Origin of the sequence: Bacillus sp. SRB_8, assembly GCF_003264205.1 — a bacterium.
In the GTDB taxonomy this organism is placed as follows: Bacteria; Bacillota; Bacilli; order Bacillales; family Bacillaceae_G; genus Bacillus_A; species Bacillus_A mycoides.
Map to the genome: position 1 here is coordinate 1 of NZ_NADT01000020.1, position 57,671 is coordinate 57,671.

58 protein-coding genes and 5 pseudogenes (1 of these 63 running past the window's edge) are annotated in these 57,671 nt (G+C 36.0%); 14 read left to right on the forward strand and 49 right to left on the reverse strand.

Translation table 11 applies throughout. From position 1 onward, the window contains the following. Positions 1-233: 233 nt before the first annotated feature. From B5P40_RS18280 to B5P40_RS18305, 7 genes and pseudogenes are all read right to left on the reverse strand, one after another. Positions 234-683, reverse strand: a pseudogene (locus B5P40_RS18280) (CPBP family intramembrane glutamic endopeptidase); the annotation flags it as partial. Positions 684-1,194: 511 nt separating this feature from the next. Continuing rightward, positions 1,195-1,290, reverse strand: a pseudogene (locus B5P40_RS18285) (YjcZ family sporulation protein); the annotation flags it as partial. A 293-nt stretch (positions 1,291-1,583) separates the two neighbouring features. Then, a complete protein-coding gene (locus B5P40_RS18290; protein WP_002128358.1) occupies positions 1,584-2,564 on the reverse strand; it encodes an alpha/beta hydrolase in 981 nt (326 codons plus the stop codon). A 182-nt stretch (positions 2,565-2,746) separates the two neighbouring features. Beyond that, a complete protein-coding gene (locus B5P40_RS18295) occupies positions 2,747-4,114 on the reverse strand; it encodes a sensor histidine kinase (RefSeq protein ID WP_113709577.1) in 1,368 nt (455 codons plus the stop codon). After that, positions 4,111-4,785, reverse strand: a complete 675-nt coding sequence (locus B5P40_RS18300; RefSeq protein ID WP_002142571.1) for a response regulator transcription factor — start codon at positions 4,783-4,785, stop codon at positions 4,111-4,113. Before B5P40_RS18300 ends, B5P40_RS18295 begins: the two co-directional genes overlap by 4 nt. Before the next feature lie 386 nt (positions 4,786-5,171). Then, positions 5,172-5,406, reverse strand: a pseudogene (locus tag B5P40_RS33570) (GNAT family N-acetyltransferase); the annotation flags it as partial. Positions 5,407-5,562: 156 nt separating this feature from the next. Next, on the reverse strand, positions 5,563-6,450 hold the full coding sequence (locus tag B5P40_RS18305) for a LysR family transcriptional regulator (protein ID WP_113709578.1): 888 nt from the start codon (positions 6,448-6,450) through the stop codon (positions 5,563-5,565). A gap of 142 nt (positions 6,451-6,592) precedes the next feature. Here B5P40_RS18305 and B5P40_RS18310 point away from each other — a divergent pair, with 142 nt between their 5' ends. Next, a complete protein-coding gene (locus B5P40_RS18310; protein ID WP_002014092.1) occupies positions 6,593-7,351 on the forward strand; it encodes an NAD-dependent epimerase/dehydratase family protein in 759 nt (252 codons plus the stop codon). A 115-nt stretch (positions 7,352-7,466) separates the two neighbouring features. Here B5P40_RS18310 and B5P40_RS18315 read toward each other — a convergent pair whose 3' ends face one another. The 3 genes from B5P40_RS18315 to B5P40_RS18325 form a co-directional block, all read right to left on the reverse strand. After that, positions 7,467-7,724: a DUF3963 domain-containing protein gene (locus B5P40_RS18315; RefSeq protein ID WP_078176689.1), complete on the reverse strand. Its 258-nt coding sequence runs from the start codon at positions 7,722-7,724 to the stop codon at positions 7,467-7,469. A gap of 166 nt (positions 7,725-7,890) precedes the next feature. Beyond that, entirely contained in the window at positions 7,891-8,400 is a 510-nt protein-coding gene (locus B5P40_RS18320) for a phage tail protein (RefSeq protein ID WP_078176688.1), read from the reverse strand. Continuing rightward, positions 8,387-8,866, reverse strand: coding sequence for a GyrI-like domain-containing protein (locus B5P40_RS18325; protein ID WP_044438798.1), 480 nt, complete (start codon positions 8,864-8,866; stop codon positions 8,387-8,389). The genes B5P40_RS18320 and B5P40_RS18325 overlap by 14 nt, the downstream gene beginning before the upstream one ends. 110 nt (positions 8,867-8,976) lie before the next feature. On the opposite strand from B5P40_RS18325, the gene B5P40_RS18330 reads away from it, so the two are divergent. Further along, the gene (locus B5P40_RS18330) at positions 8,977-9,939 is read left to right on the forward strand and encodes a helix-turn-helix transcriptional regulator (RefSeq protein WP_002128365.1); all 963 of its coding nucleotides are present in this window, start codon (positions 8,977-8,979) and stop codon (positions 9,937-9,939) included. Between the two features lie 292 nt (positions 9,940-10,231). Here the strand turns inward: B5P40_RS18330 and B5P40_RS18335 are convergent, their stop codons facing one another. The 7 genes from B5P40_RS18335 to bla2 all read right to left on the reverse strand — a co-directional run bounded on the left by B5P40_RS18335 (position 10,232) and on the right by bla2 (position 18,501). After that, positions 10,232-11,551 carry an aromatic amino acid transport family protein gene (locus tag B5P40_RS18335; RefSeq protein ID WP_002128366.1) on the reverse strand — a complete coding sequence of 440 codons (1,320 nt, stop codon included), beginning with the start codon at positions 11,549-11,551 and terminating at the stop codon, positions 10,232-10,234. A gap of 1,156 nt (positions 11,552-12,707) precedes the next feature. Then, entirely contained in the window at positions 12,708-13,457 is a 750-nt protein-coding gene (locus B5P40_RS18340) for an ABC transporter permease (protein ID WP_113709579.1), read from the reverse strand. Further along, positions 13,458-14,219, reverse strand: a complete 762-nt coding sequence (locus tag B5P40_RS18345) for an ABC transporter ATP-binding protein (RefSeq protein ID WP_113709580.1) — start codon at positions 14,217-14,219, stop codon at positions 13,458-13,460. 168 nt (positions 14,220-14,387) lie between these two features. Next, positions 14,388-14,729, reverse strand: coding sequence for a DUF1048 domain-containing protein (locus B5P40_RS18350; RefSeq protein ID WP_002014108.1), 342 nt, complete (start codon positions 14,727-14,729; stop codon positions 14,388-14,390). A gap of 75 nt (positions 14,730-14,804) precedes the next feature. After that, positions 14,805-15,125: a PadR family transcriptional regulator gene (locus B5P40_RS18355; protein WP_002128372.1), complete on the reverse strand. Its 321-nt coding sequence runs from the start codon at positions 15,123-15,125 to the stop codon at positions 14,805-14,807. 582 nt (positions 15,126-15,707) lie between these two features. Then, positions 15,708-16,994: a hydroxylamine reductase gene (gene hcp, locus B5P40_RS18360; protein WP_002137545.1), complete on the reverse strand. Its 1,287-nt coding sequence runs from the start codon at positions 16,992-16,994 to the stop codon at positions 15,708-15,710. Between the two features lie 733 nt (positions 16,995-17,727). Beyond that, positions 17,728-18,501, reverse strand: a complete 774-nt coding sequence (gene bla2, locus B5P40_RS18365; RefSeq protein ID WP_088290941.1) for a BcII family subclass B1 metallo-beta-lactamase — start codon at positions 18,499-18,501, stop codon at positions 17,728-17,730. Between the two features lie 187 nt (positions 18,502-18,688). Between bla2 and B5P40_RS18370 the strand changes: the two genes are divergently transcribed. Beyond that, entirely contained in the window at positions 18,689-18,961 is a 273-nt protein-coding gene (locus B5P40_RS18370; protein WP_041867995.1) for a DUF3784 domain-containing protein, read from the forward strand. Positions 18,962-18,990: 29 nt separating this feature from the next. On the opposite strand, the gene B5P40_RS18375 is transcribed toward B5P40_RS18370, so the two are convergent. Next, complete coding sequence (locus B5P40_RS18375; protein ID WP_002128376.1) at positions 18,991-19,272, reverse strand: hypothetical protein; 282 nt, start codon at positions 19,270-19,272, stop codon at positions 18,991-18,993. 280 nt (positions 19,273-19,552) lie between these two features. On the opposite strand from B5P40_RS18375, the gene B5P40_RS18385 reads away from it, so the two are divergent. Both B5P40_RS18385 and B5P40_RS18390 read left to right on the forward strand, forming a co-directional pair. Then, complete coding sequence (locus B5P40_RS18385) at positions 19,553-19,747, forward strand: hypothetical protein (protein WP_002087600.1); 195 nt, start codon at positions 19,553-19,555, stop codon at positions 19,745-19,747. 110 nt (positions 19,748-19,857) lie between these two features. After that, positions 19,858-20,895, forward strand: a complete 1,038-nt coding sequence (locus B5P40_RS18390) for a serine hydrolase domain-containing protein (RefSeq protein WP_113709581.1) — start codon at positions 19,858-19,860, stop codon at positions 20,893-20,895. Positions 20,896-20,943: 48 nt separating this feature from the next. Here the strand turns inward: B5P40_RS18390 and B5P40_RS18395 are convergent, their stop codons facing one another. The 5 genes and pseudogenes from B5P40_RS18395 to yeiL all read right to left on the reverse strand — a co-directional run bounded on the left by B5P40_RS18395 (position 20,944) and on the right by yeiL (position 23,935). Continuing rightward, positions 20,944-21,192, reverse strand: a complete 249-nt coding sequence (locus B5P40_RS18395; protein ID WP_113709582.1) for a hypothetical protein — start codon at positions 21,190-21,192, stop codon at positions 20,944-20,946. Positions 21,193-21,489: 297 nt separating this feature from the next. Next, complete coding sequence (locus B5P40_RS18400) at positions 21,490-22,524, reverse strand: flavin-containing monooxygenase (protein ID WP_002033399.1); 1,035 nt, start codon at positions 22,522-22,524, stop codon at positions 21,490-21,492. A 131-nt stretch (positions 22,525-22,655) separates the two neighbouring features. Then, a pseudogene (locus tag B5P40_RS34060) lies at positions 22,656-22,833 on the reverse strand (metallophosphoesterase family protein); the annotation flags it as partial. 42 nt (positions 22,834-22,875) lie between these two features. Continuing rightward, a complete protein-coding gene (locus tag B5P40_RS18405; RefSeq protein WP_002033400.1) occupies positions 22,876-23,229 on the reverse strand; it encodes a glyoxalase superfamily protein in 354 nt (117 codons plus the stop codon). Positions 23,230-23,242: 13 nt separating this feature from the next. After that, the gene (gene yeiL / locus B5P40_RS18410; protein ID WP_113709583.1) at positions 23,243-23,935 is read right to left on the reverse strand and encodes a transcriptional regulator YeiL; all 693 of its coding nucleotides are present in this window, start codon (positions 23,933-23,935) and stop codon (positions 23,243-23,245) included. Between the two features lie 134 nt (positions 23,936-24,069). Between yeiL and B5P40_RS18415 the strand changes: the two genes are divergently transcribed. The 3 genes from B5P40_RS18415 (at position 24,070) to B5P40_RS18425 (ending at position 25,554) form a co-directional block, all read left to right on the forward strand. Then, positions 24,070-24,492 carry a DMT family transporter gene (locus B5P40_RS18415; protein WP_098168560.1) on the forward strand — a complete coding sequence of 141 codons (423 nt, stop codon included), beginning with the start codon at positions 24,070-24,072 and terminating at the stop codon, positions 24,490-24,492. A gap of 13 nt (positions 24,493-24,505) precedes the next feature. Continuing rightward, a complete protein-coding gene (locus B5P40_RS18420) occupies positions 24,506-24,970 on the forward strand; it encodes a DMT family transporter (protein WP_002014128.1) in 465 nt (154 codons plus the stop codon). Between the two features lie 104 nt (positions 24,971-25,074). Then, positions 25,075-25,554, forward strand: coding sequence for a hypothetical protein (locus B5P40_RS18425; RefSeq protein ID WP_113709733.1), 480 nt, complete (start codon positions 25,075-25,077; stop codon positions 25,552-25,554). 41 nt (positions 25,555-25,595) lie between these two features. Here B5P40_RS18425 and aiiA read toward each other — a convergent pair whose 3' ends face one another. From aiiA to B5P40_RS18445, 4 genes are all read right to left on the reverse strand, one after another. After that, a complete protein-coding gene (aiiA, locus tag B5P40_RS18430) occupies positions 25,596-26,348 on the reverse strand; it encodes a quorum-quenching N-acyl homoserine lactonase AiiA (protein ID WP_002190270.1) in 753 nt (250 codons plus the stop codon). Positions 26,349-26,686: 338 nt separating this feature from the next. Further along, positions 26,687-27,553, reverse strand: coding sequence for a DUF4097 family beta strand repeat-containing protein (locus tag B5P40_RS18435; RefSeq protein ID WP_113709584.1), 867 nt, complete (start codon positions 27,551-27,553; stop codon positions 26,687-26,689). Continuing rightward, entirely contained in the window at positions 27,543-28,106 is a 564-nt protein-coding gene (locus B5P40_RS18440; protein WP_002190272.1) for an HAAS signaling domain-containing protein, read from the reverse strand. Before B5P40_RS18440 ends, B5P40_RS18435 begins: the two co-directional genes overlap by 11 nt. Then, the gene (locus tag B5P40_RS18445) at positions 28,093-28,422 is read right to left on the reverse strand and encodes a PadR family transcriptional regulator (RefSeq protein WP_002199791.1); all 330 of its coding nucleotides are present in this window, start codon (positions 28,420-28,422) and stop codon (positions 28,093-28,095) included. Before B5P40_RS18445 ends, B5P40_RS18440 begins: the two co-directional genes overlap by 14 nt. A gap of 305 nt (positions 28,423-28,727) precedes the next feature. Between B5P40_RS18445 and B5P40_RS18450 the strand changes: the two genes are divergently transcribed. Beyond that, positions 28,728-29,747 (forward strand): zinc-binding alcohol dehydrogenase family protein, encoded by a 1,020-nt coding sequence (locus B5P40_RS18450; protein ID WP_002190275.1) that lies wholly within the window; start codon positions 28,728-28,730, stop codon positions 29,745-29,747. Between the two features lie 48 nt (positions 29,748-29,795). Here the strand turns inward: B5P40_RS18450 and B5P40_RS18455 are convergent, their stop codons facing one another. The 10 genes from B5P40_RS18455 to B5P40_RS18500 all read right to left on the reverse strand — a co-directional run bounded on the left by B5P40_RS18455 (position 29,796) and on the right by B5P40_RS18500 (position 43,276). Next, positions 29,796-31,187, reverse strand: a complete 1,392-nt coding sequence (locus tag B5P40_RS18455; protein ID WP_113709585.1) for an amino acid permease — start codon at positions 31,185-31,187, stop codon at positions 29,796-29,798. Between the two features lie 534 nt (positions 31,188-31,721). Next, the gene (locus B5P40_RS18460; RefSeq protein ID WP_113709586.1) at positions 31,722-32,270 is read right to left on the reverse strand and encodes a hypothetical protein; all 549 of its coding nucleotides are present in this window, start codon (positions 32,268-32,270) and stop codon (positions 31,722-31,724) included. 137 nt (positions 32,271-32,407) lie between these two features. After that, the gene (locus tag B5P40_RS18465; protein ID WP_113709587.1) at positions 32,408-33,607 is read right to left on the reverse strand and encodes a multidrug effflux MFS transporter; all 1,200 of its coding nucleotides are present in this window, start codon (positions 33,605-33,607) and stop codon (positions 32,408-32,410) included. Between the two features lie 357 nt (positions 33,608-33,964). Further along, positions 33,965-35,584, reverse strand: a complete 1,620-nt coding sequence (locus B5P40_RS18470) for an amidohydrolase (protein ID WP_113709588.1) — start codon at positions 35,582-35,584, stop codon at positions 33,965-33,967. A gap of 107 nt (positions 35,585-35,691) precedes the next feature. After that, positions 35,692-37,047 (reverse strand): aspartate aminotransferase family protein, encoded by a 1,356-nt coding sequence (locus B5P40_RS18475; RefSeq protein WP_181462952.1) that lies wholly within the window; start codon positions 37,045-37,047, stop codon positions 35,692-35,694. A gap of 30 nt (positions 37,048-37,077) precedes the next feature. Further along, a complete protein-coding gene (locus tag B5P40_RS18480) occupies positions 37,078-38,538 on the reverse strand; it encodes a CoA-acylating methylmalonate-semialdehyde dehydrogenase (RefSeq protein ID WP_002128393.1) in 1,461 nt (486 codons plus the stop codon). A gap of 175 nt (positions 38,539-38,713) precedes the next feature. After that, positions 38,714-38,995, reverse strand: coding sequence for a cupin domain-containing protein (locus B5P40_RS18485; protein WP_033729945.1), 282 nt, complete (start codon positions 38,993-38,995; stop codon positions 38,714-38,716). A 44-nt stretch (positions 38,996-39,039) separates the two neighbouring features. Further along, positions 39,040-40,458, reverse strand: a complete 1,419-nt coding sequence (locus B5P40_RS18490) for an MATE family efflux transporter (protein ID WP_113709590.1) — start codon at positions 40,456-40,458, stop codon at positions 39,040-39,042. 45 nt (positions 40,459-40,503) lie between these two features. Continuing rightward, positions 40,504-41,976 (reverse strand): aldehyde dehydrogenase family protein, encoded by a 1,473-nt coding sequence (locus tag B5P40_RS18495; protein ID WP_113709591.1) that lies wholly within the window; start codon positions 41,974-41,976, stop codon positions 40,504-40,506. 13 nt (positions 41,977-41,989) lie between these two features. Continuing rightward, positions 41,990-43,276: an NAD(P)/FAD-dependent oxidoreductase gene (locus B5P40_RS18500; protein ID WP_113709592.1), complete on the reverse strand. Its 1,287-nt coding sequence runs from the start codon at positions 43,274-43,276 to the stop codon at positions 41,990-41,992. A gap of 187 nt (positions 43,277-43,463) precedes the next feature. Here B5P40_RS18500 and B5P40_RS18505 point away from each other — a divergent pair, with 187 nt between their 5' ends. Further along, on the forward strand, positions 43,464-44,696 hold the full coding sequence (locus tag B5P40_RS18505) for a MerR family transcriptional regulator (RefSeq protein WP_113709593.1): 1,233 nt from the start codon (positions 43,464-43,466) through the stop codon (positions 44,694-44,696). A 69-nt stretch (positions 44,697-44,765) separates the two neighbouring features. Here B5P40_RS18505 and bshB2 read toward each other — a convergent pair whose 3' ends face one another. Both bshB2 and B5P40_RS18515 read right to left on the reverse strand, forming a co-directional pair. After that, positions 44,766-45,428 carry a bacillithiol biosynthesis deacetylase BshB2 gene (gene bshB2, locus B5P40_RS18510; protein ID WP_000439465.1) on the reverse strand — a complete coding sequence of 221 codons (663 nt, stop codon included), beginning with the start codon at positions 45,426-45,428 and terminating at the stop codon, positions 44,766-44,768. 15 nt (positions 45,429-45,443) lie between these two features. Then, entirely contained in the window at positions 45,444-45,794 is a 351-nt protein-coding gene (locus tag B5P40_RS18515) for a YojF family protein (RefSeq protein ID WP_000407043.1), read from the reverse strand. A 416-nt stretch (positions 45,795-46,210) separates the two neighbouring features. Between B5P40_RS18515 and B5P40_RS18520 the strand changes: the two genes are divergently transcribed. Further along, positions 46,211-47,536 carry an ArsB/NhaD family transporter gene (locus tag B5P40_RS18520; RefSeq protein WP_002014220.1) on the forward strand — a complete coding sequence of 442 codons (1,326 nt, stop codon included), beginning with the start codon at positions 46,211-46,213 and terminating at the stop codon, positions 47,534-47,536. 149 nt (positions 47,537-47,685) lie between these two features. Here the strand turns inward: B5P40_RS18520 and B5P40_RS18525 are convergent, their stop codons facing one another. The 3 genes from B5P40_RS18525 to B5P40_RS18535 form a co-directional block, all read right to left on the reverse strand. Continuing rightward, positions 47,686-47,913: a coiled-coil domain-containing protein gene (locus B5P40_RS18525; protein ID WP_060749124.1), complete on the reverse strand. Its 228-nt coding sequence runs from the start codon at positions 47,911-47,913 to the stop codon at positions 47,686-47,688. Positions 47,914-48,153: 240 nt separating this feature from the next. Beyond that, complete coding sequence (locus B5P40_RS18530; RefSeq protein ID WP_061675390.1) at positions 48,154-48,513, reverse strand: nuclear transport factor 2 family protein; 360 nt, start codon at positions 48,511-48,513, stop codon at positions 48,154-48,156. Positions 48,514-48,592: 79 nt separating this feature from the next. Beyond that, complete coding sequence (locus B5P40_RS18535) at positions 48,593-49,144, reverse strand: GNAT family N-acetyltransferase (RefSeq protein WP_061675389.1); 552 nt, start codon at positions 49,142-49,144, stop codon at positions 48,593-48,595. A gap of 259 nt (positions 49,145-49,403) precedes the next feature. Between B5P40_RS18535 and B5P40_RS18540 the strand changes: the two genes are divergently transcribed. Beyond that, positions 49,404-50,168, forward strand: a complete 765-nt coding sequence (locus tag B5P40_RS18540; RefSeq protein ID WP_113709594.1) for a DUF817 domain-containing protein — start codon at positions 49,404-49,406, stop codon at positions 50,166-50,168. Positions 50,169-50,361: 193 nt separating this feature from the next. Here B5P40_RS18540 and B5P40_RS18545 read toward each other — a convergent pair. From B5P40_RS18545 to B5P40_RS18560, 4 genes and pseudogenes are all read right to left on the reverse strand, one after another. Continuing rightward, positions 50,362-51,398: pseudogene (locus B5P40_RS18545) on the reverse strand (DUF4003 domain-containing protein). A gap of 37 nt (positions 51,399-51,435) precedes the next feature. Beyond that, positions 51,436-51,585: a hypothetical protein gene (locus tag B5P40_RS32865; protein ID WP_181462953.1), complete on the reverse strand. Its 150-nt coding sequence runs from the start codon at positions 51,583-51,585 to the stop codon at positions 51,436-51,438. Between the two features lie 95 nt (positions 51,586-51,680). Further along, the gene (locus B5P40_RS18550) at positions 51,681-52,136 is read right to left on the reverse strand and encodes a DinB family protein (protein ID WP_002033453.1); all 456 of its coding nucleotides are present in this window, start codon (positions 52,134-52,136) and stop codon (positions 51,681-51,683) included. 270 nt (positions 52,137-52,406) lie between these two features. Beyond that, positions 52,407-53,486 (reverse strand): RNA-guided endonuclease TnpB family protein, encoded by a 1,080-nt coding sequence (locus B5P40_RS18560; protein ID WP_113709596.1) that lies wholly within the window; start codon positions 53,484-53,486, stop codon positions 52,407-52,409. Between the two features lie 417 nt (positions 53,487-53,903). Between B5P40_RS18560 and B5P40_RS18570 the strand changes: the two genes are divergently transcribed. After that, entirely contained in the window at positions 53,904-54,392 is a 489-nt protein-coding gene (locus B5P40_RS18570; protein WP_113709597.1) for a DinB family protein, read from the forward strand. A 240-nt stretch (positions 54,393-54,632) separates the two neighbouring features. On the opposite strand, the gene B5P40_RS18575 is transcribed toward B5P40_RS18570, so the two are convergent. Continuing rightward, on the reverse strand, positions 54,633-55,520 hold the full coding sequence (locus B5P40_RS18575) for a LysR family transcriptional regulator (protein WP_113709598.1): 888 nt from the start codon (positions 55,518-55,520) through the stop codon (positions 54,633-54,635). 123 nt (positions 55,521-55,643) lie between these two features. Between B5P40_RS18575 and B5P40_RS18580 the strand changes: the two genes are divergently transcribed. Further along, complete coding sequence (locus B5P40_RS18580) at positions 55,644-56,609, forward strand: quinone oxidoreductase family protein (RefSeq protein ID WP_002190294.1); 966 nt, start codon at positions 55,644-55,646, stop codon at positions 56,607-56,609. Positions 56,610-56,721: 112 nt separating this feature from the next. Here B5P40_RS18580 and B5P40_RS33580 read toward each other — a convergent pair whose 3' ends face one another. Together B5P40_RS33580 and B5P40_RS18590 are read right to left on the reverse strand one after the other, a co-directional pair. Further along, entirely contained in the window at positions 56,722-56,979 is a 258-nt protein-coding gene (locus B5P40_RS33580; RefSeq protein ID WP_002192752.1) for a hypothetical protein, read from the reverse strand. Between the two features lie 163 nt (positions 56,980-57,142). Beyond that, positions 57,143-57,671, reverse strand: the 3' portion of a protein-coding gene (locus B5P40_RS18590; RefSeq protein ID WP_113709599.1) for a hypothetical protein. Its footprint extends 164 nt past the window's final position; the window shows 529 of its 693 coding nt (coding positions 165-693); its start codon lies off the right edge, out of view; it ends in the stop codon at positions 57,143-57,145.

Consider the following 57,671-nt stretch of genomic DNA (forward strand, 5'->3'; position numbering starts at 1 on the left):
TTAAGTTGATGGATGTGGGGTACCGCCACATCGCTATCAAGCTAATAAAAAAGAAATGCCCCCTAGAATGAAAAAAACGCCATCCTTTCCTATGATTCTACAGAAAGAATACCGTATTTTTTCATTTTAGGGGAATAATTAATCTCTTAAGTTGATGAGCATGCAGCAAGCCCCTTTAAAGGTAATATTGTGGTACCAGGCTGCCCTCTATACTGAAAAGGTAATATCACAACTCAAATTGCTATATTTATTTCCTGTCGAATACACTCTTTTTTATTAGCACGTTTCCATAAATATATGGTGTAGAAGAATAAAATTGCAATAATAATATATACAAAAAGCGACGAGGCTTGAACATTCCCCATAAAATTAAAGAAATTATTAAAAGCGTGGAAAGTAATGGTGATAATAATTGATTGCTTATTTACGATAAGTAAGGACAGAACAAGTCCAACTAAAAATGCATATATGATTTGTAAAATGGTATCTTTAATAGACTGCCCACCAATTAGTTGTAATAAATGGGGGATACCAAACAAAAAACTTGAAATCAAAACTGATTTTTTTATCCCCTTTGAAAACAACATTTTGAGCATAAATCCACGAAAAAAGATTTCCTCAATAAATGCAACAACAAAAAATTGCATGATAAACATAAAAAATAAGTCAGATACCGATGTGGTGAGACCCCATAAAGAAAAGACACCCTAAGGTGCCTTCCTCCGACTTGAACCACTTTAATTTAATAATATGTATTGGACATTAAGTAAACACGTCCTATAAAACAGAATCATTTATTTTCAACAGATTGTTAGTGTACAAATACAAGAGAATCGAGATCGTTTGTTTGGCTAGATTAAAGCAACGCCACACCACACCTATATGGTTGAGATGTGTTACGCCTTCTAATCGGAGAATCAGCTTTATAGAACGTGTCCACAATTTATATTTTACTACATGTAATATTTATTTTATGTATTTTTTACAAATATGTATAATTACATAAAATTCACGAGAAAAAGAGAGTATACTTTGATATTGTGTAATAAAGATAAGGTCCACCTACGGAAATAGGTGGGTTTTTTGTTAGGCATTACTATCTCATTGCACAAAAGGGAATTTGCATGAAAATAATATCATATTCTTAGAGTTCTTATATTGAGAAAAAAGACACTCTTATGAGTGCCCCTTTTTTTAGTAACCGAATCCGCCGCTACCGCCGCCCCAACAACTACATCCTATAATGATTAACAGGATGAATAGAACGATCAGTAAAGCAAGTCCGCCACCTAACTGTTTACGCTTAAAGACTAAAGTTACCTTTAGCCCTCCAAGACTCGCTACGAGCGAACGGCTAGTTCTTACTCGACGGGAATCCCACCCGTTATATGATACGACCTAGGATCGGCCGCACACCTACCTCGTTAGTTAATATGAAAATGAAACCCAATGTCTTTCAGGCGAAAGTATAATCTTGGTTTGGAAATATACAACTGTTTGGACATAAAAAAGACCATCGAAATGATGGTCTTGCAGACTGTAGACAAATGCATAAAATAACGAATGAACCTTTCTCTGAACACTTACTTTACTTCTTTCATAAATAGTCTAACGTTTTCAGCGATTTCTTTGAATTTGGTATGGTGTAAATAATGTGATCCATCCATGGTTACTACTTTTCCATGTACCGAGTCTTTGATCTGCCCTTCATGCAGAGGTATCCATCCTGCTACATCTTCATTATTCGCTTGTACAAAGAGAAGAAGTGGGAGATATTTAGGGAAGATTAAACCTTGAGCCCCTTTAAAATTAGACGAAATATGATCCATCTCATTCAAGGTTGTGTCATTATACATGTTTTTATTCGAAATCATTTTCATTTGCTCTACGGTTTTTTCATCAAATGCCAGTCCAGCATAGGGGTCAGCACTGATTTTCATAGCCAATCTTAAGAGACCTGATTTTTTGAGATATGCAAACGTTTTTAATGGGAAATTGATATCCATACCCGGTTGTGTTGCAACACTGCTATCGATTCCGACAAATGCAGTCACCTCGTTTGGATATTTGTTCACATAATCAATTCCATAAATGCCTGTAATGGAGTGGCCCATGAGCATGTATCTGTTAATATTAAGCTGCTGTAGAGCTTCATGAACTTCACTTACCATATTCTCCGTGGTTCGCTCTTTTACAGTTTCATCACTTAATCCATAACCGAAAGGCTCTACCGCAACAACTTTGTAAAATGGAGATAATTCATCGATAAGAAGCTTAAAATCAAGCCCTGGAGTAGCTGTTCCATAACCAGGCAGGAGCACGATCGTTTCCTCGCCCTCGCCTTGAATTAACACATTCATGTTTTTCCCGTCTACAGATACGTGCTGCCCGTAGGGCACTATTCGTTTTTGCTCCGAATGACTACTCATCACATTTACGATATAAACAATACCTAAAAAAAGTACAATGACTAGAACGATTGCTCCTATGATTTTAAGTAAGATGTTTCGCACTTTCTTTATTTTCATTCCCCTCAGCGTTTTCTTTTCCTCTTGTTGTGTCACTTTCATCTTCTCCTGTCCTGATCTGTTTGCCTTCCTTCATGTGCCTGTAATGAAAACTTAACCAATGAAGATGTACTCACCATGACGACAATATGAACTGAATATGAACTGCCAAAAAAAATGCTACGGCTCTATATGCAAGTAAGCTTGCATATGAGTCGTAGCATAGAGAATGAATCTAACTAATCTGTTGGTGTAGTGATTGGCAAGTTGACAATGAAGGTCGTTCCTTGACCAAGTTCACTTTTCACTCGGATGTCACCTTGATGAAGCGACACGATCTGTTTAACGATAGCGAGTCCCATACCACTTCCGTCATACTTACGACTGTGGGAACGATCGGCCTTAAAAAAACGCTCGAATATACGCTTCTGGTCGTCAAGGTGAATACCAATACCAGTGTCGGATATTAGGATTGTCACGTTTTTGATATCTTGTTTGATGCTTACGTTAATCACGCCGGCATCCTCAGAAAATTTGATGCTATTTCTGAGGATATTCGTCCATACCTGATTTAACAGGTCATGATCAGCCGTTACTTTAACTGTCTGTAAATCAAGCTCGAAATGTATATCGCGAGCAGACCATTGTGGCTGGAGCGCCACGATTATCCGTCGGATTTGTTCATCGAGGCTGAGTGTGACGAGCCGCAGTTGCTTTGACTGCGATTCAAGAAAACTCAGCTTTAGCAGGCTATCGCTCATTTTGGACATCCTTTTCGCTTCAGCGATGATAATATCAAGATAACGGCTTCGTTCGTATTCTGAAAGGTCAACTTGCTTAAGCACTAGAGCATAACCGGATATCGAAGTGAGCGGAGACTGAACCTCGTGCGACACGTTCGTTACGAATTCCCTGCGCATCTGCTCAAGTTGCTGCAGATCGTGCATCATTTCTTCGAAGCTGCGAGCCAAAGTACCCAGCTCACTCGTTTGCTTAATATTCAACTTGACGTTGAAATCTCCAGATGCTATCCGCTTGGTCGCTTTTGTCAGCTTTTTTATCGGTCTTACCAGGAATACAGAGGCAACTAGAATCAATAAGCTTCCTGCAATCAACGAACATGTTGCAAAGACCAATGCCCACTTTGTGACAAAAGAGGCTGAAGGAGGGGCGAGCGCTTCCAAAAATATCGCTTTCGTTCCCATTTCCGTTTTCAACGGCAACCCTAAGAGGACCGTGGCAATACCATTAGGAGTGTCCTGAACAACACCTCCATCTAATACTTTCTTTAGTTGCTCCATCGTCACAGGCGCAGGTTTGTGTCCGTGAAGTTTACCGTAAGACTTGAACTGACCCGTTGCTTCGTAAATTCGAATATAATAAGAATCGAGCTGCTTCATTTCACTTACGAACAAGTCCGCTTCACGTAACGGAAAGGTCTTGTAAATCCGGACGATGTCTTGGCCAAAGTTACGTGAGTTGATTTGAGCGTTTTCGTTCAATTTATCTTCGAATATCCAAGTTGACACCAAAAAAGAAATGATCGTGCCCCCGATGATGGAGACTAAAAATGTCAGGACAACACGTATATATAAGGATCTGATCATTCATAAACCTCAAGCCGATACCCAAGCCCGCGCACCGTTTCGATCCGAAAATCGTGTGTTGTCGCGAACCGTTCACGCAGCCGTTTAATATGTACGTCTACCGTTCGATCATCTCCGGCGTAATCGATACCCCAAATCTGATCGATCAACTGCACGCGCGTATAGACTTGTCCGGGTGTTCCAGCGAGCTTATACAGCAATTCGAACTCCTTTAGCGGCAACGTAAGCGACTCCGTCCCTTTCATCACTTTATAGGTCTGTCGATCAAGGATGACGTTCCCTAAATGGATCGTCTGCGTGGAGCCAATCTTGTATCGTTTGAGTAGTGCCCTAACACGAACCGTCAACTCTAACGGATCGAATGGTTTGGTTAAATAATCGTCCGTCCCAAGTTCGAAACCTTTCACTTTCTCCCATGTTTCTCCTCTCGCAGTCAGCATAAGTAAAGGTAGATCAGGATTGGCTCTTCGGAGCTCCTTGCTTAACGTCCAACCATCCATAATCGGCATCATAATGTCAAGTACGACAAGATCGACATTCGTTGAGATGTAGACGGCCAGTGCTTCCTTGCCGTCCGCTGCTTCAGCTGTTGCGAATCCGTCGTTGCGTAGAAATAAACAGACGAGTTCGCGAATGTTCGCATCGTCGTCAGCAACTAGTATAGTAGGCATCGGTTCCCTCTTTTCCCTGTTTTCCACCGCATTATTTCAAGCAATCATTATACTATAAATTAACACGTATGTTGATTAACCAAAGTAATACAGTTTCTTGATTTATCGACCTGTAGAATTCAAGTGTTTCTTTCGAACTAATTTGCCACTCAATTGACAAGGCTTCACAAAGAAACAGGCATGTGAAACCTGCAAATGACAAGCGTTTATTTTGTCTTTTGGCCTTGTGCACGAAGAAATTTCAGCAAAGCATAGGCAATTATAGCTGTGAATAACTGATTGAACAACGCATTGGATGTTGTGCCAAACAATACGGGAACGTTCAAATTCAGCTAAATCCAGCGGAAAAATGATTCAATTACCCAGCGCGATTTGTACATGGCGGCGATTCCTTCGGACAGATAGATTGATAGAACACATATTCCCCAAACTACTCCAGTAATTACACCATCTGAAATAACACGTCCCATACCCACTAATTATTTTTCATCAAATGCGTATGGCGTATCAACTTTGATTGCACATTCGTTCCAAATCATTACTTGTTAATTTAAGTGAATTCCATCATAAAGATTCATATAGGTTTAGTAATTAGTCAAAGTTATTAGGGTATTCTGTCATATAATTTATATATTACTATATAATTACCTCCTGATTTTCGTATATTATAGTTCTACATCGACACATAATATATAACTTTTTCTCATTGCCTATTGAATTAATCTGCTCCGTTCAAGAAGAACCATATCAGTTTAAATAACTCAGATTTTGGCAAAATTAAATTGATTCAAATGATACCCACCTTTTAGTAATCTCAGAAAATTTCTTAGTCGCGAGTGAGGTTGGTTTTCTTATAGCTAATCCAATAGTTCGATAGCTATCACTTTCAAGTGGAATTGCTGCAAAAGAAATTTTTGATGTCGGTATAATCATTTCTGGCAATATACTAATTCCTAGATTATTCTCCACCATGGAGATCACTGAGTATTCATTCATATTTTCGAATCGAATATTGGGGCTAACTTTATTCTCCCTAAATATTTTTTGAATATCATCATAACACTGATATGTTGGCATAATAAAAGGTACATTTTCTATTTGTTGCATTGATACTTGGTTTTCCTTACATAATGGGGATTGGTTAGATACAACACATAAAAGTCGATCCCTCTTCAATTGTACGATTTCAAAGGATTTTTCAAAGGATTTAAAGTAAGTATCATTATTAATAAATCCACAATCTAATCTCCCGTTTTGTAACCAATTCTCAACCTCAGCATAGTTTCCTTCCAGTAATTCGATTTCAATATTTGGAAACTTCCCCTCCATTTTTTTAAAAATACCAGGAATCCAGTTTTTAGAAATACTCGAAAAAACCCCCACTCTTACTGTTCCTTTTTGGAGCCCATTGATAGCGGCTACTTCCTGCTTCAGCATGTTGTTATAGTATAAAATTTTCCGAACGGTAATTAAAAGCTCCTCTGCATTTTTGGTCAATGTTAAAGTAGAGTGATTACGAATAAATAAAGGAAAGGAAAACTCTTTTTCCAAACTGCTAATTGCATGACTTACAGCAGATTGGGTGAAACCTAACACTTCTGCAGCTTTTGTAAAACTATTGAGTTCTGCCACTTTGTTAAATATTTCATATTTTGTTAAAGTCACTATGGTCCTCCTCATGAATTTTATTCATGTCTCCATTATATTTCTTCGTTTTATTTAATGCCATTACCAACATACAATAAGTGCATGCTCTATTATATGACCCTTGACAAGGGATGTATTTTTTATGGAAGGATGAAGTGAAATGCAAAAAATTTTAGTTACAGGTGCTGCAGGTAAGATTGGCCAAGATGTTACAAGATTCCTAGATAAGCAAGGGAATTACCAGTTACGGCTAGCAGATATTAACTTATCTGCTTTAGAAACTTTTAAAGATACAAATCATGAAATCATATATTTAGATGTTTCTGATTTAGCTGCTTGTCAAGAATTTACGAAAGGTATAGATATAGTTATACACTTGGCAGGTAATCCTTCGCCAAATGCTGATTTTTATGGCTCCTTATTAGAAAATCATATAAAGGGAACCTATAATATTTTTAGAGCTGCTAGTGATAATAATGTATCCAAAGTGATAGTTGCTTCCAGTGCTCAAACAATTGAAGGCTATCCTTTGGATTATCAACCACATGCTTATTCACCCACGAGACCCAAAAATATGTACGGGGTAAGTAAGTGTTTTGCAGAGGCTGTTGCTTCTTATTTTGCTTATGAAGAAGGGTTACAAAGTCTTGCTATTCGTATAGGTGCATATGATGATTATAATCCATATGGTAAACCACTAACAGCTAGAGATATGAGTGCATACTTAAGCCCAGAAGATTTTATGGACCTTCTCTTAAAGTCGATGACGGCAAAGAACTTACCTCCATTTTCAATTTTACATGGTGTATCTAACAACAGGTTTAAACGAATTGATATTGAAGGAACAAGAAAGTTAGTTGGTTATAGCCCAAGTTCTGATGCTTTTGTACTAAGTGGTATTAAATTCTTTGATTCTTGATAAAGGCATATCTAGAAAAGATATTATATTATAGTAGGCGCTACCATGATCTGGTTGGCGTCTTGTTTGTTGTTAAGGAAAGATAACAAAACAAAATTTCCTTAATCACAAGGCTTTAAAAGTAACCTATCCATAGTGATATTAAAGTTACTACTAACAGGGCAAGAAGAAATGTGATATTTCGAATCCACTTTTGTATATCATCAAAATACCGTTCTATAAATGCAACGTTGATATAAAACATGATAAATACAACAAAGAAGGTTAAGTTACCAAATTTATCATTCAATTTTTCATTAGTAAATGTGCTTACATGAAGGAATAGTAAAGCAAAAGTTACTAAGAATAACTCAAATAGCCTTTTTTTGCTCACGCCACCACCACCCTACAGTAATTTCCTTTCGTTCTATTTTATCTGAACGTAGTGTGTAGCAGACTATGAATATTATACTTATGTAAAAAAAGGCTAACAATTCAAGATTGTTAGCCTTAATCGCGCCTTTTAAAAGAATAACTCAATACAACAAATGACTGATTCTTCAACTTGCAATATATTCTCCTTTAATTACAAAAAACGAACCTCGAATTGTTCCAGCAAGTTTAGACTTCTGTCTAGCAAACTTAAACTTCTCTACTAACTCCGTTGGTATCTCCATTCCCTCAGAAAGCTTAAATCCAACAGCCCGCTTCTTTGGGTTATCCAGCGTATACATAACGTTGACTGCAAGGCCATCCTCATAGAAGACATAGGCAAATTTAATATTTTCCACTTGAAAACACGATGTTTCTAAAGGTTTTGCCGCAAACTCAATATCACGTTCTTCTTTCAAAATGCGGTTCACATAATCAAGAGTCTTCTCGCTTTCACTAGCTGGTACAACCGTAAATTCATGCTTGTATTTATTCATAAAGTAACGTGCTTCATGAGCACGTAAACCAGCAAGTGCTTCTGCTACAGGTGAAGACTCCATGCCAGCTGTAGTTACGTTTTTAAAATCAACGATATCGGACAATTCCATCTCTCCTTTTAATACTTTACTTCCTAACAACTGGAATCCATATTTCACCAAATACTGAGCCGTTTCGCTGCCCCATCTCAACTGTTGTATTTGGCCCACCAACATAGGCAAAATCTTTTACTTCTGCTAATGCTTGACCAAATGCAATACCAGTAAGCTTATTACTTAGCTCCTCAGCTGTATTGCCTTCACCTTTAACTACTAGGTATTCTCCCCTCGGAAACTGGATAACTCTAGATTCTTCTTGTATCGTTGCCTCTGTCATGACACCAGCGTAATACATCATCTTGTTATTCACCGCTTCACTCACAGAAAAAATGTAATCATTTGTAGCTAAAGCTTTTAAAGTGTCCAACCTTCCATCTTGTTCGACGGCCAGCCAAAAGTCTGCCTTTTCCTTGTTTATGCCCGCAAAGTCTGTATAGTGGCTCTTAAGTTCAGTTCCAATACCTAACACGATAAAGCTATCTTTTTCTTCTATTGTATAATTTTTCATATTTAAAACCTTCCTCACTTTTAAATTAATCAAACGATTTATCTTTTCACTTGATGAGTTTATAATATCTTTAAATCATGTCAAAAAATGATACTGTTTAGGAGACCAACATGAAAAAAGTTGAACGGATTAATACGATCATGCGGTACATTAACAACCGCTCCCACTTTACAATTTCTGAAATCATACGAGAATTTAACATCTCACGATCGACAGCTATTAGAGACATTAGAGAAATTGAAGCCATGGGGATGCCGCTCGTCGCTGAAGTTGGCAGGGATGGAGGATATTTTGTCATGCATAACTCTATCTTGCCCGTTGTTCGCTTTACTGATAATGAGGTCAAAGCTCTTTTTATTGCCTTTATGGCCACAAGAAATCAACAACTTCCCTATCTAAAGAGTCGTCAGTCTTTAGCCGAAAAACTACTAGGACTCATCTCAGAAATCCAGCAGGATGACCTTGTTCTTTTAAATCAAATCTTGCTTTTTGAAGGAACTAACCCTCATAATCCTGACCTACTTGAGCTTTCTGACCTCCCCCATCCTATGTTAGAAAAACTCATCCAAATCCTTCTTTTGGATAGTCATTTATTGATTACCGTAAAAGAAGAGGAAGAAATCAAGTCTTATCCAATTTATCTACTACACCTTTATCAAGAAAAAAGCCATTGGATAATTGAAGCCTTTGACATAAAAGAAGAAAAAAAGAAGATGCTCCCTGTCGATCATCTCATCAATGTCGAACCCTATACGACGAAAAAGAGATTAAGTAAGAAAAAAATTTTAGAAAAACTAAGTAAGAAGGACGAGGCAATCAACCTTGTACTTGAACTTGGTCCAAAAGCGATTGCCCAGTTCAAAAAATACCATCCTATAAAAATTTCTATTTCCTATACTAATCCTTACCAATCCACAGCCATTCTAAAGACTTTTATCAATGTTAACAATCTCGATGAATTAACAGAAATAACAAATTGGCTACTTTTCCTAGGTAAAGATATCAAAATCAAGGAAGTGCCTGAAGAAGTGTTAGAAGGTTTAAAAGAGAGATTATGTTTATACTGCCCATAAGCAGTGACCAGTTAAACCCAAAATAATATTGAGTTTGACTAGATGCCAGTTACTTCTATTCAAATACCTAGTAAAAACATTTTATTTACTACCGCTACTTTAAACGCTCTTCTAGTAATAACGCCAACACAAAAAAGACATGAACTAATCTTTGTTCATGTCTTTTTATATTAGAGTTTAACCCTCATTAAATTACTTGTTTAAAATTCGAATGTGGATTTATCTTATCCATAATCTCTTTCATTCTTTATTCATATCCCACTATTTTAGCACTTGAACTAACAATAACGAATTAGAATAATGACTTAATACTTGCTAGGACAGTAAGTATACCTACAACAATGACAAACACATTGCTCATTTTTCCTCTGTATTTAGCTAGTACTGGTACTTTACGAATCGCATACATTGGTAATAGACATAAGATAGCAGCAACTAACGGACCGCTAAGAGAATCAATGATTCCAAGAATACTTGGATTTGCATAAGCAACATACCAGCATGTTAATACGACAAAAGAAAGAATCATTGTCTTAACTGTTTTTTCTTCGATAGCTTTTCCGCGTGTTTTTCCAAACTTGATAATTACGTCACGCATTACCTCATATGCCCCTATATAATGGCCAAGGAAAGACTTTGTAATAGCCACAAAAGCAATGATAGGAGCTGCAATAGTGATTACAGGCGAATTAAGCTCATTAGCAAGATATGAAAGGATCGATAAGTTCTGCTCTTTTGCCATTTTAAGATCCTCTGGAGTCAAACTCAATGTACTGCTCCAGACGAAGAACATAACAACCACGAATGTCATGATATAACAAACCTTTTGTATTTGTGCACATTTGGCATCAGTAGCTTCTATTCCATACGTAGCCCTCTGTTTCACAACGAATGATGAAATCATAGGTGAATGATTAAATGAGAATACGATGATTGGTAGTATCATCAATATCGTTCCAAAATATCCTGTTCCTGTTGAAGCAGTAGAAACACTTGAAAAACTAAGCATTGACGTATTCCACTGCGGGATCAAAGATATTGCGATAAAAAGTAAAGAAGCTATGAAAGGATACACTAGCATACTCATGATCTTTACAGTAATATCTTGACCAAAATTTAGTATAGCGATAAGACCAAGCACTAATACAAGCGATAAAATGGCCCTTGGAGGCTCCGGCATGTGCAATTGATGCACGATAAAACTACTTGCAGTATTTGTAAGCGCAACCGAATACATCAGTACGATTGTATAAATTGAGCCGAAATATACTATGTTAAAAATGATACTTGCCTTATTTCCGAAATACTCTCTAATTGTACCTGTAATCCCCTGATCAGCAGAATTAGAAGCGTATATCATTTTAGCAAGCGCCCTATGTGAGTAATACATAACAGGAAATGCAAGTATCGTAATTAACAGTAATGATAATAAACCACCTGAACCTGCATTAATAGGTAAAAAGAGTACTCCTGCTCCAATTGCTGTTCCAAAAAGGCTCAATGCCCAAGTAGTATCTTGTTTATGCCACTTTTTAGGATCTAGATAGTTCTCATTTTTCACTGCATTATTTTCAGCTTGAAATTCTATTTTTTTTGCAGTATTCCCATTCATATAATAAATCCCCCTTGTATCCTATTCTTACGTCTCTTTTTAGGCTTAAGAATATAGACCATTCTTAAAAAATGAACCGCTTACTAGATGCGCCATATTGTAAACGATTCCACCTAAAGCTGTCTCTCTTAATGTGCGAGGCATTTATCCTCCAACCCTATACTTACCATTGATGATATTGTTTACACCAGCTAATACGATGTCCGCTGCTGCTAAACTATTTTGAAGAAATCCCCCTTCTGGTCACACACCTTTCTGTAATTAATCGTTTCAGTCTGTCCAATTTTAAAATGTTTGATATTTTCTTCGTAGGTAATCGGTTACCTCTCGACGCCCTCATTATAACGTTTATATTTGCGAGTCTAATATTTTTTTATTTTTAGAAAGACAGAATAAACAGAATTATGAATAGATAATAAATTACAATTGGTATGTAGCAATTGTGTCTATTTTTTGAAGCTGTATTAGTTAATAGAAAAGTAAACATAATACAGAGTTCCTTTCGTTAACACATTGATTATATTAGGAACTCGTTATAAAGATACTTATATTTCCCTTTGCTTTCACATCTTATCTTTGACATGAAGCTGTTGTAATAAATAATACACATTGATGTAAAGGAATAAATTTAGAAAACATAAAATTATTCCCACGAATTTTTATTACATATAAAGAATTAATATTCATTTTTCAGAAAAGAAGAACTTTTCCAAAGGAGCCTACGCACCTTATATAATGGTTATCATGTTGAGCCTGTTAAAAGAATTACACCATAAGTTTCCATTTACTATATGTAATATTTATTAAGTGTAGTTTTTTCTAAATATGCATAATTACATATTTAGAAAAAGAGAGTATACTTTCGAATTGTGTAGTAAAGATATAGCCCACCTACGGAAATAGGTGGGCTTTTCATGTATAAAAATTGCATTTATTATATGGCAATTAGAATTGAGGGCAAAATATTATCTCTTCCCTTTTAACTCTCTCAGTCTGCTTTTTCTCAACGTCTGAGCCTACTTACGTACCAACTGCATAACCAGTAAGAATACTAACAATTATAGCAATAACTAAGATTAATGTGATTTAAATCCATTTTCCCATATATATATTATTCCAGAAGGTTTAGTTGCCATTGTGCACCGAACTGGTGGTGTTACCCTAACTGACGTTTAAATGCTTTGCCGGCGAAGAAGTAAGCGATAACCATAATGCCCACACACCAAGCAAGTGCAATCCAAATATCGTTGCCAACAGCCCCTTCATATAAGAGGGCACGAATCGCATTCACGATTGAAGTCACAGGCTGGTTTTCAGCGAACGCACGAACAATTTTTGGCATAGTTTCGGTAGGAACAAAGGCCGAACTAATAAAGGGCAGAAAAATTAGTGGGTACGAGTAGGCTGTCGCCCCTTCCATAGACTTCGCTGTCAACCCAGGAATGATAGCCAACCATGTCAGCGCCAGCGTAAACATCCCGAGTATTCCAGCTACCGCGAGCCAATCCAGAATATTAGCACTGGAACGGAAGCCCATTAAGAGCGCAACAAGAATAACCACCACGATAGTAAGCACATTAGCAACAAGTGATGTTAATACGTGAGCCCATAATACCGACGAACGCTTGATAGGCATAGTAATGAAACGTGCCATCAGCCCGCTCTTTACATCCGTAAACAACCGTACGGAAGTGTAAGCGACACCGGATGCGATAGCCATCAGCAAGATTCCCGGCAATAAATAATTGACGTAGTTATCCGTTCCTGTCTTTATGGCGCCGCCAAATACGTAGACAAACAACAGCATCATCATAATCGGCGTAATCGCTACCGTAATAATTGTATCCGGACTGCACATAATGTTGCGCATTAAACGCCCTAATAATACCCCTGTTTTGCTCTTCATTTACATCTCCTCCTTTTTGCCAATGATCGCAAGGAAAATTTCTTCCAATGTCGGCTGCTTCTCGATATACTCCACTTTTGTTGGCGGGAACATCTCTTTAAGTTCTGTAAGAGTACCAGTCGTAATAATTTTTCCGCCATGCAAGATAGCGATACGGTCCGCCAGTTGTTCGGCTTCCTCGAGGTACTGGGTCGTGAGCAAGATGGTTGTGCCGCCGCCGGCAAGTTCCTTGACGGTATCCCACACTTCAATCCGCGCTTCGGGGTCAAGCCCTGTCGTCGGTTCATCGAGAAAAATGACTGCTGGCGTCCCAATCAAGCTCATGGCGATATCAAGCCGGCGCTTCATCCCACCTGAGTACTGGTCTGCCCTCTGGTTGGCTGCATCAGTCAGGCTGAATCTTGCAAGCAAATTATCAGCAACTTGAGCAGGACTAGAAACTCCACGCAAATTGGCAATCATTATCAAGTTTTCTCTCCCCGTGAGCATACCGTCTAAAGCTGCAAACTGCCCTGTCAGACTGATACTTTGACGAACATGATCCGGTTGACGCTGAACGTCAAAACCACAAATACCTACTTCGCCGCCATCTTGCTTCAGCAGCGTCGAGAGGATATTGACTATCGTCGTCTTGCCCGCTCCATTTGAGCCCAGCAGTGCGAAAATGGAGCCACGCTGCACTTCAAAATCTACCCCTTTTAACACTTCCTTATCTTTAAAAGATTTTTTTAATCCTTTTACAGAAATCGCTGTATTGGTCATACTTTTTTCCTCCTTAAAAAATGTTTTGTAAAGATAGACTGCCTACACCCTCTATTTAGTATTACTGATAATCTGTATTACTTAGTACTGATTTAAAAATATAACTGAATAGCAATGGCGTCAATTCACATTTGTAACCAGCTAATCAGTCGGTATTACCTGTTGCATTTATTTTTTTCTCAATTGCTTCATGATACTTTCATTCAAATCTTCACGATACTTGGAAACATAAGTTTTAGCGTTTGCCACTAGTTCGTCAGCAAAGGATGCCACGTCCTCCCCAGTGATTTCTAGCACTTGTCTGCCTTCCGCCGCACCGGCTTCAAACAAATCGATTAGTTCATACTGTATGTGTAGCATATCCATCCCGTTACCAGCTGAGAAATTCCACATGTAGTTTTGAATTTTCTTAAACACAAACTGATAGTCCTCTGGCAGAGCTCCAACCCGTGCCATCATCATTTTGTACTCTTTTTTATCACCAATTAATTTTTTGAACATTTCCAACATATTATTTTTCCTCCTTTTTTATAAAGCAGAACAAGAAACTCCCAAAATATCGGCCGAATATTTAATCTTATGAGGCTAGTTTGACTTCAAGACGTTAATTTTTGATGATACAAAATCCCATTTTCTCCAAAACAATTCAAGCTCCTGACGGCCATCCTCATTTAGTGAATAAAACTTGCGAGGCGGCCCCATGTCTGACGGTTTCTTTTCAATATTCACAAGTTTTTTCTTCTCTAATCGCACAAGGATGGTATAGACCGTTCCTTCCACGACTTCAGTAAACCCAAGCTCATTCAGGTGGCGGGTAATCTCATAGCCATAAGTTTCACGGCGGCTAATGATTTCCAGAACACATCCTTCCAGCGAACCTTTCAGCATTTCAGTTAAATTTTCCATATTCTGATCCTCCTTTACCCCCTATTCTGTCTGACTTATATTCAGTATCACAGAGTACTAAAGCTAATTTTTACTGAATAGCTTTTGAGAAACCTCACTATTCAGTATTACTTATTACAACTACATTGTATGACTAAGTAGATGGAATGTCAACTCGATTTTTAAATTTTTTCTTAAATCCGCTTTTACCTCTTGGATACTGAATATATTTTTAAAAACTACGCTATTCAGTATTACTCATTACCACTACATTGTATGACTATGTAGATGGAATGTCAACTCGATTTTTAAATTTTTTCTTAAATCCGCTATTATCTATTGGATACTGCCTATTTTCTTCTTAAGAAATCTCACCACATACCTATCCAGCTAAGAAAAGGAAATACCCAAAACAAAAATTCCGCATTTTTATTTTGGGCGTTATAATATTCCGAAGTTAATGAATGTGGATAGCTCTCCTTATTAAAAAGACGGATCATTTTTTTGTTCTTCTACTAATGCACCTGTGCATCTAATACATGAGCTTGCGAATACATACAAACTCTTTATAAAGTCAACTCTACATATAGGACATCCTTTTTGTTACGATAACATCATATTCATATCTTCTGCTGCGGTTGTAATTAGTTTTAAACCGAATGTCTCTTGTAATACATCAAGCACACCAGGCGAAATAAATTCAGGTGCCTTTGGACCAATGCGAATATCTTGAATACCAAGACTAAATAGCCCAAGTAAAATGGCAACCGCTTTTTGTTCAAACCATGATAAGACAATACTCACTGGCAATTCATTCACTTCACATTGGAAAGCATCTGCTAAAGCGGCCGCTATTTTCACTGTAGAAATTGAATTATTACATTGTCCTAAGTCAATGTAACGTGGAATCTCCGTACCGGGCACAACACCATAACTTACATCATTAAAGCGGAATTTCCCGCAAGAAGTTGTTAAAATAACCGTTTCTGGCGGAAGTGACGTTGCTAATTCACGATAATATTCTCCGCCTTTTCCCGGAGCATCACAACCTGCGATGACAAAGAAACGCTTAATCTTTCCTTCTTTTACTGCATTAATAATTTCCGGAGCTAATGATAATACTGTATTATGATGAAACCCTGTTACTAACTGCTCATCCGACTCCATATGTACTTCTGGAAGTTCAAGCGCTTTTTGAATCAATGGTGCAAAATCATCATTTTCAATTTTTTGTACACCCTCTAAACCTGCAATATCATATGAAAAGAATCGATCAGAGTATGATCCTTTAATTGGCATAACACAGTTCGTTGTAGCTAATATGGCACCTGTAAATTTTTCGAAAAGGCGTCGTTGATCATACCATGCCTTACCGATGTTTCCTTTTAAATGTTTATATTTTTTCAGTTGTGGATATCCGTGTGCTGGTAGCATTTCAGAATGCGTATAAATATTAATTTCTTTTCCTTCTGTTTGCTTTAATAACTCTTCTAATGCAAATAAATTATGACCAGTAACTACAATTGCCTTACCTTCTACATGGTTCTGCGTAATTTGAACAGGCTCCGGAACACCAAAGTGATTCGTATGTGCCTCATCTAATAACTCCATTACTCGTAAAGCCGATTTCCCTACTTTCATAGCCATATCAATATGTTCTTGTTCATTAAAGTTAGAATTTGTTAATGTCATATATAGCGCTTCTTGAGTTGTAGCATCTACAAATGCATCTGTATACCCTAGCTGAGCAGCATGAGTACGATAAGCAGCAATTCCTTTTAATCCAAACACAATCGTATCTTGTAAACTTGCAATTGTTTCATTCTTACCACAAACACCCATCACTTTACATCCGCCTGTTGGCGTTTGTTCACATTGATAACAAAACATATCATCCCACCCTCTCCCAATCATTCGTTACAAATTAAGCATAATACCCATTGAGAAAAAGGGATGTGATATCAATCACAATAATATATATAAATTTGTGCCAGTTCATATTGTTGACATAATATTTTTATTGACATCAAAAAAACATACAGAAAAATGGACAACTTTGTTGATGCTTTCAAATAGCTAGATAATTGATTTAGAGAACTATTAGCAACTAATAAGCATACAAAAACGCTATTCTATCATTCAACAGAAAGAATAGCGTTTTTTCATTTTGAAGAACTATCAATTTTTTGATTAAAGATTTTATAGGAAACCTCTTTATTTACAATACATTTACACCATCTTAACATTTTTTACATTATTTATATGATATATTTATATAGAAACTACTTAAGAAATTTCATGTACATTGTTATCTTTATAATCTCTTAACTGATTGATAAGAGATTATGTTATATTTTCATACCAGGGGTGAATTAGGATGACTGAAACTTTAAAGACACTTATAATGCTTGATGTTACTTACGTTGTTATAGCAATTATGACGGTACTGGTATTTGTATACTTGGAATTAAAATCTCAGTAACTTATGCAGGCGTAATCAATAGCTTCGGCATTTCAATATAGTTAAAAGAAAAAGAGGAGGAAATAGTTTTCTCCTCTCTTTTGTATTCCAAAAATTTCTTAAATCTACAATTCGCTTCATTATTACTTTATTTCTTGTTTCTTATTTCAACAAATTCAGTGTATGTAAAAGCAATCCTTTATCACCTACATCACCATGACCAGGTACTACGGAATTCGTATTTCCATATCGGTTCAATACATTCTCAATCGATATCGACCATTCATTTACATATGCATCAGCAACATTCCCTAAATCTTTAGCTTCCGCAGATTTCACTAAACAGCCTCCAGCTAAAATGTTGTATTGCGGTAACCATACGACAATATTATCTTCTGTATGCCCTTTCCCTGGATAGAACGTTTCTACTTTTATATTTCCAAACTTCATATTCGTAATTGTTTGTAAGTCTCCAAGTGGCTCTTCATATCCATTTTTCTTTGCTAGTTCCGCAGTTAATGCTGTACTATGCGCTTTAATGCCTCTTTCTTTCAACGTTTTTATCCCGCCAATTCGATCAGCATGCGCATGCGTAATAATAACATCCGTTACGCGCTTCTGAAATTTCTTTTCTACCATCTCTATTAGTTCCTTCGTTAACTTATCATCCCAAGAAGAATCGACAAGCACTAACCCTTTAGAAGTGTTAAGAACTAGACCGTTCGAAGGAACTGCTACTCCATTAAAATAACCTAACTCAGTATGAACCCATACATTTTTGTTTAACTGAGAAATTGAAATAGTTCCTGTCTCATTCTTTATTACTTTTTTCTCTAGCTTTTGTTCCGCTTTCACAGAAGAAATTGTGCTAACAAATTGAATTGTTCCTAGTAAACTAACACATACCCCTACTTTTAATAATGTATTCTTTTTCATTTTCTCCACCCTTTCTTTCAAACTAAATAGTTATTACCTATATTAGACAATTCGTCTCAAATGTTTGTTCCATCTTTTTTTACATATTTTTCATACCATTAATAAAAAGCGCACAAAATTCTGTACGATTTAAAACTTAACCTTCCTTTTTTCTATTAAACTTAAAATCACCATTGTATTTTGTTAAATAATAACATTCATACTAGCCATCATTTCATTTGCACTAGCTTATTTCATCGGAGTAAAACAATACACTTGGCTCTTATCAGGATTCAATGAACGCCGTGTACCTGACAAAGTGAAGTTATCAAAAATAGTTGGTCTTTATAATTTAATTGCTGGTGTTATTGCCACAATTGGCAGTGTCTTCATTACTCCTAATGTTAAAATTATATTTCCCATCATTATTATTGGCCACGTTATAATCGCTGCTTATGTAAATACACGTATGGTTCAGTAAAAAAAGACCATCCAATTGGATGATCTTTTTTATAACTTATCAACATATTGCTTCGCTTCTAACAATGAAAATCCAAAAGCCTCTCTTACTCTCTTAATTGCTGTAACTGTTTTTCCTTCTTCCACAAGCTGGCGTAATTCTTTATTAATTTCAGGTTCTCTATCTACAATTCCCATTTCTTTCGAAATTAATTGTAATCTATCTTCCATCCTCTTTAAACGCGTATCTGTTTTCTTTTCGATTTTATTTAATTTTTCAGCGAGATACATAAATCCAAAGGCCGCTATCGGTATGACAATCCAAAATTCCAAGACTGTTCCTCCTCACTAGCATTGTTTTATTTAAGTAACTTATGTAAATTTTACCACAAGACACATTTAATGTATAATAGTAATATACAACATTGTTGATAAAGTGAAACTTTAATCAGTGGGGGTTTTGTTCGTCCCCCACTGATTATTAGTCTTCACCAATCGGGCGTTTACGGGCAGCCCGACTCCCACCTAACTTCTTTGCCCAGTCGAATTTTGAGGTGGGAGTTTTACTACCCGTTAATGCGGGATAAAACCTTTTATTTTAGGGGGACACTTTATGAAAAGATTTTTTAAGACGTTACTACAATTTGTAGTTCTTTCAATTGCACTACATTTGTTATTTGATATAGTTGGTTGGCTTGTTTTCAATGCACCAATTAAAAACAAACAAATCTTTATTTCCTTTATAACAGCCTCATGGCTTATGTACATGTACAGAGATAAATTTTTTAAAGCATTTACTTCGAATTAACTTACACTAAGAAAACACTTCATCGATAAAAGATGAAGTGTTTTCCTTTTCTCTCTATTTACTACTGTATAATAAAGTTAATATTCTGTTTTTAAAAGAAAGGAGTCACTATGAACTTAAAAAGTAACAATATATATGAGAAAATGAACCAATATTCTGTTGCAGGGTTAAGCTTTGCCGTTATACGTGACGGTAAACTTGATGAAGCTACTGCTTTCGGAACACTTGAATCTGGAACAACTAGAACTGTCACTACGGATTCCATATTCAATTCTTGTTCTATTAGCAAATTCATCACTTCAATGCTTGTACTAACGTTATCAGATCAAGGAATCGTATATTTAGATGAAGACGTAAATGATAGACTCACATCTTGGAACATCCCTACCACTCTATTTACTTCACAGAAAAAAGTCACGCTGCGAAACTTATTAAGTCACCAATCTGGAATTATTGATCCTCCCAATAGTTTTGAACATTATAAGCTAGTGCAAGGAATACCTAAAATCCCTGAACTTCTTGCTGGTAAAACATTATATTGCCCAGTACCTATAGAAGTAACTTATGCACCAGAAAGCCAATTCCACTACTCTGACGCAAATTTTTGTATTATCGAACTACTACTTGAAAATATAACTGGAAAACGATTCAACCTTTTACTTGAAGAATATATCTTTCAACCACTTCAACTGAAGAATAGTACGGTATTCCCTACTGAAGATATAAATAAATTAGATACATTTGCTTGTGGACATAATAAAGATGGCACCGTTACAAATGAGAAGTATCCATTTTATCCATTCGCAGCTGCTTCAGGCATTTGGACAACACCAACTGACTTATCAACTTTAATTATTGAAATCATTCAGTCCTTACAGGGAAATAGCAAACTGGAACTTTCTCAAAAAACAGTACAAGATATGATTTCTCCTCAAGGATGCACCAAATGGACTGGGTTAGGTGTTTTTCTAGAGTATTCTAATGAAGACTTACAAATTCATTCACTTGGCTGGGGTGTTGGATTTCAATGTATGATGGTATGTAATCCATACCGAGGTAATGGCGCTGTTATTATAACGAACTCGGATTTAGGTGTTCATCAAAAGGATGGGATTATTGGTGAGATTTTAAAAATGTTATCCTTATAATTAACGAAGTAAAACAAAGAAAGAAGCTGATTCTCCCAGCTTCTTTCTTTATATAACATTTTTCACCACAATTTTAATATGTTCTGGTGCGATAATTTCAGTTATACTTTCTTGGAAATCTTCAAGCAGCAGTTCTTCAATATGCTCTAGCTGCACTTCGACATGTGTGCATTCTAAATTATGTATGTTTAATAGTGCATAATGATCTTTCTTCTTAATTACTAAATATTGATTTTCTTCTGTTATGAGTACAGAACCTAATCGTATTCCTAGTAGACGTTGATCATCAAACTTCACAATTTTTTCCCCTTTCCAACTGCGAATGTAATTACTATACAAAAAACCTAATTTAAGGAAAAGAATCTTATATAGACTATATCATAATTTACTAAAATATAAATATCATATTTTCTTTCAATAGAAATCCCCGTTTTTTTATATATTTCGATACAAAAAACTTTCTCAACAAAAAAATTACAATTTTCAGTTTTTTATTTCATGAAAATCTATTCTACTAAAGCTAATAAACGTTTGAAATGTTTGACCTCTCCTAATTCATGTACATATGGATGATCAGTAGCTGTTGCTACTGATCTATTTTTTGATTTCAGAAAGCAAATACACCGCATCCTTTCCTACACCACAAATAAGCGCAGAACCCCTTTGAGATTGCCACGGCAGTCCAATATAATACAATCCTCTTACTGGACTCATTCCCTTTGTATGATTAGGAAATCCATTCATATTCACTGCCTTTTCTATTTCAATCCATTTATAATCTTGAACAAAACCAGTTGACCATATAATACTTTGTGCACTATACGTGCCACCATTCTGAAACATAATATTATTTCCTGATGCACTTACCACTTTTCCCTGTAGTTTTATTGCTCCACTACGAATAAGTTCCTTACCTTCAAAACCAAAAATGGGATCCTTTCGCTTCTGAAACCACCTTCCTCTCTTTGTATGTATTTCGGCATACAATAAACCCATTTTTTCTAACCAATTAAAAATGCTTTTTCTAAAAAGATATAACGGTAAAAAGGTTAACGGATGACTTATAGACATTGTAACTTCATGAGTTTTTGCAAGTTCTACTGCTATTTGCATGCCTGAATTCCCACCACCTACTACAAGTACTTTTCCCTTTGGAATTTGTAATGGTGATTTATATTGTGATGAATGTATTTGAAAAATATGTGATGAAAGATGTTGTGAAAATGAGGGGATGAATGGTTGCTGAAAACCACCTGATGCGATAATAACTTTTTTCGATTGTAAAATTTCTGTAGGAGTGTGTAATTCAAATATTTCTTTCTCTTTTCTTATTTTTAAAACTTGAGTCTGTAATTGTACCGGCAATTGAAAATACCTTGCATATTCTTCTAAATAAATTGCAATTTCATCTTTACATGGAAATCCATTCCCTTCTCCTTTTAATATCATACCTGGTAAACTACTATATTCCCTTGGTGTGAAGAGCTGCAAAGAATCATAGCGGTCTCTCCAAGAATCGCCAATTCGGTTTCCCGCCTCAAGTAATAAGAAACTATATCCTTCCTGCTTCAAGTAGTATCCCATTGTTAATCCAGCTTGACCAGCTCCAACGATAATTATATCTTTCACTCCAATTCCTCCTTCTCACAAACACATGAATACATGTTCATATGTTCATACGTTTCCATAATCATAACATTTTATTTTTTTATAATTCAATATCTATCCAAAATAAAAAAGAGCAGTTCACTATAAAGTAAACTCCCCTTAATATGTATCATCTCGTTACTCATTAATATTTCAATTGTCCCCAAAGGATCTAACGGCCCATACACACTATCACCTAAATTTATTATCATTTCGAATATCTTTTAATACCACCTTTAAAGCGTGACTATTCCCATGAATATCTGAAATCATCGCTATTTTTCTCTTCATTGTAACCCCTACTTTGATAAATTATTTATAACACCTCAATTTCTAAACCCGTTCCTCATAAAATGTTATTCTATTTAAAAATGGATCAATCACAGTTAATTCAATTGTATCCCAAGGTGTTCTCTCTATATCAGGTTTTGAATACGCATAATCTTTACTTGATAAAATAGCATAATAACTTTTTAAATCCTCTATTTTCACACGAATTGCACCGCCTGGTGAAGCATCCCCATGATGTTCAGATAGATGTATTACAGTATCATTTAACGAAATTTGCATATATAATGGCATATTTTCCTCATACCGATGTTCCCAATCCAGTTTAAACCCTAAAAAATTCAAGTAAAATAACTGAGCCTTTTCAATATCAAAAATTCTAAATATAGGTGTAATCATTTATAATACCCTCCTATTTATAAACATCCGCCGCCAATTCCCGCAAAACATCTACATTCATCACTTCAAAGCAACCATTATTTTTCTTTATAATTTCTTTATCACAAAAAACATTTAATGTACGTAATAAATGCCGATAACTCGTCCCTAACAATTCAGCTATTTCCGTTAAATTCCCACTAAACACAATTCTATTTCCGTGCTGAACCGCCCGTTCCCCTGCTGCTAACATGTAACTCGCAAGTCGATTTTCAAGTGGATACAGTAAATTAATTGTACTATTTTTTGAAAGTCGATTTAATTTATGGGCTAAAGAACCGCAAATACATCTTAAAAATTTCGCATCATGAAATAATTGGTTTCTCACTTTTCCTAAAGGTAGGCCAACACAATATGAGTCTGCCATAACTTGTACGTTTGAGGTGATTCTTTGAGAGTGAATTAACTCTACATCTCCTAGCAACTGCAAACTGTCATAAAAACATAATAATACAGATTTCCCGTTACTTAATGTGTTAAACGCTTTCGCTTTTCCTTCAACAAAGAAATATAAATAATCTATCTCTTCGTTTTCTCTACAAATGAACTCATTCTTTTTAAAAAATATAAGTTCCATATATGGTTTCATATCACTACTAAAAAATGAATCAATATTATTTTGTTTCATATACTCTGCTAATTTATTAGAATTACATACTTTCTTCATAGTCCCCCACCTTTACAACTCATCCCAATTGTAAACAAAATTTTCTTCTTTCACTATGACATATGTCATAGTAATACACAATTTCAGCATGATACAGTCATTACAAATATGAAATATAAAAAGGGGATATTACATTGTATAACTTTCTTTCTGTCTTTATTGGTGTGCTTATTGCCATTATGCTCCCATTGAATGGGATATTATCTGAGTTAATTGGCAAGTATACAGCAAGCGTTGTCATTCATCTTGTCGGTTTAATAGCAGTTATTTTCGTTTTAATCCTTAACAAAAATAAAATCCATTTTGATAAAGGTATTCCACTTTTTTTATATAGCGCTGGGGCAATTGGAGTATTCACTGTTCTTTTTAATAATATAAGTTTCTCTGCTCTTGGTGCCTCTATTACGATTGCATTAAGCTTACTTGGTCAATCCATCGCTTCCATAGTTATTGATCATTTCGGTTTATTAGGAATGAAAGTTTCGAAGTTTGATAAGAAAAAATTAATTGGATTATTATTCATCTCTTCTGGAATTATAGTCATGACAATTTATTAATGGAGGCAAGAAAATGTTATATATTTGTATCGCTATTTTAGCTGGTGTTTCTATCGTTGTTGCTAGAATTATTAACGCGAATTTAGCAAAGGAAATTGGAAATTGGGAAGGCACATTTTTCAATTATATTACTGGATTATTTTTCTCCATGTTATTTTTAATTTTCAGTTCAGATTCGTTGTATATTTCTAGTCATACGTTACAATCCATACCTATCGCTGTATACTTAGGCGGATTAGTAGGCGTTATCGTCATCTCATTATCAAACTATATTACTCCTAAAATATCAGCATTTTATTTAACATTACTCATCTTTATCGGACAATTGTTTACGGGGACTATCATCGATTTCTTCCTGTCACACGAACTATCAACCGGAAAAATTATCGGTGGAATTCTCGTATTAATAGGGCTCACTTACAATTTACTCGTTGATCGCCCTATAAAAACCGTGAAGCATAACCACGTTCAACTATAATACTTTACGCTTACCTATCATATATTAATAGAAAAGCTCTTCACATGAAGCCATAGAGAGGAGAATACCCTATTAAGAAAATCATTTTATTGATAGGTAGCGCATTGATTGTTTTTGGAACCGTATGGTTTTTAAACTCTGGAAAATCTATTCAAGATCTCTATACAGCAAGTAAACCAAAGAAGAAAGCTACTATTATTTCAACTCAAAGAGACCCAAATGCACCTCCTGTTTTTTTAGGAAAGCAGGAAATAAAAGATATACATGTAGAGTCGCTTAAGTCAAAAAAATCTATCTTCCTTACAAAAACAGATGAATTAAAAACATTCATTAACAGTATGGATACAGCAAAAAAAGGCGATTTAACGCTAGATGAAGAAGGTTCTGATTTAGTAGATTGTAACATGTGGATTACTTTCCAAGATGGAACTTATAAACAATATTTAATTTGGATAGTAGATAACAACAGTAGTGAAGTTATGATTGCCCATCAAAACACTCCTGATGACGTAGACCTTACTTATTATCAATTAAATGAAGGTAATTCAAAAAAAGTATATAACTTATTTAAAAAGGTTATTTAATAGAAAAAGTCATGAGCTACTAGGCCCATGACTTTTTCTATTTATATATATTCAGGGAACACTTTACAACTCTTTTCCTGCTCTATATCATGTCCAAAGAAAACAATTGGGTTCTCTTTCCTAACAACTTCTTTTAAACGTTTAATTGAAGATAAAGCTAATTCCGAATCAAATCCAGCGAACGGCACTTCATCTTCAAAATTTTCTTTCGTATACGATGCATCGATCGTTAATAACACTGGGCCAGAGTTCTCTGTCTCAATGAATAGTGACTGATGCCCCGGAGTATGTCCTGGTGTATACAATAATTGAACTCCTGGTACGACTTCATAATCCCCTTCAATGATTTTGTAGTTTAAATTTGGCAAGATACATTCTTTCATATATTCTTCACTATGTTGTGCCGCCTCGTATTCAGCACGCTGCACAATAATCGGTGTATTTGTAAAAGCACCATTTCCTCCTGCATGATCAAAATGTAAGTGAGAACTAATAATATAAAGAAGGTCTTCCGGCTCATAACCAACGCGTTTTAAAATATTCACGATTCTATCTTCTTCAGTCATTTTTGGTAAAATATGTCCTTCAACAAATGTACCGTTAAAAAGGCCTTCATTATTAACCGCACTTTCTGGCATACCTGTATCTACTAAAATAGGTCCTTCTTCAGTCTCCAAAAGATAACACCAAACCGGTAAGTCTAATAATTCCCCTCGTGTTAATGTACTGTTAACAGACGAATGATCCAACATACAACGACCTGCTGGTACGAAATAAAGCTTCTTTACCGTCATTATGTATCCACCTTTACATTTAGTTTTGAATAAAACAATACAGTAAAGAATTCCTCTTGTTAGAAATAAACTCCTTCTCACTTTTCGTTGTTTCAGCTATTATTTTTGAGTCATTCACAAATTCTCCTTACATCGTTAATTACTATTCGTTACTCTCCTAAGAATCGAGAGTAATAAAACCACTGTTTGTATTTTGAAATATGAAAAGGATACAAACTTAAACAAATGTTAAATATAAAAGAACCGACTACCTAGATGTTGAGAAAAGGAGTCGGTTCTTTTTCTTATTTATTATTCCTCTATATGTGTGAAGAGCTGAGATTATAAAAGATAATATGCTATTGTTTTTTCACTGTAATATTTCCGTTATGTGTGTTTAATTTAATTATATTTTCTCCCTTTCCAATAACCGTATTCCCGTTATATTTATTCAGGATATTCGCGTTGCCATTGTCGACAGAAACATTAAATTGAACATTAGTTGGTTCTTTTTCGGTTTCAATATTAATTTTTCCATTGTGAGTCGTAAAATTGAGATTTCGATCCAGTTCATTCGTTTTCAGAGTAAGACTTCCATTTTTAGTTTGCCCCTCTATTTCACCTTCAACATGGTCTAGCATTATTCGTCCGTTGTTCGATTTCACATGAATATTTTGTGCCAATATATCTTTGAAATCCATAATTCCATTGTTTGTTTCCGCGATAATTTTTGGCGAATTGATTTCTCTTAATTCAACACGTCCATTGTTTGTATTGGCATTCAAATGCGTTGTGTTTATTTTTTTTATAGAAACGAAACCATTACTATTAGAAACTTTTAATGAATCATATTGTTTTTCGGGTAGATACACATTTAATGTTAATGGCGCCAATACTTCAGAAATATTAAAATTGAACCAGCTCTGTTGTTTTTCTTTGTAAGAAATAAGAAGCGTCGAATCTTTCTCATCCATAGCTAATGTTCTTTTTACGTTAGGATTAACTTCGCCATCTAATTTTACTTTCATGTTACTATCTGTTGTAGGATTGATGTTAACACGAACGTTATTCGTATCGATAATGACGCTTAACACATTATTATTGTTAATGACCTTTTCTTCTGAAATTGGTACTGCCGCAATTGAACGATAAGTGAATAAACTCCCGATAATACCAATAATGAAAATAATACCTGCAATGATTGAAAGACTCTTTTTATTTATCATGCTTCAAACCACCTTTTACTAGTGCTATATTGAACTTTAAATAACGAACAAATCCATTCTTTGCTAGCTTCGTTAAAAATAACATAGCAATTACAATGAAATATCCAAGTCCACAAAGTGCTAAAGAAACGAAAAGATTAAATAGCAAGAATGTATTTGGATGTATAATAGTATCAACTAGAACAAGTAATGGTGAACCTAAAAATGAGATTCCTAGAACCCATCCTGAAAAAATCAATGCCGCTAATGTAATTGCAGGTCCAAGCACGATTAACAAATTGAAAAAACCTAATCCAATTACTGCCCAAATTGCCCGAAAAACATTTCCTGTTGTTGCACTTGCTGTTACTTTCTCAATATGATAATCTGCTAATAACTCTTTGGCGATTTGAGCTGGAGAACCTAATGAAGCTACAATTTCTTCTTCACTTTTCCCTTCCTCTAATCCGAAAGTAAAATGTTCTTCATAATCTTTTAAAATATCTGTACGCTCTTTTTCAGATAATCTTTTTAGAGATGCATTTAATTGTTGTAAAAATTTATTTTTCGTCATTACGTACACCTTCTTTTATTAATTGATTGACACCTTGTGAAAACTCATTCCATTCCTCCAAAAGTTGATACAAATACGTTCTACCTTTATCCGTCAGTGTATAATACTTCCTTGAAGGGCCTTCTGAAGACTCCTGTAAATACGTTGTAAAATATTCTTCTTTAGTTAATCTACGAAGTAAAGGATAAACAGACCCTTCTGATATTTCAATTTGATTGGAAATACTTCGAACTAATTCATACCCATAACGGTCTTGCTTATCAAGTAAGACAAGAACACAAAGTTCTAAAACTCCTTTTTTAAATTGTACATTCAATATTCATTCACCCTATTCTAATTGGCATCTACTACTGTTTATTATTTAGTACTGTTTTATAACAAGTAACTACAAGTATAATATAACACTTGGTATTGTTCATTGCAAGGTACACTGGAAAAATAAGTATACCTTTCATTCGACGCTTATAAAATCAAAACGATGGCTCCTCTCCAGTTACAAAGTTCTAAATGAGGCTGAAACAAGCCTTTAACAAAATGGAAAGGACTCAACTTTTTTACATAATGACACTTTACCTACTATAATAAAAGAGAAAAACTCTTACTTTAATGGAGGGAATAGAAATGAAAGCAATTGGTTTACATGAATACTTACCTATTGAAGAAGAAAACAGTTTAATTGATATTGAAGTTGAAAGACCTGTTGCCACAGGAAGGGATATACTTGTTAAAATTAACGCTATTTCCGTTAATCCAGTTGATACAAAAGTTCGATCTCCGAAAGATAAAAAAGAAGATGTAGCGAAAATACTTGGCTGGGATGCTAGTGGCGTTGTCGTACAAACTGGCGAAAGTTGTACGTTATTTAAAGAAGGCGATGAAGTGTTTTACGCTGGAAGCATTACAAGGCAAGGTACATACAGTGAATACCATCTAGTTGATGAAAGAATTGTTGGTAAAAAACCAAAAACTTTGAGTGATGCTGAATCTGCAGCACTTCCTTTAACAGCCATCACAGCATGGGAAGGTTTGTTTGAACGTTTAGGGATTGATTATAATAAAAAAGATGAAAATTCATTTAAAAACATTTTAATTATCGGCGGAGCTGGTGGTGTTGGCTCGATTGCTATTCAGTTAGCTAAATGGGCTGGACTAAACGTAATCGCAACCGCATCCCGCAACGAAACCATACACTGGGTTGAAAAATTCGGTGCCGATTATATAGTTAATCATCACCAACCTTTAAAAGATCAAATATTAGAATTTGGGCTAAAAGATGTAGATTATATCTTCTGCTTAAACAATACTGATCAACATTGGCACGCGATGGGTGACATCATTAAACCACAAGGGAAAATTTGCTCTATCGTAGAAAATGAACACCCTCTTGAGATGGGGATTTTAAAAAGTAAAAGTGCTACATTCGTTTGGGAGTTTATGTTTACAAAAGCGATGTATGAAACTGGTGATATGAGTACGCAGCACGAACTATTAAATAAAGTAAGCGAGCTATTAGATGAAGGTATTCTTCAAACTACTTTAAATGATACGTTAACACCAATTAATGCAGAAAATCTTAAAAAAGCACATGCATTACTTGAAAGTGGACGTACAATTGGGAAGATTGTATTAGAGAAATTTTAATAACAAAAGTCCGATTTCTAAATAAGAAATCGGACTTTTTTACTATCTTTATTTACTTGAAACCTCTTGATCATTTTGAACGTCTAACGGAGCTCGCTTCCCTATTCCGAAAGCATAGAAACTAATTGTAACGATAGCTAAGAAAACAATACCCACAATTAGTGAAATACGAGTATCATCGTTAAACCACATACCGATTAATACCATAATTAAAAAGGCAATCGTTAAATAGTTTGTTACAGGAGCAAATGGCATTTTGAATGGATGATCTTTCATCTCTGCTCCCTTTTCTTTTCTAAAACGAATTTGACTAATTAAAATAACAAACCATGGCACCATACCAGGAAGTACACTTGCACTATATACATATACGAATAAGTTTTTTGGTGCAATATAACTTAAAACAACACCAACCGCTAAACCGATAATTACACCAACTGTACCGAATAAAGGTACACCGTTATTAGAAATCTTCGTAAAGTATTTCGGTGCTTGTCCATTCACACCTAGTGTATAAAGCATACGTCCAGCACTATAAATACCACTGTTACAACCAGACATTGCCGCTGTAATAACAACGAAGTTAATAAGTCCCGCAGCTGCCGTAATACCAACTTTCGCAAAAGTTGCTACGAACGGACTACCAATTGAACTTAATTGATCCCAAGGATAAACAGTTACAATAACGAAAATAGCACCAATATAGAAAATTAGAATACGCCAAATTGTACTTTGAATTGCTCTAGTAAGTGTCTTCTTCGGATCTTTCGCTTCACCAGCAGTAATCCCGATTAATTCCACACCTTGATATGCCCCAACTACAAGTGATAGCGCAAAGAAAAATCCTGAAAAACCACCTGTGAAGAAACCGCCGTTTGCCCAAAGATTAGATATACCGATTGCTTCTCCTCCGTTCCCAATTCCGAAGAAAATGAGACCGAATCCGGCAATAATCATTAATAAAATCGTAACGATTTTAATCATTGCAAACCAAAATTCAAATTCACCAAATGACTTAACCGAAATTAAGTTAGCCGCACCAAGAATAACCATCGCGATAATACCTGGTATCCAAGCTGGTAAATCTGGGAACCAATATTTCATATACGCTCCAACTGCGATAATCTCTGACATCCCAACGATAACCCACTGGAACCAGTTACTCCACGCTGTCATATAACCAGCTAGCGGATGAATATACTTGTGACCAAATGTTGCAAATGAACCTGTGCTTGGCTCCATATACAACATTTCTCCCATGGCACGCATAATGAAGAAGATAAAAATACCTGCGATTGCATATGCAAGCATTACTGACGGACCTGTCCATTTAATCGTGCTGGCTGATCCCATAAACAAACCAACACCAATTGTTCCGCCCAAAGCAATCATTTGAATATGACGTGCTTCTAAACCTCGTTTCAATTCTTTGTTTGCCACTTCATTTCCCCCTCTTAGATGATTCATAGCCGCATTTAAAACAAGATGCTTTCCCCTAATTCCTGTTTGGCTTGAAAATGATGAAGCAAACGTCATTTTACACTAGCTTTAAAGCTATCCTAAAATCGTTTTTCGCTTCTTATAAAATTCTCAAAACCTCTCATCTTCCTATTTTCTATAAAACTTAAAATTGCTTCCTTCATATTAATTCATTTATCTGAAAAGTTCAATTATTTTTTCGATAAATCATTATACATAATCTGATTAAATTTTTACTAAATTAACAATAAAATACATCTATTCAATATGATTCTAGTATGAATATTATTACAATATAAATAACCGAGGAGAAAATATCCGCCTCGGTTTCATACCTCATGTACTTCAATCTTTATAGTTTATAATGTAATTCCCCGCATGTTCGATTAACACATCATGCAGGGAATTTAATATATCAGTAAAACTATAATATTACTAACTTCTCCCTCTCTTGTTTACCCAATGCTTACATATAAATTTTCTCTTTCCCATCTCCTATTTTAAGAAAAATATAACTATACTTAATACAATCAACACTACACCTGAAAGCGGAAAACTCTTTTCTTCAGCTTTTATCTTTTTCTCAATAATACCTTTAATTTCTGTCCTCATATTCTCTGGACATTTCCTAAATAAAATATTAGTTGTATGTAACGGTCTATGTAATATTCGGATTTTCACGGGAGATCCTGATAAATATATATTATTTTTATCCAAAGTAAATTCTATATTTGCTTCAGTAAGCCCTTCTTTCACTAATCTATTCACTCCGCTAGAAGGTAAATTAAACACTGTATAATCATTAAAAGCTAGCCCTCTAATATCGAAATGTGAGTATATAAGAATAAGAGTTATAAGCAACAAACATAGTATTAATATAGTTTTTGTTAATGAAATTTGCTCTAATACGTAGGAAGATGTTTTCATATAAGCACAAAAGAATGCCATTAAATTACAAAGATAGTGGTTTAAAATGAAAGTTTTTCGTATAACTACTGTAAGTCCGGAAATGATTAGTAGAGCGCATGCTAAATTCATTAACATATTTTTACCCTCCCTAAAAACTATAACTATACAATTTTGTTGTATTTTAACATTAATTACATATTCATACCTATAGTTATTTTCATAAAGTATAAAAGAGTCTCATTAAAAAATGAGACTCTTTTACAATTTCATATTTAAATCATTTTTGAAGTTTGTTTACCTAAAATAAACACTTTAGTAAATACCATCATGATAACTACTATAGCCAGAAAATAAAGTGGCATCACCATTAACGAGCCCGTATGAAGCTGACTCATTCCCCAAATTGTCATCGTTACAATTACATAGTAGCCTAAGCTAAACAATGCTCCAGCTGTACCAATGACATCTTGAAAATCTACTAATGCTAAACTTAAACAGTTAGGCAATGCTACCCCAATTCCTAATAGCAATATAAACATCGCTACTAAAAATCCAATCATATATATTACGTTTGGATTTGATCCAACAAACGTAATAACAGATAAAATGACTGCTCCCACTGTCATTCCAATACAACCTATATATATAATTTTCTCCGGTTTATAAATAGGCAGTAACCGCTTTGAAACTTTCGCTCCAATAATAGAAGCGGAAGCGACAACAATTCCTAGAAACCCGTACATACTAGGTGATAACTGAAAGTATTCAATAAAGATAAACGGCGCTTCCGCATAATAGCTAAATAAAACACCATTCGCTCCTCCAATTAATAACCCATATGTTACTACTTTCGGATTTGTAATCAACCGTTTTAATACAGAAAATACATTTATTTTACCCGTTATTGCGTCCGTTTTTGTTTCCGGAAGCGAAACAAAAGTATAAAGCAAAATCCCGACACTCATAACAACTAAACTTAAAAATACTATTTTAAATCCAAACATTTGATCAAGAAAGCCCCCAATTAGTGGACCTATCGCTGGTGTAAAAGCAATGACTGCCGAAATTTGAGCAAACATAACATGACGTTTATGCCCCTCTACACTTTCACGAAGAATCGTTTGTGTCACAACTGAACCAGCACTTGCTCCAAATGCTTGAATAAAACGACTAAACAATAAAAATTCAATAGAATTTGCAATATAGCATAAGAAACTTCCAGCGCCATATACTACAATTCCAAATAACATTGCTGGGCGACGACCAATTATATCTGATAACCATCCAATAAAAAATACACCTAAAGCAAATCCAGCAAAATAAACACTAAGCGTTAACTGTACCTCATTATTACTTACGTGCAACGCCTTTGAAATATCCGGTAAAGACGGTGTGTAAATTGTTTCACTAATTTGTGGAAATGCCACAAGAATAATCATTAACCAAAGTGATGGTATTGAGACTTTTTTCACTTTTAATACCCTCCTATAACTTTGAAAATCTCAGAAATGAATAGACTTTCCTTAGCTATGGAACAGGAGGGGCCATTATAGAAATTCGATCATAAAACAACAAAGAAAACACCTCAATTACGCATGTTAATACTTATAGGAGGGTAATATTAACATTGATTTTAAAATATAGTCTTTCAATTATATGATAGGTTGTGTTCGTTTTCTAGTGTTCATAATCTTAATATTTGTTAGTAGACGAATATCCTTTCAATTCTCTTGGAAAATTAATACGATTTAAAAAGCGCAACTAAACAACTGAAACACCCCTTCAATTGTTAAAATCATTCTCACAATTGAAGGGGCGTTTTTTTATTGCTACATTTTCACTGATTGTTCTTTTTGATAGATAATTTCACCATCAATAATTGTTGTTTCTACTTTTAAATCTTTAATTTGGTTTGGATTGACACTTAAAATGCTGTCATTTAATATAACTAAATCCGCCAACTTTCCGGCCTCTATGCTTCCTTTTATCTCTTCTTCAAAACTCGCATAAGCACCATTCCATGTGTATAGTTTAATAGCTTCCATTACGCTTATAGATTGATTAGCACCAACCTCTATTCCAGACTTAGTTTTTCTATTGACAGCAACATGAATTCCTAATAAAGGATTATAGTCAGTAACTGGTGCATCCGAACTACCTGCTGCAATGATGCCACGATCAATAAAATCACGAGCAGCGTACATGTGATTAACACGATCACCATAGTGCTCTACATATATCTCTCCGAATTCATATGGAAATGGAGGATTTGGAATAGGAATCATCTCGAGTTTTTTCATTCTCTCTTGTAAATCTGGTGAAGAAATTCCCGCATGCTCGATTCGATGACGGTGATTTTTTCTTGGTGATTCCTCTAGCGCCCTTTCTACACAATTCAAATACATTTCAATAGCTTTATCACCTTGTGCATGTACAGTGATTTGATAGCCTTTTTTATGCGCTTCACCTAAAATCTTATAGATTTCTTCCTCACTATAATAAAGAATACCGTAATTGTTAGGGTCACTTGAATATGACTTACGGGTTGCAATTGTAGGCCCCGTGCTACTTCCATCTGTAAACAATTTAGCTGGTCCGACTTTGAATCTTTCATCCCCGGTACCAGTTACCACACCAGCCTCGACCATTTTATTAACAAATTCATGAGAGTTATTTATTTGACATATCATTGCATATATTCGGACACGAATATCCCTACTCTTCACAGCTCGTTGTAGTAAACGAAAACTCTCCGGTCCATCTCCACCTGCGTCATGTATACTTGTTATGCCAGCTGCAACGAAATGATCTGATGCAATTTTCACAGCCTTCATCATTTCACTTTCTGTATAACTTGCAACCTCGCTCATACTCATATTTGCTGCTTCAATTAACTTTCCTGTAAGCCTTCCTGCCTGATTCTTTTCAATAACTCCCCCATTCGTATCCGGTGTGTTCTCGTTAATTTGCGCAATTTCTAATGCTTTACTGTTCACCACGCTTATGTGGTGACAAGTACGAGTTATAATAATAGGATGTTCAACTGAAATTTCATCCAGCTCAGTAATTGTTGGATAACGCTTTTCCTCCACAGCGGTTTCATTAAAGCCCCAAGCACGTATCCATTCACCTTTTGGCGTTTCTAAGGCCTTCTTTTTCAGATCATCTAATAAAGCATCGATAGAATCAATATGTTCAGCTTTACAACTGACAGCCAACTGATTTAGTCCATGAGAAATGATGTGAAGATGGGAATCAATGAATCCAGGAAGAAGCGTTTTCCCTTGTAGGTCAATTACATCCGTGTTTTCTCCTATAAAACTCTTAACCTCCTGATTTGAGCCAACAACTACGATTTGATTATCTTTTATTGCGACAGCTTCGACTACTGCATTCTTTTGGTCTACTGTAATAACTTCTCCATTTATCAATACAACATCAGCTTTCATAAACTCAACCCTTTCGGAATTACTCTTTTCGAGTAATTCATTCAGTATTTAAAGTTACATCTCCTAATAGGCTCATCCGCTTTTTAACAAGATTTATCAATAATTAATTAAAGTTGAGCTAAACATTCTTTCATTGTTTTAACGATAAAAGTAAAGTCTTCCTCTGTGATGCTTAATGGAGGAGCAAGCTGTAAAATATTATTGTAACCTGCAACAGTGTCACCATTTTTACCAATAATTAGACCTTTTTCTTTACAAGCATTGATGACTTTGTTCATCTTTTCAATGGAAGCCGGTTCTTTTGTTTGCTTATCTTCCACTAGTTCAATGCCTAAAAGAAGGCCCTTTCCGCGAACATCCCCTACGTTTGGATGCTCTTTTACATCCTCTAGCTCATATAACAGTCGTTCACCCAATTCTTTGGAACGTTCAATGAGTTTCTCATTCTCCATAATTTCTAAATTCTTCAAAGCTAAAGCGCAAGCAGCAGGATTTCCTCCGAACGTATTTACATGGCGGAAGCGATCATAATCATCACTACCTACGAATGCCTCATAAACCTCTCGTCTAACTGCTGTTGCTGACAAAGGAAGATACGCACTTGTAATACCTTTTGCCATTGTTATGATATCTGGTTTGACGCCATAATTCATAAATCCAAACGGCTTCCCTGTTCGTCCAAATCCACATATAACTTCATCACAAATGAGCAACGCACCGTGCTTCTCGCAAATTTCTTTTACTTTTTCCATATATCCATCAGGAGGCATTAAAATTCCACCCCCAGTAATGATTGGCTCCATAATCACACCGGCTACTGTTTGGCTTAACTCCCATGTCATGACACGATCGATTTCCTCAGCACTTGCCAGTGTATGAACATCCTCTGGATTTCGATACGTATCAGGCGGTGCTACATGCAGGAATCCTTGCCCGAGTGGTTCATATTTATACTTTCGCTGTGCTTGACCTGTTGCTGCAAGAGCTCCCATTGAGTTACCGTGATAAGCGCGGTAGCGTGAAATAAACTTATAGCGTCCATGATCACCTTTTTGTTGATGATATTGACGAGCAATTTTAAACGCTGTTTCATTCGCTTCCGATCCACTGTTAGAAAAGAAAATAACGTATTCATCATCAAGCCATTCATTCAATTTTTCTGCTAATTTAATAGCAGGAACATGACTTTGAGTCAGAGGGAAATACGGCATTTCTTCAAGCTGCTCAAACGCCGCTCTTGCAAGCTCTTTTCGGCCGTATCCAACATTCACACACCAAAGACCAGACATACCGTCTAAATAACGGTTTCCATCAATATCCGTCACCCATGCCCCTTCTGCTTTTGTGATAATTAAATTCGTTGGACTAGGGGCTGCTCCTCTCATCGCATGCCAAAGGTACTTTTCATCTGCTTTTTTCAAACTTTGTGTTTGTTCTGTCGCTTGCACAATCACCAGCTCCATTCTATCTTTTTATGGTTTTACATCACTCTTTCAATAACGAGCCGTAAGCATTTTCTTGCGAGTATAGAATTCTACGCCATCTTTTCCATTTGCATGGAGATCACCATAGAAAGATTTCTTATAACCTGAGAACGGGAAGAATGCCATTGGAGCAGGAACTCCAAGATTAACCCCAAGCATACCTGCATCAATTTCTTCACGGAATTCACGAATAGCTTTCGCGCTATTTGTGTACAGACATGCACCATTTGCGAATGGTGATGCATTAGCAACATGAATCGCTTCCATCAAGTCTTTTACGCGTACAATAGAAAGAACCGGTGCGAAAATTTCATCTTGCCAGATTTTCATTTCCTCTGTCACGTTATCAAAAATCGTTGGGCCAACAAAATAACCTTGGCTGTTTGCTACATCGTCTTCACGTCCGTCACGAATAAGTGTCGCTCCCTGCTCTACACCGGATTGAATGTATCCGAGTGTCCGCTCTTTATGTACTTCACGAATAACGGGACCAAGGAAAACACCTTCTTCCAGACCATTACCAATCGTAATTGCATTAGCCTCTTGAAGCAGTCTATTAACGAGCTCATCTGCAACGTCTTCTTCCACGACAACAACAGCCGCTGCCATGCATCGTTCACCAGCTGAACCGAAGGCAGCACTTGTAATTTCTTTCACTGTAGAACTAAGGTCCGCATCTTTTAATACGATCGAATGATTTTTTGCCCCTGCAAGAGCTTGTACACGTTTACCGTTAGCTGCTGCTGTTTTATATATATACTCAGCCACAGGTTGAGAACCAACGAAAGATACAGCTTTCACATCCTCATTGTCAAGAATGCCGTTAACGACGTCATGTGCACCATGCACAATATTTAGTACTCCATCTGGAAGACCTGCTTCTTTAAACAGTTCAGCTATGCGATTAGCCAATAGCGGTGTTCTTTCAGATGGTTTTAATACAAATGTATTCCCGCATGCAATCGCGAGTGGAAACATCCAGCATGGCACCATCATCGGAAAGTTAAATGGCGTTATTCCTGCGATTACTCCGATCGGATAACGATACATCCCTGATTCAACACCAGTAGCAATATCGGGAAGTTGCTCTCCCATCATTAAAGTGGGTGCGCCTGCGGCAAATTCAACACATTCAATCCCCCGCTGCACTTCACCGTATGCTTCCTTATAACTTTTTCCGTTTTCCAAGGTTACGAGTTTAGCTAACTCTTCCCAGTTTTCAATCAATAGCTGTTGATAGCGAAATAGAATCCGAGCACGCCGAGGCACAGCGACCTTTCTCCATGTTTTGAATGCTTCTTTCGCAGTTGCTACAGCTCTATCTAAATCTTCTTTAGTCGAAAGAGGCACACGAGCAATAATCTCTCCTGTTGCTGGATTTGGTACATCTTCAACTTGCTTACTTGTGGATTCTATCCATTGTCCGCCAATATAATTTTTCAACGTTTGTACATTTTTCATTACTACCATGGTGAAGCCTCCTATTTTAAGATAACCGTCCTATGTTATCGCCCCTAAAAAGAAAGCGCATTCATTTGACGGTATGTAAACTTATTTCCATACATTTCTTCAACATTATTAATCTTATTCATTGAATACGCAGGAGCAGTCATCTGCTTAGCATTTGTCCACTCCCCAGTTCACATTATTTCAGATGGATCTCATGGTTCATCTTATAATTCTTTTTCAAAAATACTGGGCAATCCCATTCACAAACAAGGTCCTTAGCCAAGGAAACGATCCAGTCCTTTGTAATATGATACTTTTCCCCATCAACAGTAATAAACACTTCACCATCTGTCACATAGAAAACTTCCTGCTCTTCTACATGCCACGTTCCTTTATTCGGTTCGCCTACCCACGGTTCCCATGCGTTGGCACCTAGTTGCTCTGCTTCTTCTGCTGTAAGTTTTTTCGCAAAAAACATGACAATCCTCTCTCTTTCGTATTGATAATTTTGAAGGAATAAGTCTATAAATCTACTGCCTTAACATTTGGATTTTTTAAACGTTTAAACTCTTTTTTCATAAAGTATATGGCAATGAGAACACCTGGAATTTCTGCAGCAGGAGCAGCGTACCATACACCTTCTACACCCCAGAATTTCGGGAAAATAAATAGAAACGGTAACATGAACAACAATATTTTGCTTACACTAATAAACGTTGCGGACCAGTTTCTCTCTTGCGATTCGAAATAACCGGAGATAAGCAGGCTAACTGCACTAAGCGTAAACAAACAATTGAATACAACTGTCGTCCAAATGCCCAGTTTTTGCAATTCAGGATTACCACCGGAAAAAAATGACACAATTGGATCTGCAAAAATGACTAGTATGGCTGTCACGATTACAAAGAAGGAAACTGTAAAAATGAGTCCCATCTTAATTGCTTGTTTCACACGATCAAGGTTGCCCGCACCGTAATTATAACTAATAATCGGTTGAAGCCCTGTCATCCCACCGAGCGCTGCTAAGGCGAGGAGATTTGTAATATAACCGTTTTGAATCGTGAAAGCTGCAACGTGTAGACCACCACCGTAGCTTTGCAGTAAGTTGTTGGTGAAAATAATTGCAATAAACATCATGAACTGACTCGAGAAAGATGCAAAGCCCGTCCAAACCACTTCACCAATCTTCTTGAGATTAATCATCATATCTTTCATTTTTGGCTTAAGTTTTGTTTTACCAAACCAGAAATAAAAGATTAGGAGAACAGGAATCGATTGCGAAATCGTATTAGCCCATGAAGAACCCATCATCCCCATGTCATACTTCACTACCATAATCCATTCCATAGTCCCAGCAACAACCGCTGCGACTAACCAACTGTTCATTGATAATATAGGCTTTTCATCAATATTAGCTAAAATACTTAATACAACGGCCAATATCGTTAATGGCAACGAAATCCATAGCAGTCGGCTATATTGCACCGCATACGGAAGTGCTTCATCACTTGCTCCGAATAAAATCATAATATCATTTTCAAAGACCAACCCAAGTATAGCTAACAAAGAAGACAGGAAAAGAGTAAACCATAAAGTTTGTCCCATAATACTTCTAGCTTCTTCGATTTTCCCTTTCCCCAGTCGAAGTGAAATGACCGCTCCGGCTCCCACACCTAAAAGAACACCAATCATACGGGTAATAACCATGACCGTAAATCCAATTCCGATCCCTTCGACTTCCAGCTCCTGAAAGCCACTGACGAAATAGCCATCAACAACCGATACAACTCCTAAAATTACGTTAGCCATAATTCCCGCCAAAGCAAACCGTAAATATAGTAACGGAATACTTTTGGTTCCTAGCACTGAATCATCCACCGGCTTATTCATTACTTCTGGTTGCTCTATTTTTGATGACGGACCGTTGTCCACTATTTTCATGAGCATATCCCCTTATAAATAATTTATATAGCACGTTTTGCTCAATTAATTCGCATACCACCCTACCGGATTTGCATGCTGGTGGATATTGATTTGCTTCGTTTCCATAAAGTGCTCCAGTCCGGCAACACCTAACGCTCTGCCGATGCCACTTTGCTTATACCCTCCCCAAGGACCTTCCACATAAGCGAGATGATAACTATTAATCCAAGTAATTCCCGCACGCAATTTACTAATGACACGTTTTGCCAGGTCCATATCTTCCGTAAATACAGCACCGGCTAATCCATAAATAGAATCATTCGCTTTTTGGATGGCATCTTCCTCATCTTTAAATTTCTGTACAACAAGGACTGGGCCAAAAATCTCTTCCTTCACAATACACATATTCTCATTTACATCAGCAAAGATTGTTGGTGCAATGAAAAACCCTCGATCAAGCCCATTTTCTGTTAAGCGCTTACCACCACAAACTAATTTTGCACCTTCTTCGATTCCTCTCTGAATATAATGTAAAACTTCATTCATATGAGACTCGTTTGTGAGAGCTCCCATTTCAATATTCTCACTTTCCCCGTTGCCAACTACAATTTTGTTCGCACGCTCGGCCAATCTTTCAACAAACTTATCATAAATAGTCTCTTGTACAAGTAAACGAGATGCAGCTGAACAAACTTGCCCAGCATTGTGGAAAATACCAAACATCGCATTATCGACTGCGGTTTCAAAATCCACATCGTCGAACACAATAAGTGGAGATTTACCACCTAGTTCAAGTGTGATTTTTTTCATATTGCCTGCAGCTGCGCGCATAATACTTTGACCTGTTTTTGTTCCACCAGTAAAGGCAATTTTGTCGACATCATGGCTCTCTGCAAGCTCATTCCCAACCTTTGAACCAGGTCCCAATACTAAGTTTGCTACTCCATCCGGAAGTCCAACCTCTTCGATAATTTCAAATAATTTGAATACGCTTACAGGAGTGACGTCAGCAGGCTTAATTACAATTGTATTCCCTGCGGCAAGTGCAGGAGCAATTTGCCAAACAGCTAACATAAGCGGGAAATTCCAAGGTACAATAAGTCCACAAACACCAATCGGTTCATGAATAATAATCGTTTCTGAAGCATCATCACGAGTGTAAGATTCCTTTTTCATACCTTTAATCAAGTCAGCATAATAGCGGAAGCATTGAATCGATACAGGAATATCTACATAGGTTGTTGCACGGATAACCTTACCGTTATTTGCAGTTTCCAAACGGGCAATTTCAGCTGTATTCTCTTCAAGACGGTCTGCAATCTTATATAGATAGTCAGCTCTTTCATCAGCCGATAAATCCGACCAGATCCCGCTATCAAACGCTTTACGAGCCGCCTTAATTGCTATCTTCGCATCATCTGCTGATCCATGAGCAGACGTTGCGATAACCGCTCCGGTTGCAGGATTGATAATGTTTCGTCTAGCACCCGAGAATGCTTCTACCCATTTCCCGTCAATGAACATGTTAATTTTCATAAACACCTCTCCTTTACGCGATAATATCTACCAGTTTGAAACCAATATGTGCTATATTGACCAGCATCGTTTTCTGATTATAGAATGGGAATGATTTAAGGCGTTCTTTTTCAAATCGATATCCACCTGCACTCCCCGTAACGATCCATTGTGCCAATAACTTACCAAACAATGTCGAGAGAGACGCGCCATGTCCCGTATAACCCGTTGCAAAATATGCGCCTTCTTTGGATCTACCGATAACGGGGAACGTATCAATTGTAACCCCGATAAATCCACCCCACCTGTAATCAATCTTGCTTCCTTCTAGTTTTGGCATTATTTTAACCATGGCATCGTAAACATTTTGATAAACAGCATCACCTAAGTTTGGACGAATATCGCCACCGCCAAATATGATCCGATTATCTGGTGTACGCCTGAAATAGTAAAGGAAACTGCTTGTATCAAAAACCATGCGATCTTTAGGAATGACGCTATTCACTAGTGATTCTGGCAGCTGTTCAGTACCAATAATACGTGCCGAAATTGGCAGTACGCCTTTATTCAATTCAGCCATAATTTTTCCGGAGTAACCATCTGTAGCCACAATAATGTCTTTCGCTGTAACAGTACCTTTTTCTGTAATAACTTTCACACTATTTCGGCCGTACTCAATAGATAGTGCTTTCGAATGCTCAAAGATTTTTGCACCGATCGATTTAGCTGCTTCTCCCAAACCAATTGCATAGTTCAGTGGTTGGAACGAGTAACTCGAGTCGTCGACTAAGCAACCATGATATTGCGGGGAATCAATTTCTTGATGCAACTGACTTCGATTAAGCACGCTACATTCATATCCAAAATTTTTGTTTAAGTATTCGCTTTCAAGTTTCAACCCTTCAAAATGCTTGGCTTTGTAAGCCGCCACAATGTGACCTGTCTTTCTGAAGTTACAGTTGATTTGATGCTCGTCAATAATGTTTTTAACTAATTCAACACTAAGCAGAGAAAGATCGTTAAGCTGCCTCGCCTCTTCAGCACCATACTTCTTGGCAAGCTCCTGCATCGTTGACTTATAGCCTGGCAATACCATCCCGCCGTTGCGACCGCTTGCGCCATATCCGATTGTTTCCTGCTCAAGGACAATGACACTCTTCCCTAACTTTTGCAAATGATATGCAGAAGAAAGACCTGTGAAACCTGCGCCAATAATGACAACATCCGCCTCTTCATTTCCTTCAAGAGGTTTTCCTTTGTCATATCTGTTTGCAGTCGCTGTCCATAGTGAGAGTGTATCCATATGATCCATCTTATCCATAGCTAATCCTTCTCCTTTCGTGACATGTATGTTACAATACAGTCAAAAATATTCTTAATATTCAAACTTATTGAGTTAATAATATGACTTGGAGTTTCCTCCAAGTCAATAGCTATTTGAGAGTTTTTTGAATTCATTTTGCGAAAAAAGTGGAGTAACTCCACTTTTTTCATTGGGGGGTATATCTATGAAAATTGGTACATTTGCTAAGCTTTTTCATGTTACGACTGATACCGTTCGTTATTACATTGAACTAGGATTATTAATACCAGACAAAAAAAACACTCAGTATCAAATGAACCAATTGTGTTTCGACGACATGACTTTTATTACTGAGCTGAAAAAAATTCATTTTTCATTGATAGAAATCCAACGAATTTTATCATATCGGCGTGTCACAAACTTCTCGGACCATGAGGATATCGACTACTACAACAACTCGCTCATTGATAAAAAGGACGAGCTAACCAAGAAAAAAGAAGACATATCAAAAGCTATCCAATTGATTGAAAAAGCGGTTCAAACTAGCTCGCCTTCATCCAAAGAAGAAAGTATTACAGGAATCCCGCTTGACTTTGTAAATTTTCTCTATTGTCCAAAATGCCGCATTCCACTTGAAATGAAAGATGTAACGATTAAAAAAGTCTACATTCACACGGGGAGTTTAACTTGTAGCTGTGGATACGAAGCAGCTATCGAGGAGGGTATTATCATTACCGCGAACTTGTACGAGACGTCTCCTTATCCATCTTATTTTTACGATAAAGAAACGATTAATGAGATCAATCCCAAAATGATTAACTTATTTGAAAAAAGTAATTTTCGATTTCAAAAAGTTCTACAAAATATAGATTTGAAAAACAAATTAATTGTGGAAACAAACGTTGATGCTTTTGTATCACTACCCAAATATATCGATGTTCTTGAACCAAGCGCAAACTATGTATTCAGTGGCTATTCGCTTGCAATGCTCAAGAAGGTGAGAAATAGAATTGAGCGTATGAATCCGAAGCCACGCGTCCTTTATATTTTGAATTCAGATTTAAATCTACCATTGAAACCGCTTAGCATCGATGTTTTTGTGGATAGTTTTACAATAACTGATTTTTCATTGCTCAACCCAGAGTTCCCAAGTCATGTTCTAAAAAACTATTTACATAACAGTTCAACAATTGTCGGTGGATACTCGTATTATGATAACTCGGCCAAATCCTTGAAAAATATTTCAGCCTTATATCCAAATTCCCATGAGCATATTTTACATCCAAAATACTTAGAAGAAAATTTATCAGTTAACGGATTTCAAATCATGCAAAATGAAAATATTGGTTACTGTACAGATCCAGGACCTTATTTCGATTATCATGTAAGAGACGAAAAATTCCACATGCTCATGTATTTGGCTAATACGAAACAATAGCACAAAAAGCGCCATCACAAGTGACGGCGCTTTTTCTATGTAAGAGCTACTAGAAGGTACCCTTCTAGCCTACTCCCATTTATAAGTCCAAAACTGTTCAAGTTGCAGCCATTTTAATGTTGCTGCGTCTTTGTTTTTTATTTTTGCATGCGTTTCTTCTAGCATCGCTTCCGTTTGTGAACGATGCGCGCCTAGTGCAGCTAATTTATGTTCAAATACTTCACTAATATTATTTACAACATCCGGTTCACCGAGTACTGCTTCGCGATTTCTCGTAATCGCAACCGCATGAATGGCTGGACGTTCTTCTTTTGGCATACGTGATACAGCGCGAACTACAGCGCGGCCAAATGCATCATGATCCGGATGTACGCCGTGTTCTGGATAAAATGTAATAATTCGAGATGGATTTACTTCTTGAATAATCGCTTCGATTTTATCGGCAACAAAATCAACATCTTCAAATTCTAACGTTTTATCATGGAAACCGAGCATTCTTAAATCTTGAATCCCCATCGCTTCACATGCATCTTTTAATTCTTTTTCACGTATATTTGGAATCGTTTCACGGTTAGCGAATACGTTTTTCCCCATGTTACGTCCCATTTGTCCAAGAGTACCACATGCGTATGTTACAGGTACTCCTTGATCTGTTAATAAGCGAATTGTTCCTCCCGCAGCAAATGCTTCATCATCTGGATGCGGAAATACAACAAGTACATGTCTCTCCATAAGTTTCCCTCCTTCTTACTTAAATGGCGTTAAGCTTAGCTCAAGCGCTACCGCTAAGCGGCCTTGGTTATCATGCCCTGCTAGTAATAAACGCTCTTTATCGTCTACTTCCCAGTGCGTAATGCCTTCTGCATATACCCAGCCATGATCCATTTTCAAACCAACTCGGTATGGGTTTGTTCCAGTTATTTTCCCACGCTCAAAGCGAATCATTGCATTTCGAATGAATGCTCCTACTGTCATCATCTTTTCATTAAAGTGTGACGCATACGCTCCATTCGTCGTTTCTAAATGAATATATACATCTTTATTTACAAAACGTTCAATTTCATTTTGAATAAGAGAACTATCTTTTACTATTTCCATCGGAATTCACCTCTTTAAACCATTTTACGCAAAAATAATGTAAATTGCTATCTCTATATTAGAGGACAACGCCCACTTTTCCTAATAATTTGCACTGTGTTTTTTATATTTTTTATCCCGCATTAACGGATAGTAAGATTCCCACCCCAAAATCCAGCGAACACACGTCAGCTAGGTGGGAAATCAACTATCCGTAAATGCCCGATTGGTGAGGGCTAATAATCAGTCGGGGATGAACAAAAACCCCCACTGATTAAAGTTTCACTTTATATGATATGTAAAAATCACATTTTTTCCTTCACATTGTTAAATAGTTTTCTTTCTTTTTTGAATTTGCTACAATATATTTTATCCCGTATTAATACAGCGAGATACATTTCGACAATTGAATACATACTTTAAAGAAGGTGACATGATTGGAACAATCAGCACATGAAGTAGCAAATTGGCAATATTATTTTACAATTGCCGTATTTTTAGTCACGTACGGTTTTATTATTTCTGAGAAATTGAATCGTGCTGTAATCGCACTATTCGGTGCTGCTATTATGATTATTTTTGGAATTGTAGATTTACATACTGCTTTCACATCGCATATTCAATGGGAAACGATTACCCTTTTAATTGGGATGATGATTCTCGTACATATTACGAGTCAATCAGGCGTATTTGAATTTGTAGCCATAAAAGCAGCAAAAGCAGCTGGCGGAAAACCAATCCGCATTTTATTATTACTATCCCTATTAACTGCTGTCGGTTCTGCATTTTTGGACAACGTAACAACCGTATTATTAATCGTACCTGTTACACTATCCATTACACGTATTTTAAAAGTAAATCCTGTTCCTTATTTAATTTCAGAAGTACTATTTTCAAATATAGGCGGAACAGCAACATTAATTGGTGACCCGCCGAACATTATGATTGGATCAGCTAATAAGCATTTAGACTTTAATGCCTTTTTACTAAACTTAGCTCCAATCGTAATCATTATTTCTATCGTTACACTTGGCATTATTTACTTCATGTATCGCAACAAACTAAAAACAACGCCTGAGCAAATCGAAAAGCTAATGGCATTAAATGAAAAAGATTATATTAAAGATCAGAGCCTCCTTTTAAAATCCATTACGATTTTAGGACTAACTATTTTAGGCTTTGTACTTCATTCTATTATTCATGTAGACGCTGCCGTTATTGCGATGACAGGTGCTACACTTCTTATGTTAATCGGTGTGAAAGAACATGATATTGAAGATGTATTTGCCCACGTTGAATGGGTAACAATTTTCTTCTTCGCCGGACTATTCGTTCTCGTTGGCGGATTAATTGATATCGGACTTATTTCTTCACTCGCAAAAGAAGTACTCGACGTAACAAATGGCGATATCGGTTTCGCTGCTATACTTATCTTATGGGTATCTGGCATCGCATCTGCGACAATTGATAACATCCCATTTGTCGCAACGATGATTCCACTTATTCAAGATTTAGCTACAGGACTCGGACTATCTGTCGATTCTCCGCAAATTGAAGTACTATGGTGGGCGTTATCACTTGGAGCTTGCCTAGGAGGCAACGGAACATTAATTGGAGCATCAGCAAACGTAGTCGTTGCTGGTATTGCAAAACGTGAAGGACATGGATTCTCTTATATGGACTTCTTAAAAATCGGTTTCCCCTTAACGATCATTGCGCTATTGTTATCACATGCTTACATTTATTTACGTTATTTAATGTAGAAGTTGTATTGCATGAAATTATGTCGGCGATTTTTAAAATATATCAGCGATTTTCTAAATATATCGGCGATTCGACAACGAATATCGACTTGTCGACAAATAACGACAGTAAAACAGGTATGCAGCACTACGCCGCATACCTGTTTTCATCACCAAAATATACCTATAATTGCTAATCCACCTAAAATCATACCACCAATTTGTCCAATGATTGCCGGTGATAATTGAACACCTTTTCTCACTTCAACAACTGGTCTTTCGTGCCTTAGTTGCTGCACTTCACTTTGAAGTTGATGTACACTTCCGTGTAGTTCTTTAATTAGTTCTTTTAATTCAGTGACCTCTTCGTTTACTGGCTTACTTTTTTCTAAGTTCATCTCGCATAACTCCTTATAAATTCAATCAGCTCACTGTAAAATTTCGCCAATTACCGTTATATCTCCTGCATACTACATATATAATATGGAATGTACCTTTATTAACAAGACCCTTTTAAGAACAAATTTAGATATTTTAGAAAGACAACTTTCATTAGTCCTATATATATATATATATAAAGGACTAATATATTCAACAATTCTATTCTTTATAGTTTCTTTTTCATACAAAAAGCTTCACTAAAATTTAGCAGGTGTACCTTGATGAAAATACATTTGCCATCTTCCTTCTCTAAATTTCCATATCGAACTACGTAACGAGTGTTGATTATTCATTTCATTGAATATTCGATAAGTAGTTAATGCTACATCTTTGGATAATGGATGTACTTCAAAATCACTCAAAGTCATTTTTACCACACCAATTCCATTTTTATCGATATCCTCATTTTTATATAAAACTTTACCAGAACTCCCAAACTCAAAAAAATCAGCGGCAAGTATCTTTTTAAGCTCCTTTTGAGATGTGCGAACCCCTGGTTTAAGTAATCGTTCCTCTAGCTGATATAAACACTCTCTTAATGAAGATAAACCTTCCATTAGTACACTCCTCTGCTCATCATTACCTAAATATTACAACTTTTCACTCTACACTACACAATTATTCTGTATGTTTTTGCTAGTTCTGCAGCTCTATCCATTCATCTCGCAATATCCCCATAATCATACGATCAAAACACTTTCCGTCTCTTTGAACTGCTTCCCTCATACATCCTTCCATCTGAAAACCCATCTTTTTATATAGTGCAATGGCAGATTTATTATACGAAATAACATCGAGACCGATGCGGTGTAAATTCAATTCATAGAAAGCATACTTTAGAATAAGGTGTATTGTTTCCCTTCCATATCCCTTCCCTCTATCATTCGCATCTCCTATACCAATTGCTAATAAACCTGTTCTGTTATTCCACTCTATGCCGTGAATTGCAACAAAACCAATTAAGCGATCATCTTGAACTGTTCTTAACATGAAAGAAACACTATTCGATCTCCGTCCCTTTAATAGCCCATCACTCGCTATTTCATGTAACGATTGCGGGAATGCCAAGTCTGTATCTACATTTCTTAAGTACTCACTATCCTCTTGCCACATAGCCATTACTTCAGCATCTGCTTCTCTAATAGCTGATAATTTAATAGTTTTATTTTGAAAAAGATTCATCGTCATCTAAAACTCCCCTTTTTTAAATAGCGGGGACAATAATTCTAGCCTATTCATCCCCTTGTTCCATAAACTGTTTTTTTAACGGGATACTTACAATAAGCGCTGACATTGGCACATCTCCTCTACATTAAATTAACTTCATTTTACATTTTTTTGTTTTTTTAAACAAACCAATTATAGTTCTCTATTATTTAGAACTATAGTATACTTAATTATTCTTCAGATTATTCAATCAAAATAAGAACTCGCAGAAGGTGAAATAATGTTTTATGTAAAACAACTACTCTATTTTACTTACGAACAAGCATTATCTTGCTTATTCCCAGTCGTCATTTTTTTAACACTAGCCCTTTCAAAAATCATTTCTATCTCAGGGTTATATCGCTATGATCTCATACTCATTGTATGTCTTCTTATGCAATATATAATGTATAAAACAGGACTTGAAACGAAAGACGAACTAAAAGTAATTACTGTCTTCCACCTCATCGGCCTTTTGCTAGAAATATATAAAGTACATTTCGGTTCATGGAGTTACCCCGAAGAGGCGTATTCGAAGATTTTGGGAGTTCCGCTTTACAGTGGTTTTATGTATGCAAGTGTTGCAAGTTACATATGCCAAGCGTGGAGAAGATTGCATTTACAAATGCATCATTGGCCGAAAGCTATTTTTGCAATACCTCTAGGAGCAATGATTTACTTTAATTTTTTTACACATCATTTTCTATATGACTTTAGATGGGTATTAACTTTAATTTTATTCATTGTTTTCTTTCGCACATTTGTGGAATTTTCAGTACAAGACTTTACATATAAAATGCCGCTCGTACTCTCATTTTTCCTTATCGGATTCTTTATTTGGATTGCAGAAAACATCGCTACCTTCTTCGGAGCATGGCAATATCCAAATCAACGGGAAACATGGAGCCTCGTTCACTTAAGCAAAATTAGCTCATGGTTTTTACTCGTTGTTATTAGCATTATGATTGTTACACAACTCAAACATTTAAAGGAATCGAAAAGATAATGCTAATTATGTAAAAACATTAAAATAACAACTTATCTTCCTTCCTTACCCAATAAAAGATCCACTCTGTAAAAACAGTTAGCCCATCACTCATTAGAGAGTGATGGGCCTTTTTTATTAATATTTTTTAAACCGTTCTCATCAAAGAGGTTATAGGTTCATCATAATTTACAAGCGCATAAGCAGTTGCACATTATGAACTACTACTAGCAGAAGAGGTTGCTGCAGATGAAGCGGCGATCGTTGCCATCATAGCTGCCTGTTGTGCCTGTATGAGGACTTCTATCATTGTTTGTAAACCTGCGTTGGTAGCTTTACTTTCCTCACCTTTCTGACTTACGAACAGTTGAATAGCAATAAGAATATTCGTATCTGTATGCCAACAGAAAAATTTCTCCCCTTGCAATTTTTCAATCAACGCTTTAATAGAATGAATCTCTTTTTCTCCATCCTCAAGTAACGCTAGTAACCCGATAGCTGGATAATGCATCTGTTTCACTTTTATCTTTTCTTGTTTTAACAAATTCCATATGTTTGTACATGTTGCAACTAACATTTCTTCACGGACATCCTTCTTTAGTGAGAGGATATGACTTAAAAACTGAAGATCATTCCCTTTACGCAAACCAGCTTTCGCTAGTTTCTGATAAAGACGTTCTACTCGGTCCATAAGTGTTTCTACATTCTCTGATTGTCCTGCTAGTAAAACCGCGAGTGGATAATCATTTGTACCTGTAAGAAAAAGATGATCCTCTTTCATCCGTTTATATACTTGCATCGAACGCTGAATGTGCGTGCCATGCTGTTCATTTTCTTCTGTTAAAAGCACAGCTGCTGCGAGATAAGTAAATATACTCCGGCTAAAGCCACCAGCGACCAATTGTTCATATAAATCTAAAAATCTCTGAAAAGCTTCCTTGTAATCTGTAAAATGAATATCTAATGTTGCGGACACCACAAAGCGATGATAAGACTTTAAGTATGAAAACATCCCTACCTGATTCTTAATATAACTACTAATTTCTAAAAAACGTCCGAGATCAAACAGTTTATCACTACCTGCATACATAGCAGCAATCATCATACCTGTTCGAGAATCACTCGTTTTCCATTTTAGTTCTCCCTTTAACTGTGCATATGTATGTGTGTATTGCTCCAACTTTTGTTCCAATGTAATCATAGTATTCCCCCATTTTCTAGTTCCTCTCTTTTATTATACGTATATTCCATATTTAGGAATACCCTATTTCATACAGATTTTGCAACCTTATACTTTCTTCTGTATTATTTTCAATATTTTTCTATTAAGTAATACAAAAAAATAATAACTACCATAAAATTTAGGATGTTTCTTTATCCTAATTGGTTGGTTGGTTTTCTTTCCTTCTTCATCAGCATCACGATGATTAGCGTTCATAATCCTTAATCCTTCAAGAAGTTCAACAACAAAAAAGGATAGATAATAAATTATCTACCCTTTTTTGTCTATATATTATTTAACTTTACCCAAAACTAAAGAGCCTTAATAATACGTTCCATCGCCTTCATTTGCCCAATATGGTCTGCTTCATGATAAAGCATCATACCGTAAAGCTCTCCAACTGTTTCCAACCCTAAAAATGGCTCTGGAAGTTTATTTTCAAATGCTTCTGCTGGAATTTCTTGAATGCGCTTCGCTTGTTCTTTTAATTGAACCGTTAACACTTCTAATGATGGCCCTTCTGTTTTCCATTTAGATGGTCTTGAACCATATCCAAACATACCTGGATATTCAGTTGGTAATTGTTTAAATTCTTTTCCAAACATGAAAACTTCTGCTGCCGTTAACACATGACCGATATGCCAGCGAATTGTATTGTTAAAGCCCTCCGGCTGCGTATCCGCAGTTTTGTCATCTAACGTTTCCATAAATTGAAGTAATGCCCCACGCGTTATTTCAAATTGTTTTAAACCAATTATTCTATTCATTTTATCGTCTCCTTTTTTATGTACAATTTATTATGAACTAAGGATGTTAAACTTATTAGAGTTTCACCTTGTTTAATCTATCAGAAACAATTAAGAAAAACATCTAATATGCTTATTGAGACTCCCACGACTAAAGTCGCAAGCCCGAATCCTTACGGATTTATGGGTGGGATTCTTGAATGACTAAGCGTTCGCAATCCATTTCTGTTTTGAACATCCTTCAAGATAAGGGCATCTCATTGCCCCTCCTAAACCAGACCATAAAGGTGCTTAGGCTGATTGACTGTTACCATCAATCACATTTGCGTAGCGAATATTCATCGCTCCAACGATATCACGATGTGTCTTAAACCCACATGGACACTTGTATTTTCTATCTCGAGCCTTATTCTTTTCAGCACATTTCGGACAACTTTGACTTGTATAAGCTGGATTCACATATTCAATCTGAATACCAGCTATCGTTGCTTTATAGGCAATACATTGTGCCAAACGATAGAATGACCAAGTGTGTAGATTTTTTTCGTTTTTACGGCTTGTTCTTGCCGTCTGTCTTATATTCGTTAATTGTTCTAATCGAATGACAGAAATATGATTTGCAATCGCAAAATTAATAATTGCACGACTTATTTTGTGATCTTTATCTTGCATCCATCTTTTCTCTTTATCATCCATTCGCCGAATGGCTTTCACTTTTTTGTCTTTTCCTAACTTCTTACGAACACTACGAAACTTACGCTTCTTATATTTATTGTGCCTACCACTCCCAAAGAAACGAACCTTATCATCATCTGTGATTGCTACCGCGGGAACCTTGAGACCTAAGTCTACTCCTAAAATTTTCGTTCCTGTCCTTTTATTGATAGAAAGTGTGACAGATATTTGGGCTATCCACTTATTCGATTTCTTTATGATGCGAAGTGTACCTAATTTATGTTTTAACAGATTCAGATTACGATTGTTTTTATCGCTTAATAAAGCTCGGATTTTTACACGAGTCGACTTTCCATTTACCTTAAATGGGATTGAAATATAAGTAGGGTCAAATGAATAATTTTGATTGTTCCATACACAAACAGGTCTCTTTAGAATCGGGATGATTTTATAATGGCTTTTCTTTACTTTTGTAGCAAACAAACTTTTCGCGTCTTTAATCGCCTGATTCTTCACCGCACTTGGGATATTTGCTTCAATATCTTTTGTGCTTTTTTTCGTACTTTTCTTTGCTTTAACTATTTCCGATACAAGTGTATTTATAACTTTAATATATTCGTGACTACTTTGTTCCAATAAACGGATTTGTCCTTTTGTTGGAATCAATTTCACTTTCACTGTTAGGGTCTGTGACATACGTTTCATCCCCTTGTTTTTTGATTTGTAGCATCGTTCATTTGATACATTTCTAGCGATCATAACAAAATCAGACGTGTTTATAAACTTTACAACTGTATTAAACGAGAAGGTTTTCCTCTCAAACACTTTGAAACATTCTTCTATCATCATTTATTCTATTTATATCATTTATTTTCGAAAGGTTCCAACAAAAACATCCGAAGAAACTACCTATACTTTGGATACTTAAAGTACCACGAACCTTGCGATTTTTAGTGGTACTCCGTATCCAACCTCACTTTCATCCCATGCCTAAAGGCAATGGGCTTTCTTGTTCGGGAAAAGCTGTAAAAATAATACAAAGGTTCACTCCTCCTAAATATAGAATTACTTACTACGCATTTAGTTTAGTAAATAAAAGAGGAGTGTCATGGCATGTTACATGTTTTAAAACAACAATATAATCTTATTCGTTCTACAAGAGAAAATCTATTTACATTTTTGGAAGAAATTCCACGAGAAAAATTGCACAGTACAGTTCCTAATTTCGGAAGTGGCAGCATTTTAAAAACCCATATTCATGTAGCTGATTGCTACCGATACTGGCTTGGATCATTCGCATTCAAGCAAAAACGAGCAGATTTTTCATTCGCTAGTGATTATGAAATTGAGCATGCAGATGTCGAGAAAGTTCGTGCTAGATTTAAGTTAGTCGATGAGGTTGTAATGCGTTTTTTAGATGAATACAATGACCGTTGGCTCGAAAATATAGCAAATGAAGTGAAATGGCAAAAAGAACCTTGGAGCACAACTCCGCTATGGCTTTTAACTCATGCGGAAACACATGAATTTCATCATAAAGGTCAACTTGTATCAATGGCTCGTCACCTCGGATACACTCCTCCTGACACAGACCTTAGTTAATTAATTACTGCAACTGAACTTAATAAAGTGAAGGCTAATAATCAGTGGGGGCTTTGTTCGTCCTCCACTGATTATTAGCCTTCACCAATCGGGCGTTTACGGGCAGTAAGACTCCCACAAATAGCGGGATAAACACAAAAAAGAAAGCGCACGTTTTGATTAATCTTTTTCAAAACATGCGCTTTCTTTCCGTAAATAAGTTAATCGTTTATTATATTAATTCCTCTCCTATAACACCTGTTAATTAAAAGACTCCCTCGTCACCTCAATAAATTGCTGCAGTGGCGCTGTCATCCATTTATCTTTATGCCAAGCAATTTGCGTATAGATCGGAGTAATTGTATTCTTTAAGACTAATTCCTTTATCGTTCCCTCTCGTATATCTTTTTCTACTACTATTGCTGGCAAAACTGCTATACCTAAATCTGCAATAACGCATTGTTTAATTGCCTCGACACTAACAAATTCAATCTTATTTGCTGGGTATACATCTTCCGCACGGAATAACTCTTCAAATAAAGTCCGATACGAGCAACCTAGTTCTGTTAGTAAAAGTGTTTCGCTTTCTAAATCTTTTGTAGAAACGGAAGGTTGTTCAAGTAAACGATGCGTAGGAGCAGCTACTACTTTTAATTCTTCTTTCATAAGTGGCTCCACATGTAAAACATCCTCTGTTTTACATTCGTCCAAAATAAATACAAGATCTACTTTCCCCTCCATCAATTGTTCCTTCGCATCTTTATTGGAATGTGCAGGTTTAAATATAAGCTTTATTTGGGGAAATTGTGCTTTAAATTTCTTTAATATAGATGGAAGCCTATATGTACATTGACTTTCTTGTGCACCGATTATTAACGTACCCGCTATTTCCTCATCATCTTTCACAGCCATTTTCGCTTCGTTACTGAGTGCAATCATCTTATCAGCATATAGTTGAAACTTCCTGCCTGCTTCAGTTAAGAAAAGACGTTTTCCTAATCTTTCAAATAATGGCGTACCGAGCTCAGCCTCTAACGTTTTAATTTGCGCCGTTACGCTCGATTGTGCAAAGTTTAATTTCTTCGCAGTTTGTGTAAAGTTCAAAGTCTCTGCAGCTACTTTAAATGTAATTAATTGTTTTATCTCCATTTATCATCCCTCTTTTCAATCGATATTCCCGATTGATTTTATCGAAATAATCCTCTTTGCCTATTGATATTTGTATTGTATGATAAAGAACATCGACAAACAATATAAATGGAGGTATTCCATATGAAAGCACTTTGTTTCGAAGCATTCGGAGACGCTGATGTACTACAATATAAAGAAATACCTGATCCAATCATACATCCAAATGAAATTCTTGTTCGCATGCAAGCAATCGGTTTAAATTTCGCTGATATTTATAGACGCCGCGGCGATTATCATCTCGCTGGTAACCCGCCTTATATATTAGGTTATGAAGGCGCTGGTATTGTTGAAAAAGTAGGAGCTAACGTTACTACTATCAATCCCGGAGACCACATTGCATTTGCTGACGTTCCATTCTCAAATGCAAAATTAGTTGCCGTTCCATCTGAAAAAGCAATTACACTTCCAGACTCTATTTCTTTTGAAACAGCCGCTTCTGTCTTATTGCAAGGTCTAACAGCACATTATTTAACGAAAGATAGCTATCAAATAAAACAAGGCGATATAGCTTTAGTACACGCTGCAGCTGGTGGCGTTGGTCAACTTCTCGTTCAAATGATTAAACTACTGGGCGGAACAGTAATCGGTCTTACATCATCAAAAGAAAAAGCACAAGTAGCTACGTTAGCTGGTGCTGATCACGTATTTTTATATACTGAAGCATGGCATACGAAAGTACTTGAGGTGACTAATGGTGCCGGAGTAAATGTTGTGTATGAATCAGTAGGTTCTACACTCGTGGAAAGTTTTAACGCTACTAAAATTGGCGGTACTGTCGTATTTTACGGAATGGCCGGCGGTAATCCTATACCTGTAGATCCACGTATGCTTATGGATACTTCAAAGACTTTAACAGGTGGAGACCTTTGGAACGTGCTTACATCTTATGAAGAGAGAAAAGAACGCTCCTCTCAATTATTCGAATGGATTACGGCCGAAAAATTAAAGATCGCAAGTCCTACTACATTCTCTTTACGAGACGGTGCCCGTGCTCATGAATTATTAGAGAGCAGAAAAAGTACAGGGAAGATTTTATTAATCCCTTAATCGTTCCCATTTAAAAAGGAAGCTAGAATATATTCCATTGCTTCCTTTTTAAATATTATTAATGTTCAATTTCGCTTCTTTTCAATTACCCTGTTATTTATATTTTTTCTGTCTATACTTCTCTTTCTAGGCCCCTCATTTTTAAGTTTATAAAATAAATGAATCTAAATATTAAAGGAAAAAACAAACCTCCCGATATCAACGATCCAATAAATACAGTATCAATAAAAGAAAAAATCCCAAATAATAGCATTCCAAAAAAATAAAATACAACTGCACTCCAATAAATAAACCGTGGAAACTTAGTTTGGAACGAATCACCTTTTTCACACGGTTTTCCAAATAACAAATGAACGAATTTAATCAACATAATCACTTCTCCATATAATTGTTAATATTCTTTTCTCCTTAGAACTGAACATAAATCACATACTATGTATCATTTTCTTTAAGTTTTCCGGCACCGAAGTTATTAGCTATGTCGAATACGGTAGCCTTTTACTCATATATTTCAAAAATGCAACAATATATTTTTATTTAATTACAAATCGTCTATCCCCATTATCATGTTGCAATTCAAACAATACTGGATTACTAACAAATCTTTTTAGCAAAACATACGCCTCATGATCATTTATGTCATTAGGAATATTAATTCCACTAAATGATGTTGAGGAAATTAGTGTATGAAAATCATATTTAAATTCATAATCACCAATATACGCTAGTGCCAATTTCCCTTTCCATTCAATTTGATATGTCTGCCCTTCTAATCTAGTAAACTTAATATTATGAAAGGCTGACGCATCATGTCCAAGTAAATAAACGTCAAATGCAGTTAACTCTAAATCTAAGTCCTTCTGCTCATCTTCCGATAAAAAATCAATTGCAAATCTCTTCCCGTTTAGCATATCCAAATTAAAAGGCGCCTCATCACTTCCTACACGAAACCCTTTAAAATCCCATTCTTCTGATGACAAAGTGCATCTATGGAAGTTGTTCCATACAATCTTAGCGTGCCAATCATCTTCTTCCTCATTCTCTTCATCTTCTTCATCCAAA

Excerpts from the sequence above, each read along its gene's own strand:
- B5P40_RS18295 (WP_113709577.1), bottom strand. The coding sequence starts at position 4,114 with ATGATCAGATCCTTATATATACGTGTTGTCCTGACATTTTTAGTCTCC.
- B5P40_RS18300 (WP_002142571.1), bottom strand. The coding sequence starts at position 4,785 with ATGCCTACTATACTAGTTGCTGACGACGATGCGAACATTCGCGAACTC.
- B5P40_RS18310 (WP_002014092.1), top strand. The coding sequence starts at position 6,593 with ATGCAAAAAATTTTAGTTACAGGTGCTGCAGGTAAGATTGGCCAAGAT.
- B5P40_RS18325 (WP_044438798.1), bottom strand. The coding sequence starts at position 8,866 with ATGAAAAATTATACAATAGAAGAAAAAGATAGCTTTATCGTGTTAGGT.
- B5P40_RS18330 (WP_002128365.1), top strand. The coding sequence starts at position 8,977 with ATGAAAAAAGTTGAACGGATTAATACGATCATGCGGTACATTAACAAC.
- B5P40_RS18335 (WP_002128366.1), bottom strand. The coding sequence starts at position 11,551 with ATGAATGGGAATACTGCAAAAAAAATAGAATTTCAAGCTGAAAATAAT.
- B5P40_RS18340 (WP_113709579.1), bottom strand. The coding sequence starts at position 13,457 with ATGAAGAGCAAAACAGGGGTATTATTAGGGCGTTTAATGCGCAACATT.
- B5P40_RS18345 (WP_113709580.1), bottom strand. The coding sequence starts at position 14,219 with ATGACCAATACAGCGATTTCTGTAAAAGGATTAAAAAAATCTTTTAAA.
- B5P40_RS18350 (WP_002014108.1), bottom strand. The coding sequence starts at position 14,729 with ATGTTGGAAATGTTCAAAAAATTAATTGGTGATAAAAAAGAGTACAAA.
- B5P40_RS18355 (WP_002128372.1), bottom strand. The coding sequence starts at position 15,125 with ATGGAAAATTTAACTGAAATGCTGAAAGGTTCGCTGGAAGGATGTGTT.
- hcp (WP_002137545.1), bottom strand. The coding sequence starts at position 16,994 with ATGTTTTGTTATCAATGTGAACAAACGCCAACAGGCGGATGTAAAGTG.
- bla2 (WP_088290941.1), bottom strand. The coding sequence starts at position 18,501 with ATGAAAAAGAATACATTATTAAAAGTAGGGGTATGTGTTAGTTTACTA.
- B5P40_RS18385 (WP_002087600.1), top strand. The coding sequence starts at position 19,553 with ATGAAAAGATTTTTTAAGACGTTACTACAATTTGTAGTTCTTTCAATT.
- B5P40_RS18390 (WP_113709581.1), top strand. The coding sequence starts at position 19,858 with ATGAACTTAAAAAGTAACAATATATATGAGAAAATGAACCAATATTCT.
- B5P40_RS18405 (WP_002033400.1), bottom strand. The coding sequence starts at position 23,229 with ATGATTACACCTATATTTAGAATTTTTGATATTGAAAAGGCTCAGTTA.
- yeiL (WP_113709583.1), bottom strand. The coding sequence starts at position 23,935 with ATGAAGAAAGTATGTAATTCTAATAAATTAGCAGAGTATATGAAACAA.
- B5P40_RS18420 (WP_002014128.1), top strand. The coding sequence starts at position 24,506 with ATGTTATATATTTGTATCGCTATTTTAGCTGGTGTTTCTATCGTTGTT.
- aiiA (WP_002190270.1), bottom strand. The coding sequence starts at position 26,348 with ATGACGGTAAAGAAGCTTTATTTCGTACCAGCAGGTCGTTGTATGTTG.
- B5P40_RS18435 (WP_113709584.1), bottom strand. The coding sequence starts at position 27,553 with ATGATAAATAAAAAGAGTCTTTCAATCATTGCAGGTATTATTTTCATT.
- B5P40_RS18440 (WP_002190272.1), bottom strand. The coding sequence starts at position 28,106 with ATGACGAAAAATAAATTTTTACAACAATTAAATGCATCTCTAAAAAGA.
- B5P40_RS18450 (WP_002190275.1), top strand. The coding sequence starts at position 28,728 with ATGAAAGCAATTGGTTTACATGAATACTTACCTATTGAAGAAGAAAAC.
- B5P40_RS18460 (WP_113709586.1), bottom strand. The coding sequence starts at position 32,270 with ATGTTAATGAATTTAGCATGCGCTCTACTAATCATTTCCGGACTTACA.
- B5P40_RS18470 (WP_113709588.1), bottom strand. The coding sequence starts at position 35,584 with ATGAAAGCTGATGTTGTATTGATAAATGGAGAAGTTATTACAGTAGAC.
- B5P40_RS18475 (WP_181462952.1), bottom strand. The coding sequence starts at position 37,047 with ATGGAGCTGGTGATTGTGCAAGCGACAGAACAAACACAAAGTTTGAAA.
- B5P40_RS18480 (WP_002128393.1), bottom strand. The coding sequence starts at position 38,538 with ATGGTAGTAATGAAAAATGTACAAACGTTGAAAAATTATATTGGCGGA.
- B5P40_RS18485 (WP_033729945.1), bottom strand. The coding sequence starts at position 38,995 with ATGTTTTTTGCGAAAAAACTTACAGCAGAAGAAGCAGAGCAACTAGGT.
- B5P40_RS18490 (WP_113709590.1), bottom strand. The coding sequence starts at position 40,458 with ATGAAAATAGTGGACAACGGTCCGTCATCAAAAATAGAGCAACCAGAA.
- B5P40_RS18495 (WP_113709591.1), bottom strand. The coding sequence starts at position 41,976 with ATGAAAATTAACATGTTCATTGACGGGAAATGGGTAGAAGCATTCTCG.
- B5P40_RS18500 (WP_113709592.1), bottom strand. The coding sequence starts at position 43,276 with ATGGATAAGATGGATCATATGGATACACTCTCACTATGGACAGCGACT.
- B5P40_RS18505 (WP_113709593.1), top strand. The coding sequence starts at position 43,464 with ATGAAAATTGGTACATTTGCTAAGCTTTTTCATGTTACGACTGATACC.
- bshB2 (WP_000439465.1), bottom strand. The coding sequence starts at position 45,428 with ATGGAGAGACATGTACTTGTTGTATTTCCGCATCCAGATGATGAAGCA.
- B5P40_RS18515 (WP_000407043.1), bottom strand. The coding sequence starts at position 45,794 with ATGGAAATAGTAAAAGATAGTTCTCTTATTCAAAATGAAATTGAACGT.
- B5P40_RS18525 (WP_060749124.1), bottom strand. The coding sequence starts at position 47,913 with ATGAACTTAGAAAAAAGTAAGCCAGTAAACGAAGAGGTCACTGAATTA.
- B5P40_RS18530 (WP_061675390.1), bottom strand. The coding sequence starts at position 48,513 with ATGGAAGGTTTATCTTCATTAAGAGAGTGTTTATATCAGCTAGAGGAA.
- B5P40_RS18535 (WP_061675389.1), bottom strand. The coding sequence starts at position 49,144 with ATGACGATGAATCTTTTTCAAAATAAAACTATTAAATTATCAGCTATT.
- B5P40_RS18540 (WP_113709594.1), top strand. The coding sequence starts at position 49,404 with ATGTTTTATGTAAAACAACTACTCTATTTTACTTACGAACAAGCATTA.
- B5P40_RS32865 (WP_181462953.1), bottom strand. The coding sequence starts at position 51,585 with ATGAACGCTAATCATCGTGATGCTGATGAAGAAGGAAAGAAAACCAAC.
- B5P40_RS18550 (WP_002033453.1), bottom strand. The coding sequence starts at position 52,136 with ATGAATAGAATAATTGGTTTAAAACAATTTGAAATAACGCGTGGGGCA.
- B5P40_RS18560 (WP_113709596.1), bottom strand. The coding sequence starts at position 53,486 with ATGTCACAGACCCTAACAGTGAAAGTGAAATTGATTCCAACAAAAGGA.
- B5P40_RS18570 (WP_113709597.1), top strand. The coding sequence starts at position 53,904 with ATGTTACATGTTTTAAAACAACAATATAATCTTATTCGTTCTACAAGA.
- B5P40_RS18575 (WP_113709598.1), bottom strand. The coding sequence starts at position 55,520 with ATGGAGATAAAACAATTAATTACATTTAAAGTAGCTGCAGAGACTTTG.
- B5P40_RS18580 (WP_002190294.1), top strand. The coding sequence starts at position 55,644 with ATGAAAGCACTTTGTTTCGAAGCATTCGGAGACGCTGATGTACTACAA.
- B5P40_RS33580 (WP_002192752.1), bottom strand. The coding sequence starts at position 56,979 with ATGTTGATTAAATTCGTTCATTTGTTATTTGGAAAACCGTGTGAAAAA.